The sequence below is a fragment of the Xylanibacter sp. genome, assembly GCF_057607445.1.
Genome location: NZ_DBLZAX010000007.1, coordinates 1 through 57,671 on the forward strand (window position 1 = coordinate 1; position 57,671 = coordinate 57,671).

The window sequence follows — 57,671 nt, forward strand, 5'->3', positions numbered from 1 at the left end:
ATAAAATGACATTTCACTCAATCCTATTATTTTACATTATAGCAAGCTCATAACTTTGGATAAAATAAAAGGCATCACTTGATTATGAAACCAAATGATGCTTTAGATATAGAGTATTTATCGGGTGTTGACGCAAAGTAAGAGTCGGAACAAGATAAGCTGTGCTACATACATTTTTTAATAAAAACCATGCATCACCTTGCAATCAATGCAATTCATATTTTACACTAAACAGAACCTCACGACCACGCAACGGCATGGAATAATATTGGTAGTTTAATCCTGTAAAAGACGCTTCTACGTACTCGTGCCTATCAAAGACATTGCTCAGCGTAAGACCAAGCTCGATATGGTTGACCGGATTATAGGTCATACGAAAGTCAACAAAAGTGTTGCGGTTATATTGGCCTCTCTCTGTTTCGGTTGACGTGTATTCGCAGTCTATCTCCATAGATATTTTTTTCAATGGGTAGACATACAGCCTGAGTGCTTCGAACCAGCTTCTGAGCGAATATCCGGCACTGTTCTGATATTTGTCCTGCCATGAAAGATTAAATGTGGTCTCGTTTGAAAGCTGAAGCCATGACAACTTGTTCCATCTTAAATTGAGCGACGGCGAAAGGATGTTTGATTTAACGGTCTGCTCCACATTGTTTTGCATAACAGGCAGTTCATTTCTTGTATAGTTTATTCTGCCGTTGACAGAGAAGCCAATGTCAGAGAACGTCTTGTCGGCGGAAGTCTGCACAATAATCATGCGTGAATCAGTGTCTTCCCAAACCGGCGTTATCAACGTATATTTCTCTCCGTAACTATAATGATAACGATAGTCGTTCTTTATCCATGACGCCGATGCAAGAATATTCCATGTGAACATTCTTACGAAGTCGACATAATTAAGCGAGAAAGAAAGACTGGACGTGCGTTTCCAGCCGATTCGGTCAAATGGAACCATGCGTGTGCGGTAACCTGTCAAGATGCTGTCAGAGTATAATATTGAGTTGTCGGCGTCTTCATTCAAGCTCCCGTTTATTTTCAGGCGCCATGACGGAGAAAAATCATGCCGCCAAAGTATTGACGGAGAAACGTAGACTTTTGTGTCGTTTGTGTCTGTATGCCGCCAAGGCACTGAAGAGTAGAAGACATTAACAGGCACATCGAGCGTAACAGATCCGGATGCATATACTATTGCGTAGTTGAACCCGATGTTGTTGAGCAGATAATAATTTTGCATAAATCTGCTTGAAGCCTCCTTTAGCCTGTCACGGCGATACTCCATGCTGTATTTCAGTCTGATGCGGTTACCCCAAAGCGGCAATGACGTAGATACGCTGTTACGCGTAAACATACGCTGGAGAATTATCCTCTCGCCTGTATTGTATGTCGATGTCGAGTCGTCAACTCCCATAGTCTCGCTCCTTCGCAAATATCGTGTCAGTGAGTTTATTGAGTAAACAAGATTTCCGGCATTAAGAATCATCTGCAGTTTATTCTGCACGTAAGACGTATGCCGCCCTACCCGCTCCTGCAAAGGCAATCCGTTGCTGCTCATCCAGTTTAAATTGTCTGTATACGACAACTCCCCCGAAAGCTCGTCAATAAGATAAGTCTTTGGAGCGTTAAGCTCGTAGCGCAAGTGCGGCATGAGGGTAAACTCGTGCGATTTTCTTTTGTTGCTCTCGCTGAGAGACATGGCCGGTGAGCCTCCGTAATAATTGTAAGTACTGTCGGACAACTGGTCGCTCGTGCCGTAATAAGTGATGTTGGTGCGTAAATTGCCGTAACGCCCTATTCGGCGCAGATGGTTAATTCCAACTGAATAAGACTTGTTGCGCAGATACCTTTTCTGCATGATTGGCAGATAGACGTCTGAAGACGTTTTGATGATATTTTCGGGCAACGAGATATAGTTGTCCATATCGGTAACGTCAATATGGTCTAATGTATTGTCGCTGATGCTCTCGCCTGTGTTGTTCATTTTGGCGGTGACCAGCATCTGGTTCTTGGGAGCAATGTTTATAATGGTCAGAAGGTTGTTCCACAAAGTGTTCTCAAAGCCCCCGATGCCCCCTTGTATTTCACCGAAAGGCCTCAACTTATAGTCGCGTTTCAGCTTGATGTTAAGCGTTGCGCGCTCTGACGGTGTGTTGTCTTTCAATGCTCTTATTGGCTGGTCGTTCTCCATTATCTGTACTTGCGCCACCGCGTCAACGGGCAGATTTCGCGTGGCCTGGTTATAACGGTTGCCGAGCAAGTCTTGCCCCTCGATATTAAAACGGTTGATGGAGTTACCCCTGTAAGATATGGTTCCATTCTCCGACACCTCTATTCCCGGAAGTTTCTTTAACACGTCCACAAGATAATGATCGTCCTTTCCGCGGAACGATGACACATTATAATTTAATGTGTCTCCGACCTGTCGTATAGGCTTCATCTTGACGGTAACCTCAGGCAACTTCATCTCACGCGAAATAGAGTCTTTGGCAGTTTGTCCGAAAGAACATACAGGCACTAAAAGCAACAGAAAAACAACCAGATGCCTCATTTATTCAAGTTCTATGGGGTTATAAGGACGACTGTGACTTTGTTTCTTCATATCTCCTGAGAACTGGATACCTGGAGACGACAATTTAAAGGCTTTCAGTATGTCGCGTTGCTCATTCTCCACTGCCCGGAACACATTTTTCCGCGTAGTACGTATTATATTTTTTTCAGCATTCAAATATATCGCAACGCCAGACTGAAGGTTCTCCAGACCATTAAGAGTGAAACGATAATTGTCTTTTGTATCTCTGATGTCGAATATAAGCCCCGGAAGTCCCGAAAAGAGATACGGCCCTGCCTGCAGATGATATGCCGGAGCATACCATGCAGTCCATTCACGTCCGCCGAAGGTACATGATGCTTTCTTGCACGGCACATCGCAAATCACGGTGTCACCATCTGCCAGTTTCCAGTTTATTACGGGCTGCGGTTCTGTATATTCATATTTATTTATATTATCCACCTGTATTGTAGCCTGCCCCGTTCTTTTGTCAATGACAAGAGGATACTTATAAGCAATATTTTTCATGATGCCCATTACCTTAGAAAATAATGTCATTGGTGATTGTTTGGCGTAATAAAGAGAGTCATTGATATTATCTGACATCAACCGGTAATAGTCCATAAAGCCAAGACAATATTTGCCTACCAACAAGATAGTCTGCCCTTCAGTACGTTTACTCTTCAGCGAATCCCTCCTAAACGAATATTCATAATATATCTTTGTATAAGCCGTATCAAACACATTTTTCTCTATTGGTTTTATTGGAGGCAGGTCAGCACTGGATATTGTCTGTGCATAAGACGCCACGGTTGCAAAGACAGCTGCAAACAACGCGCATAAGAACAATCTCTTCATATCTTTATTATCTTTTATTTTTTGTAAACCTACTCGTATAGCTTTTTGGTTTCCGCTCCTTTTATTACAGTGTGGTTGTTTTATAATATCATTTACTTGACTTTATCAAACATCATGTTAACAACAATCATGGCGCATAACCGTCGTTGCCGAAATATCAACATCAAATTCATGATAAAGGAATTTACTGTTACAAAATAACTAAATATTATAGTTATAACAATAGCATTAGTATTAATAAAAGTAAAAGCGGCCATACATTTAACTAAAGCACTTAGTCTGTTAACATTAAACGCTCATTGTTTAACTAATATTTATAGTTTGGCATAACTTTCGCTAGCCAATAAATCTTCATCAATTGGACATATTGCCTTACAAACCATAAAAAAGTTTTTAAAGAAACTCATCACTCGTCACATCTGCATGTAATAATTTGACATTCAATCTATTACGATGTGACGAGTTGACTTTCCAACTCGTCACACTATCGGCTGTCTCCATGTTATGTGATGAGTTTGGCCGGCAACTCATCACGCTATAACACGCTGAGCGACAACAGGTTAAGCTGCAATGTGACGAGTGACGAGTTTCTTTTAAAAATATATTCGCCCGTATCATCAACATAGAAACATAAACATTGCAACAAGAATGTGCAGCAGACGTTATAAATGCCATTATATTAAAATCTGTATAAAACAAAACGCTGACATATAAAAGCATGCCTTTTACACCGCAAAACATGACCTTTCAGCATGCAAAAGGACACGTTTTAATAAGCCATTTGATGCCTTTTGCTAAAACGATATTATTTCAAGACATTATATGTCTACATTGCAAAATCACATCTTCATGCTAAAAAATAAAATTGTGTATTGGACTTAAGATTAAGGCACAATTCCATAAACAAAGCAGAACATTACAACTTCTGAATTCTCTGTCTAAAGTCTTCAATAAGTTTCTTTATCGTCTCATTCTTGTATGAAACATCTTCATAGAGGTATTCACCGGGAGAAGACATAATGAAATAATCTCCGGGGCGTCCGCATTCAGACAATGTAGCCAAACCTAAAGACTTAAAGTCATCATCGACCAACTCCATTCCCAAATCTTCTTTCAGCACCTTTTGCACAGCTTCGTCAGGGATGTTATAAATGCCTTTGTCTGCCATCAGATAAACAATATATTTACTCGGGCCTGAATTGGCACGACAAATAGGTGATTCCAGCATATCCAGGAAATTTATTTCAGGTTTCTTTATTTTCATTGCCAAGACAATGTCCGGACTCTTATATCCCCTCTCCACTTTATTCTTCAGCGCATAATAATAATGAAGTCTGTCGCGTGAAAAATTTCTGTAGAAATAAGGATCATACTGCACGCAGGTTTCATCACGGCCTTCAAGCCCGAGAATCTGCTCCAGTTTACGAATCTCGGCATTAAGTCTCTCGCGCTTTCTTGCAACGGCAGGTATACGGTTATAAATCTTCTTTACACCATCTGCCAACATTACAAATGGAACACTCAATACAAATCCAGCCAAAACGCCTCCAACGACAACATTGTCCACCAGCTCATCCTTATCAATTTTCTTAAATTTCATAGTCTATTTTGTCATAAAATTTGTTTTCACCTTTATCACCTTCTGCATCTTCACCCATAAAGGCACATTCTGCAGAATCGAAGTTAATCAAGAGATTTATATCAACCGCATTTATCATCATCACACGCAAACCCGCAAATAGCACATATATCGCCTTACAAAGTTAATACATTCAACCGATGTTCAGTTGACGCACATATCCTGACCGTCATCATCAGCATTCAGTTTTGTATATATCATCTTGCTCTCAACCTTACGTTCATAGGCCACCTTCATCAGGTCGTTATAATTATCGTTGAGCAGATTGCAGGTAGCCAGCAGGAAATTAGCAAAGACATCCAGACTAAGTCCGTCTTCTGGCACGTTAATCATGGCCTGTGCCATAAGCCTGCAGTCGTCTACAGACAGATACATGTGTGCCTGATTAAACGCCATATAGTGTATCTCGTTAAAATATTCTATCACAATAATTTATTATTTTTTGATTAACGATACAATAGTAATCATATTTTTTATATATTTGCAATATTTATTACTGTTTTAAATTACTATTAATGTTATGAATAACTTAACTAAATTTCTATTAATCGTATTGATATTTTTTTGCTTTTATTCATGTAAAGACAAAGAGACTCCAATTGGAGAATTAGAAGAAATAAGTATTGACCTAAAAAACAATAGTAATACATATAATGAAGAAGATTGGTTAACTGTAACAGAAAGATTAAACAATGTAGAAAATGAATTAGAAAAATATAAACCAGAATATACTGATAAAGAATTAGAAAAAATCGGCTATTTAAAAGGGGTCTGTGCCGCTTATCTATTTAAACAAAATTTAAAAACTACATCTAGACAGATTCATGATGCAATTATAATGCTAAAAGGCAGTCTTAATGGCGTTTTTGAAACAGTCAAAGAAGATTCAACATACTGGAACTTATAAAACAGGTAAAGAATCAGACTAAAGTTTCTATTAATAACAAAAACTTCAGTCTGATTTTTATAATTATCTTCTAACAATAAAGTGCCATAGTTCCCTTATCCAAAGTACAAAAGAAGATAACACTACAATTATTATCCAATCCAAAAATTTCATTGGAGTACAATTAAAGAAATCAAACAGAACTTCCACAATAATAATTTGTCCCATAAAAATAATTGCGACAATTGTGAAAAATTCCTTGCTCATCTTCAGTTGGAAGAAACTCTTACCTGTTTCAAACGAGCGTGTATTAAACATATACCAAAGATGTGTCCATACGAATATAGAGAACAGTAAGGTTTGTTCATACGGCGACAGGCCATTAGCCTCGCCGAGTTGACAATGCAGAAGATCTGTCATTTGTGTTATTTCCGTATGCTGGAAGATATAAAGGAATATTACGAGCAACAAGAAAAAGAAACCGCCCACACCAAGAATATCCTTCATCATTGGCTTTGTAAGGATGAAAGCCTTACGATTACGAGGTTTATCACACATTACAGAACGAGACGGCGGAAGCGAGGCAAGAGCCATTGCTCCAAATGTATCCATGATTAGATTGACCCAAAGCATTTGTGTTACTGTAAGTGGAGATTCTGTACCCATGAATGCTCCAACAAGCACAATAAAACATGCCGCCACATTTACCGTAAGCTGGAACAATAAGAAACGTTGGATATTCTGATAAAGTGAACGTCCCCACATTACAGCACGGCCAATACTGCTGAACGAGTTATCGATAATGGTTATGTCAGATGCTTCCTTAGCCACAGAAGTTCCGTCACCCATTGACAATCCTACATGTGCAGCTTTCAGAGCAGGAGCATCGTTAGTTCCATCACCCGTTACTGCAACGACTTGGCAGTTACGCTGCAACGATTCAACAAGACGTTTTTTATCCATAGGCCGTGCTCGGGCAATAATCTTCAAGCCAAGAACTTTCTTGTCAAGCTCACTATCTGATAAAGCTGCAAATTCTGGACCAGTAATTATCGCTTCATCTCCATCTTTTACTGTCCAAAGTCCAATTTGCCGTCCAATCTCTTTTGCGGTTCCAGGAGTATCTCCTGTTACTATTTTTATATCTATTCCAGCGTTTATACATTCTTTGACTGCGGCCGGAACATCCTTACGCACAGGATCTGCTATCGCGACAATACCGAGGAAGGTCATGTTTTCTGCCACTACCTTACCGTTTTCTATTGTCTTATCGCCATTCTCAAGCACCTGGTACGCAAAGCCAAGCGTGCGCATTGCCTTATTTTGATATTCTGTCAATTGTCGGGTTATAGTGTCGTCACTTACATCTCCGTCAACGTGCTTACAAAGAGAACGTACAATCTCTGGAGCACCTTTTACGTAGAGAATATTCTTGCCTTGTATAAAGGCTGACTTGACGACGGTAGCCATATATTTACGCTCTGTCGAAAAAGGCAGTTCCTCAACAACTTCTGCCGCGTCCTTCAGCTTCATATAATTTATACCCATATTGTGAAGCCAAAGTAACAATGCACCTTCTGTAGGATTTCCGAGGACTGACGGACGTGAGGGATTTTTCAGGTCTAGTGTCGCAGTGGAGTTCAAAACAATACCCTCTTTTATTATTCCGCTTTTTTTGTCAGCTCCTAGCATCTGGCTGTTGAGACCATAGAACTTTATGTCATTAACGCTCATCTGGTTTTGTGTAAGCGTACCCGTCTTGTCTGTACAGATAACGGTTGTTGCACCCATAGTCTCGCAAGCATGCATCTTGCGCACAAGATTGTTTGTCTTAAGCATGCGCCGCATACTGTAAGCAAGACTTAAGGTTACAGCCATTGGCAAACCTTCTGGCACGGCCACAACAATAAGCGTCACGGCAATCATCAGCGTCTGTAATACATAAGCCGTAATATGCGCCCATTCTAGAGAATTATCTCCTATAAAGAAATAGGCTATAAGGCGACCTATTATGACAAAAGCTGCAAAACCGTAACTGAGTTTCGTGATAAGGTCACTCAGACCGTCAAGCTGTTCGTTGAGAGGTGTCTTCACACTGCTTGAAATCTCATTCTTTTCAGCCAATTTCTGTGCAGCCTCAATTTTCCTTTCATCCAAATTAGTATCATTGCTATCGACTTTCTTGCCAAGAACAGAGAGTAATATTTTACCGTTTTCAGTATTATCACCTACCTCAGTCACACAAAATATGCCGTGTCCCTCCATTACTTTCGTGCCTTTCTTCACACTGTTGGTAGGATATGTGGCATCATTGTCAAAATCGCCTTCGCAGACACTCTTATGACACAAAGGTTCACCCGTAAGAGTAGACTCGTCAACATTAAGACTTACACTCTCGAGAAGCACACCATCAGCAGGTATTTCAGCTCCTGTCGACAATATTACAATATCACCTACAACAATATCCCTCTTGGGTACTTTCGTCGCATTGCCGTTGCGGATAACCTCCACAGGCTCATCATCGTTAACCTGATTCAAGATAGTAAACTCTTTATCAGCTTTCAATTCAAAATAGAATGCTAATCCTGTAGCCAAAAGAATCGCTACAAATATACCGATAGGCTCAAAAAAGACAGCTCCACCTTCATGTAAACCGAAATATTCATAAAATGAAATTCCGATAGACAAGATACCGGCAATCATCAATATAATGATTAATGGGTCTTTGAACTTCTCAAGAAATTGTTTCCATAACGGCTCTTTTTCCGGCGGTGTGAGTATGTTCACGCCATGCTTGGCCCGGCTTTCAAGCACCTCCTTGTCAGTCAGGCCTGTGTAATGTTGTTTCTGTTGCATATTTTTAATTTATGAGTTAAATTCACTTTCGCTTATCGGCTCTGTCGAGAAGTTGTTTTCGGCCGAGGCGTTCCTGACGTTGATTTTCAATTCGTAATTCACTTCCCGCAACGAGTTCTTCCGGCCGAAATCAAACACGTTGCGGCTCTTTTCATAAAAAACGTGCGTAGTGAACTTGCCTACGGTCACAGAGTCGGTGTCATGCTGCATCCAGTCTCTGCCGTAAGCAAGTTTCAGGTAATATTTTCCTTGTGGTATTTGTGACACTGTGGCCGTGGAGTTCTCATTGACGAAAACAAACCTTATGCAACGGTCGGTCTCCACATCCATTATCTTAACGGCCACACTGCTGCCTTCACCCATAGTTATGTCGAAATAATTGTCTTGCAGGCCGAACTTGGGCTCATACCCGTATTTCTCTGACAAATCGCCATTCTCAACAGGCCCGGCTGTCCATCCCTGCTGCAACAACGCTTCTTGCTGCCCTGTGTATTCCTGGCGTTCACGGGATACGCCGGCAGGCTTGCCCGAGCACGACAACAACACCGCCGCCATGCAAATAAGCAGATAAAGCTTTTCCATACTCAGAAAACAATGTGATTAATTATACCGAATGCAATGATAACTATCCCGACAATCTTACAAAACATGGCAAATGCTTTCTTGTTCTTCTTTTTCCTGAAACGGCCGCCGAACATGATTGGCAAGACAAGCCATACGCATAAGCCAACAATGATTGATATTGCCATCATCCTTTATTTTTATTTAATATGGACAGGCTGCCGCCCGCATAACGTGGTGCAGTGCAACCTGTCCATATTTAAAGTCATTTTACAAGTCCTTTACGGTAAATCTCGTTGACACGGGCCTGGATTTCGGCATAGCGGTCGCCGAGTTGCTGCTTGCGCACCTCACCGTTACCGTACTTTCCGCGGATTACTTCACGTGCCAGCTCTTCCACGTCTCCGCCCACCGTTGATGCCTGGGCGGCATCAACTCCGGCCGGCCCGGCATTCGCCGTACCTGACTTGGCGGGCTGACCTGCCGCATCGGCTGCACCGTCAGGAGCCGGAGCCTCAACGTTCTCTTCCGAGGCGTCCCCTGCGGTTGCTTCATCGCTTTGCGTGCTGTCGGCCGCTTCAGTCGTCGAGTCAGCTTGTGCGTTTTGTGTGCTGTCGGCCACAAGCGTCGTTCCGGGCTTTGCCGGAGTGCTTTCACCGTCGCCTTTATGCGTGAAATAATACGCCAGCCCGGCCACTATAAGGATTACCACGATAATGGCAATCCACTTGCCGGCGCCACCTCCTTGGCTGCCGCCTGATGTCAAGTCCGTGCCGCCTTGGTTACCGCCACCAGCAGGTTTCGTACCGCCGGGCGTAGACTCCGCCGGGCTAACCGGCTCTGTGCCGGGCGTCTTTTTCTTCAGCGTAACCTTCTCGCCGGCAGGGCTTTCAGAATTGGCGATGCCTGGAGTTTTGGCTTTCAACGTTACTTTCTTTTTCAGTTCTACCATACTATTCGTCTACTATAAGAGAAAAACCAGGTATCTGCTTGTATGCTTCATCCAAACTCATCACACGGCTTTCGTTTTTCAATGCAAATTCGCCGTTATTGTTGTTGATTGAGCATACGCCATAAACATGGCCTTCGTCTTTCGAGTCAGCAGGCACCTCAAGGTAATCGCCTGAGTCGCTTTGGATTTCAACACGTCCGCCTTCGTCGGCGTATGTCACGTCATCGCCTTCTATTGCCGCACCGTAATTTACAATGCAGATGTAAGCAGTGTCAATGTCGTCGAGCTTAGCGATGTTGATTTGCTCACTTTCTTCGCCGCCCGGCGTCGGTTCTTTTGCGTCGCCAAGATGCAGCATATATGGGAATTTGTCAAGCGCGCCAAGGTCGCTCTTTTTATTTCGGTATTCATTTGAGAACACCCCGCCTATGTTTCCGTCCTTTTTCTTGAAAAAGAGACACAGGTCAAGGTCTGTGTCTGATGTCCACAAGAGTTTCACCTTCAGCTTTCCCGAGAATGTGAAAGCCACTGACTCATTCTTCTTACGAAGAGTGATTTTCTTTTTTAATTCAACCATAAAGCAAATTTTTTAAAAGTTAATAAATAAGTTATTCACAAATAAGCGAAAAGCCAGGTATGCGCTCGAAAGCCGTTCCGAGGTCCATCACAACACCCTCGTTCACCACGCCGTTCTTGCCGTCGCGGTTCTTTATTGAGCATACATGGTAGACGTGGCCAGGCTGGTCGGCGTCGATGGCCACCTCGAAATAATCGCCCTCGCTGCTTTGTATCTCCACGCGGCCGGAGTCTTGGGCGAAGTTCACCTCCTCGCCGTCGATGGCCTTGCCGTAGTTGAGCACCACCACGTTGGCCGTGTCAATGTCGTCGAGCTTGGCGATGTTGATTTGCTCCACGCTTTCGCCTCCCTCAGACGGCTCTGCCTTGTCGCCCGTATGCTCCATGTAAGGGAACTCTTCGAGCGAACCCATGTCGCTCTTCTTCTGGCGGAACATCGACGAGAACACACCGCCAGCCTGTCCGTCTTTCGTCGTGAAGAAAATACACAGGTCGAGGTCTGTCTTAGTCTTCCAAAGCAACTTTATCTTAAGGTATTTTGTAAAGACAAACTCCGCCGGTTTTTCCTTGCGCTTAAGGCAAATTTTCTTTTTTAATTTCACTTCAGCCATAATCGTATCTTTTTATTGGTTAATAATGCCCTCATCCTTAAGCCTTTAAGGCTTTGCCTGCGCTTTGTGTCCTTCCGTCGTGGTTCATGAGCCCTTCCGCAGACCGTCAGGTATCTTTTTGCAAGGCTTCAGGCCACAGTCAGAAATCGAAGCCGCCGCTCTTGCCGCCGGGCTTGCCGCTCCATGTGTCGCTGTCGAAGAAGTCGTCGCCCGTGCGTCCGGCTTTTTTCACTGTGCTCGCGGGCTTCTTCTGCACAGTCCCGCTGCCTTTATTCCCAGACTTCAGCGGCTCGCTGAAGAAGTCGGGAGCAGCTGTTACTTTCGCGGTTTCAGTCGGTTTCCCCACAGGCTTTTTCCTTGTGGGGTTGCCGGTCTTCTTTTCAACTTTTTGCGTATTGCCGAAAAAGTCGTCGTCCAAAGGCTTTTTCGTCTTCTGAGCACCGTCCTTGGTGAAACCTTTTACCACTACGGGCTTTTTCACAGCGTCATCTTCCGGCGTTTCCTGCGTATCGAAGAAACTTTCAGAACTTTCCGCCTTGAATATCTGCCTGAACAGTTCTTTTAGTTCTGCTTTGCGTTCAGGATATTGCTTTTCCAACGACGACAGAAGATGTTTAGCCTCGTCAAACCTCTTGTCTACAATGAAGCCTTTAACCTTGTTTATTTCGCCCGTATATGCTTGCTCGGCCTCTTGTTTTCTAAGTTTCTCCTTAGCTTTGTCCAAACAGGTTTTCAACTTTCCATCTTCCTTTATTTTCAATGCTGCCGTGGCGTATTTCACAGTGTCGGCCCACTGTTCGTTGAAGTTGGCGTCCCAAGCCTTGTCAGACAGTTCCTTCCACAGCCGCTCCGCAGCCTCGGCTTTTTCTTTCTCCGCCTTTAGGCTTTCGACCTCGGCCAGCCATTGCTGCTGGTTGCCGGCGTCGGCGTCGGCAAGCATACGGCAGGCGTTTATAGCCTCTTCCATGTTGCCGGCGGCCTTGGTCTTGTCGTAAGCCGCACGCAACGTCTTTACCGTTGCCAGGCTTTCATCAAGCAGGCGTTGGACCTCGGCTGTTTTCTCCTTTACCAAGGCGTTGTCTTTGTCCAAAACTGCGACGGCCTTCAGTTCTTCGAGAGCCTTGGCATACTGCCGCTGCGACATCAGAAGGTCAGCGCGCGACAGTCCTGTATCTATCTTTCCAGTCAAGGTTATTTGTTTCTTGGCCTCCGTCTGTATGCGTTTAGCTTCTGCCGAATCTTTCATGCAAGCAAGAGCCTGTTCGCTTTGCGAGAGTGCGTCTTGCCACCGGCCTTCTTTCAGGCTTGCCTGTGCTTTTTTTATTGCGTCGGCATATTGTTTCTGGCGCATTTCCTGCTCGGCAATCAGCCTCAGGGCTTCTTCCTTTTTCTCTGTCGCGTCCGCATCGCCCGGATTGTTTTTCAGGGCTTCGTCGGCCCAGTCTCGCATAGCGACGTAATCTTCTTTCTTATAAGCGTCGTCAGCCTCGTTCATCGCGTTCTCATAGCGCATTTTCCTTTCACGTTCGGCCAGTACTTTCTCTTCACGCTCTTTAGCCTGGCGCTCGGCCTCTTCCTTACGGCGGGCTTCTTCCTTGGCCATTTGCGTACTCTTGAGCTCGGCATCGCCTTTGGCGCTCATATCTTTAGCAGCAACAGAGAATTGGGTGCAGTCCATCACGGTATATACCGAAACGATATTGGGCAAATCCTCCGTGTTATAGAACACATAGCCACTCTCAGGCAAGATGTATCTCCTTTTCAGCGCTTCGGTGAACTGGGTATTTGTAAATGTGTCGCCTATGAACACTATGCCTTTTATGTCTTCTCCCGAAATGTCGTTTTCCTTAACAGAGTTGTCAATTTCCCTGATAATGTTATCCACGCTTACAGAAGTCCGGGCGTCGATGTCTTTTTTCAGTATTACAGGACTGTATTTTTTTTCTATGTTGGCCGACAGGCTGACATCGGGTATTTTCACTGGCCGCCCTGGCTTTGCGTTGTTAAGACGCACAACCCAGTCGTCAACGTATTGTGCCAGACGGATGTACTCCCGCTCAAAATCCTCCATGCTTTGGAGGAAATGTTCGCTCCTGTTGATGCTGTGCACCACACTTTCAAGGATGGCCCTGCCGCGGAGGTCGGTGCCGAAGCCATCAAGGCTCTTTTCGCTCCGTCTGTTGAACAGCCCTTCCTTGTACTCATAGATTGAGTGGACAAGGTTCTCGTTGCAAGCGTTCAAAGTGATGTAACAACCCTCGTCACCCAGCCGTTTATGCCTCACGGCATATTCCAACGCTAAGTGCTCTATGTGGGCGGCCGACTCTTTCACTGTGAAATTCTCTTGTTCGAGCACTTTATTTATGAACACTCGCCTTGCCGCATACGACACATCTTTCGAGAACGAGAGGTACACATCGACTGTCTGATTGTCACCAACTCCGACGGCATCTCTCAATTCGCCGATTATGCCCGAAAACTTGAAGATGTCAGCCATAGTCTTTTTCATGTTATATATAGTGAACGTGTTTTCATCGTACACTATAAGGGAAAAGACATCTCCGTAATAATGATTCTCACGGTTATGAAAATGAGGCTTGTTGTTCTTGCCGTATATTACTTTGTCATTAACCGTGTCTTCATAAAAGTACAGCCAAAAACGGTCGTCCCGGCTGCGAGGTTTCACGATGCGTGGCACACCATCGGAGCACACGGCCCCGGTGATGTACCATTTATCTACATATAGTGTCAGAACCTTCATCCGTCACATTATTGGTTGAATGCTTTTTGTATCAATGTTTTGTTGAGGAAACAGATGCCCTCTGCTATTATTAGCGGCTGGTGGTACTTGAAGCCGTTGTCCTGGTTCTTGCGCGCTTTCATGTACTCCGTGTCGTATTTCTTTATGTAAGCGGCAATGCTAGCCGGCAAGTCGGCTATGTCGTCGCGAAGGTCTTTGTCGGCCTGCGGATATAGATGCGTCCTGCGGCTTACAAAGTCGATGAAGATGTTCATGAACTTCTCGAAATTCGGCACGCCAGAAAAGTCGAAGTTGCTCATGTCGTTGGCAAAATAATCACCGGTCAACTCCGTTTCGGTGCGTATCTCCTTCGGCGTACCTTCAGAGTCAATATATCTCACATTCTCTTCACCACAGATGTCAGAGTCTGTATGTGCACCTTTTTTCTCAACTTTGGACTCTTCCACCAAACCCTTGGCCACCTCGGCCTTGTTGTCTACCTCGATTTCGCTACGGTATTTAACTTTCATTTCCTTGTCGATGACAAGACCTACACCGGCGTTCAAACATTCTGCATAATATTCCGAAGCAGCACGTCCGCCGGCTGAGTTGCGCAACCAATGGAACAGGCGCCCGCCCTTGCCGAACGACAATATGTCAACACTGTCGATGTCCAAGTTTTCGGCCTTAACGGTGTTTCCTATGAGCATTCCAGAATAAAAGAGAAGCAAGCCTGTGACGTATGCCGGGATGGTGAATACGAACTTGGCATCTTGGTCTATCGAAGTGTAAAACTCCTCATAGTCGTCCGTACTCTTGAGCTGGTCGAAAATGCTGTTCAGGTAATACGGGGCTTTTTTAGGTTCATCGAGCATCTCCTTGATATTGGCGACGTACACGTCGGTCTTCTTGCTCTCATGGAAGTTATAGAGAGCCTCGCGGAACTGTCTCGACTTTATCACGGCGTTGAAGAACACCCCGGCCGCCAGGCGGACAGAGCTTTCCCTGTATAGCGTCGGCTTGTTGCCGTTGTTCACATCGTTGGCAAGAAGCAGTATGTCACTTGTGCTGCCTCCAACGTCGATGCCGAGGAACATTTTGTTGCGCGTCAGGCCGAAGTCTTGTGACAACGCAAAGCTGCACACAGCCTCCGCCTCAGTTGGAATTTCATAGTCATCGGGCATGAATTTACTTGTTCCAACTATAGGTGTTATCTTCCAAGCTTCTTCAAATATTTTCGTCATCTCGGATATGTCGGCTTCCATCATCGAACCGGGATAGCTCCATACAATGCGTACAGGACAGATGTTTTTCTTATAAAGGTATGCGCAGACATTAAGCCACACTGACTTGATGAAAGCCCTTTTCCGCCTTCGGCCACGGTCGTCGTCAAGCCATTTCATGTTGTAATGCAACTTGCCGGCCTGAGTGGTTATCTCATAATCATCCATGTCGCATACACGCACGTTAGGCCTGTTCACCGGCACCCCTCCTACTATTTCGTCGCCTTCCTGACCTGCATCATAATACCTCGGGTCATGCTCATGCAGCCATGACTTCAACTGGCCGTTGGCTGAAGGATAGTTACTGAAGAACAACAGTTCATTGATTTCGGCCACTGAACGAGGATTGGTGTTTTCCTTGCCAACGAGCACCATGCGGTTGTTCTCGAAAGCCACAGGTTCGGCATTCCTGTCCCCATCTTTGAAATACACGCAAGTGTTGTTGCTGCCGAAATCTATGCCAACAACAGCTTTACCGCGAAGGTCTTTATCTGAAAGGTCTTTCACCACCTGCGGACGGAACATCAAGAAGCCTGCATGCACATCCTTGCCCGTATCTTTCACCGTAGCCGACAGCCCGGCCATCGGCACATCGGCCGATATTATGTTATACTTCGGCAGCTCGTCACCTTGTCCAGGCGGATATGTCAGGAGTCTTGTCACTTTCACCTTCTTTTCCTCGTCAGGCTTAAGCTCATAATCCCCAGTAAAGAAATCGCCGTCGATAGTGTGGACAAAATCCCCGTCTTTGCCGGCTGTCTTGAATATCGGGGTAAACCGTTCCTTAGCTTCTGAAGTGAACTCGGAATAGAGGTAATACTTGTTCCATTTATTTGACACGAAGTCAGGCCACATTATTACGTGACCAAGGTCTGTCATCCAGTCGATTTCATACTCGCGCGTGTTCAGTGTCACTGACTGTCCGTCTATTTCCACTACGAGAGTCACGGCCAGCTGTCCCGAGTCAGTAAGCTGGGCGGTAAGTTTTGTGTTGCCTCCATCGATGTATCCGAGAAGGCTTGATAAACTGTTCTTAAATATTTCAACGCCGCGCTCTGACAACGGCAGCGAGAAATAATTTGTGTCACCGTTTTGTATGTCTTTCACCCTGAGCAGAAACACCGACCCGTCGGCGAGCTTCGGGCGTTCGTTGGCTTCCTCTGTCCAACCAATCACATATTTGTCGTCGCTCAAGAGGCTTTGTATGTCGCCTATTTTCTGGTAATCGCCGTCGTTAGAATAAGTGAAAGTGAAGTCAGGCTTCATATAAACGGGCACGTCGCTCTTAAACAACAGCGAGAAGGGATTGGCCAAGTTAGGATACTTGGCTATCGGACCTTTGTCCCTCAACCTGCCTCCGCCGCGCTGCATCAGTATGTTCTCCCAGTCGCGGCTCATTTTCTTGAAACCGCCGATACTGACCGGTCTCTTGTTACCACGCTGTGAGTTTATTTTTTTCTCAAAGGCGTCGATGTTGCAGTTCATGTTCTTCACGAAGAGATAAACCTTTTGCAACTGGTCTGGAGTGAGGAATTTCGTTGGGTCATCGAACTTGCCTTCTCTGTACCATGATATGTCGCTGGCGTCCTGGCCTATATTTGTGTAATCAACGCCGGTGAAAACGCCGGTGAACGGCGAGGTGCCGCCTACGAGGTGGTCGCGGTAATATATAAGATGGATGTATGGCTGGCGGTCAGGGTCGGGGTCGTCCTGGTCGTTCCACAGGTCTTTTTCGTCAAAGAGCATACGCCCGAATGCCGAGGCGATGTCGTAATCGTCTCCCTTGACGTTCATCTTCAACGGATTGGAGAAGCGCACGCGATCGGGGAAGAGGGCTATTACGGCCAAGAGTCCTTTCCACTCGTTGTACAACAGGCCATAAAACTGCCATAATCCGGCTTGGTTGATGTTAGGGTCGGGCGCAGCCAGGGTCTGCATGGCGAATTTGAACAGCTTGGCCCTCGCCCATGGCGTAGGCACTCCTGAAATCAAGGTGCCCAACTTCTCTGCCGTCAGGCCTTCAAGGATTTTCCCCGTCTCTATGCCTTGTATGTATGACACAGCCATGTTAAGGTCGTTCCATACGCCTTTACCACCCGTGGTTATGTCTGTGTAACTTTTTATCAATAATGCTTTTGACATGGCTCTTTCTTTTTGGAAATTAAAGAAGTTAAAGAAGGTTGAACAAATGTTTTTTTACACATACAATTACTCTTACCCCTCTTGCTCCTTCCTTTCTTTTTTATTTAAACTTATATAATTTTGCCAGCGTGTCAAACACCAACTTATAAAGCTGTTCGCCTTTGTTTGTGATGTTTTGCCACGACTTGTTGCTGTCTCTCTCGCTGATGAATTCCTTCTTGAACGAGTTGAACTTCGAGCCGAACAGACCGGTCTTGAACTTGTTATCCTTGCCCGTGCCTTCGTTACGGTATAAAGAGTCGTTCCAATCCATCTTCATCAGTTCCTTGTAAGATGTTGGGTTGAACAGTGAGGTGTTGAACAGGAACTTGTCGTCACTGCCAGCCGAGCGGTACACCTGCTTCAGCCAGCCTTCCTCGAGGCTGCCACCACCTGTCTTCCTTACGAAGAACAGGCGGAAATAGTTTTTCAGGGCTTCCACCTGGTTGACGTCAATGTCCTTAAACTCTTGTATTTCTTTCTGGTTGCCTGAACGTACACTCTCCACGAAATCGTCTTCACCGTTGCAATACAGTGCGAAGACTATCAGCATACCGAACTTCTGGCAGAATTCCTTTTCCCTTTCAGTGCCTACAAAGTCGGCAAAGTCGAGGCGGCCGTCGTCGGCAACGGCGCGGTAGAGATATTCGGTGTTGGTCAGCCGCTTGTTCTCTGCGAGCTTGCTTTCGTCAGCGTTATAGAAGTCAAGGGCGGCCGAGGCGGCAAGAAGTTCTATATAGTGTGAGTCGTTCTTCTGTTCCGAGCCTCCGGTGATAGTCTGTTGCGCGTTGCCTTCTTTACGCGCCATCGGGTTCCATGCCATATTGTCGGTGCCTATCATGTAAAACCTCTGGTAGGTCTGTTTCACGGTTGTGTCGTCGTCGTAAAACATCATGGCCACCTGTGAGTTGAGGGCGAACTTGTCGCTCGTGGCTATCACTTTCTGGTTTTCCAGTTCGGTGGAATTTGGTGTGTTGAAACTGAAGTAAGCCGTTAGCAGCGTTGAGCCGAAATACACGCTTTGCAGCACATTGGCCGCACCGTTGCTCATTATCTCGGCGGCCTTGGCTATGGCTTGCGGTATGATTGGGATTGACGACGCCCCCGTGCCGCCGAACACCGAACCGAGGATGAACACGCGCGGGTTGCCGTTTTGCGAGGCCTTCGTCAGTTCACTGAGAAAGTTTTTCATGTCGTTACCGGCCTGTGACTGCGCCGCCTCGATGATTGAGTGGTACATCATCATCGAGCCGAGATGGGTCTGGGCGCGGTAGCCGTGACGCAGGTTAAAGTCCTCAACCTGTTTTGTCAGCACCAAGTCGGCCAAATCGGCTTCCTCGCGATTGTTGTATTGGGTCGTGTCATAGTCGAACACAGCCTTAAAGCTGCTTTTGTTCTCGTAATCGGGACTGAACTCATAATACTTTATATTGGCTGAGAAGAACGTGTCTTTCAGCGCCGTGCGTGCTGCCTTGTCACGGCCTTTGGCCTCGAGGTAAGCGTCTTTCAGTTCCTTGAGGCGTGAGAAGTTGCCGTTGTTCTTGTCGGTGTCGAGCGCAAGGAGGTGTATTTCAGTGTCGTCGAACATCCCCATCGCACACAAGTGGATGAGCGCCTCTATGCACCTCATCCCTGTGCCGCCTATTCCTAAAACAAAATATTGTCGTGCCATACGCTTGTCATTTTTTTACCTTGCCCAATATAGAGCCGAACTTTGTACGGCGGAACACAAACATCAACGCCACGCCTACCACGACGTAAATGCCGAGGTTTATGAAAAGACACTTGGTGTTGCAGGCCTTGAACATACTCTGGAAGCCGACGTTGCGTATGGTGTCGGTCACTACGAGGTCGTTATACAGCCAGAAGCCGAGCACGGCCACCACGCCTATAATGATGTATGCTATGCGGCGTTTTATATATGAACGGTCGTTGCCGCCTTCCCACGGGAAAAGGTTGGCTACGAGGAAGGCCAAGGCGATGGCCACTATTGACACTATGACAGCGTAAATCATCGTGCTGTCCATCAGTTGTTCTACTTGTTGTAAATTAGTTACAGGTATCATGATTATTGTTTTTTAGTTGATTATCGTTTGTTTGCTTTAACGTAAATTGTGTAAATGGGACTGGTGGCCATCATATCCTTGATTGACGGCTCGGCAAGGCATTGCTTTATGCTCTCGGCCAACGAGACGTTTTTTTGTCCAGGCTGGTCGATGCTGTCGAACGTAAACATCGCCTCATACTGTTTAAAGATGTTTTCGGTGCTTGATATGCAAATGTCAAGCTTGAAATAAGTGCATGGGGCGCCTGTGAGTATCGACGGGTCAAAGTTCTGCGTGTCGAAATGCAGGTCTATCACACCGTGCTTCTTAAATTCGCTTTCGTCTATCTTAACAAAGTTCTTGTATTCAGTCGGTGTTATCTTTCCGCCAACCTTCTGCCCTGCGTTCTTTGCGTTGCAGAAATTTGTGAATTCTTGGCTTATGTCATACGAACGCACCGTCACATCGGTAATACGGTAGCCGCCGAAGCTGTTGCGGTCGATTTTCAGCTTGCCGGTGAATGCCGCCCCGTCAGGCAACGGTTGCCCTGTGCTGTTTGACACGGCATTGACGATGTAAGGCTCAATGGCATCTTCCCAGTCAACCTGCCACTCCTGAGCCTCGAACGTGCCGAAGCCTTTCACCTGTGCGCTAAGCATTTCGTTGGGCGTAGTATGCGTGCTTTCTGCTGCCAATGCCGGGTGACTTGCCGAAAGGTGGAACATCTCCACCTGCGGATAGGCCTCAAGCTTCACTGTCTGGGTTATTTTATCATAGATGTTGCCTTCAAGCCTCGAGTCTGTGAATATTATGTAAAAGCGCTTCTTATTATATATTGCTCCTTTATAAGGTTCTTGATACGGCTCTGAAAAGATGTAAATATCGTGCCCTTTCTTCAGCCATTTGGTAAAGGCGTCTTTAAGGTAAGGGTTGTTGACGTTGCCGAGGGCTATTGACTTCTGGAAATACTCGCCGTCGGTAAGAAGTACCGACTCGTTGCGGCTCTCAGCCATCTTTTCGGCAGCTGTCTTCAGATCAGCGTAGTCATAGTTGGTTATTGACTTCAACAGGCTAAAAACATTGCCTTCTTCTTTAGTTATCTGAGCACCCTTTATTGAATAGTATTCGTCTGCCGCATCAACCCACGATGGTACCAAAGCTTGATAGAACGGCGAGTTCTGTCCGAGCACATTACACGTAGAATAATCCACATAAAGTACAAGTTCGTCATCTATATCCTCACCACCATGTCTAAAATACGTTTCATCAAAATCTTCAATATCTTTAAAATATTCTTCTGTTGATTCTGGTACATATGTATTATATGTATTACCACTAACACATGAAATAAAGGCCACACAGCCCGAAACAGCCAACAAAAGATTCTGCAGTTTTAATTTTGGTTTCATTTTCATAGCCGCAATAAAATAAGTCACCGCCAGCACCCTCAAACGGATAGTTTTTGGTATTAAATTTTTTACGGCACAAAAAAAGCGTGGGTACTTCTGCTATCCGTCCCACGTCTAAAGGCTCTCGCATTGCCCGATATTGAAGAACGGACAACGTTATAGCCCACGCCGATATGAATATACACACTACATTTGTCATGCAAATATAATCCAGCTTACTCTCTGCGAAGCATACAAATGAGTGCGAAATGAATTCACATCCCGGGGCGTTCACGTTGCCTTGCGCTCTGACAATATCGTTTGAATTTGCGAGATTCTTAGACGTCAAAGACAAGACGTTTGCAAACGCCTTTTTTACATGTCGTGTCTCAACCCACCCTAATTACTCCACATATGAAGTTATCGGCGTGTGCTAAAACGGGGGTAAAGTTAAATATTTTTTTTGTAAAGAACAAATAATCTTTAATAATAATTATTATTGTTTTATTCAAAAGTTTTCATGACACATTTTAACCACGCTAAACAACTGTTTGAACAACTTGAATCAATTTATCTTAAAAAGATTTAGAGGAAAGATGGCTTAATGATAAATTGGCTAATTTTGCAACATCGGCTAATAGCCGGGAAACGATGTGAGGAGGCGAACGACAGGAAACGGAATGAAAGAAATTTATTTTTGATGTGACATATGAAAAGGATTTTATTTATAATAACCGCGGCAATAATTCTTATGGCATGCGCCACGACAGACAGGCAACAGAATGACAGGAAGAAACAGGAGAAGGCAGAGATGATAAGCAGGGCGGTGTGCAACCGCGACTTCAAGATAAACGTGCAGACGGCTCACCCTACGAGGGGCATGTCGGTGCAGCTGACGGCAGACTTCGACCTGAGGATTAAAGGCGACAGCGTGGTGTCGTATCTGCCCTACTTCGGCAGGGCTTACAACGTGCCTTACGGAGGCGGAAAGGGGCTCAACTTCAGCGGCGTGACAGAGGACTTCAAGATAACGCAGCCTAAACGCGACAGAAAGCACGTGGAGTTCAGCGTGAAGAACGATGAGGATACATATAAATTCCACATTGATATTTTTGACAACGGCAGTGCGTCGATAAACGTCATGCCGCAGCAACGCGAGATGATATCGTTCAATGGCGAGATTGAACTGCACGAATGACGCCACAACGGCGACCTTGAAAGAAACCATTATGGAGATAGATGCATAGACTAAAATGTAAACATTTCGGACGTCAGCCGAACAATTAACGCTCTCAGAGCAGCGATGCTATTCACAAATACGGGATTTTACATGAAAAACGCCCAAAATAGGGCGTTTATGTTAAGTCTTTATCATTCAACACATTACGCACGCTGAGCAACAAAACAGCAAGAGTTAAAAATATTACTCGCCCACTTACGGTGCGAAAGTGGGCCTTTTACGAAGTGAAAGCAGGCCGTTTTCTATTCAAAAGTCATAGATTAAGACACAAAAAACGCATGTTTTGGCTCGTTTAAAACAGCTAAAAGCAAACGTATGTTAATAAAGAAGACATGCAAGCGCATTAAATTTAACATCCGTTACACATCAGATTTCTAGATTGAAAAATTATTTTGTCCTAAATTTTTACTACCAGCCAAACTATATGTCAAGGAGTCTTACAGTCAAGAAACAACATCCTTAAGCGAAGCAAAAAATACGTTTGATTCTTATGTTGTAAGACCTAAACCAATTATACATATTGTCTTAATTCAGCAAAAATCAAAAAATTAAGATGCATATATAAAAGCTGCAAATCATAATTGGTCTGTGCCTAGTTTCGTTTCTCAATCTTCCATTATTACTTCTAAATAAAAAAGGAACGCGCCGTTGTTGCGCGTTCCTTTTTTAAAGAAAGAGAGTGTTTATTTCTTGGTTACGTTAAGTTTGGCAACCTTACTGCCGGCCTTAACCAGATATATACCTTCGGGGCGGCTGTTCATATCGATACATACAGCATCGGCAGAACGGGCTGTAGCCGTAGCCACTACATGTCCGGCTGAATCATAGACAAATACAGGCATGCCAGCCTCAAGTCCGTAGACATAAATGCTGCTACCGTCTGCTGTGATGCGTATGCCGTCGTTTCCGTCAACGGTCTCTATGCCGCTGGTGAACACGCGCACAATGTTAGAGCCAACCTCGCCATAGCCAGAGTAAACAGCCTTAACCTGATATTCGTTGTATTCTGTAGTCTTGGCCGTGTTGTCGAAATAAGATGTCTCGGCTATCGGAGCAGCAGTAAGCTTGCCTCCGTTGCAGTAGACATTGTATCCCTCGAAGCCGAAGAGTGGCGACGTAGACTCGCTGACAGCCTGGGTGCGCAGTCTGACATCGGCAGACGGAGCCTTTCGTGATGCGACGTTGAAAGCGCCGAAGGCCGGAGCCTGCGCGGCCGAACTGAAGTCGGCATAAGGACGCAGCACTATCGTTATGTTCCAGTTGCCGTCGATATCATTGTCGGTCAGTGTCTCCCATGTAGTTCCGTCAGAAGAGTAGAGGTCACCCTTGCCGACAACGGCAGGTCCCTCATCGTATCCGAGCGGTACAGATATCTCATTGTGCTCAACATAGAGTACCACTCTGAGCGTACGGTCAGGATTAATCTGCAGCGGAGTATTCAGTTTGATATTGTTGAAACTATACTGGCGCAGATTAGTGACATACTGCTGGCGCACGAGATCGGTACCCTCATAAACGAGCAAGAACATCTGGTCGGGAACGTTATTTACATAAACCTCAACCTCTGAAAGCGACAGATGGCCGTAAGACTGCAAATCGTCTGATGTCCACTGTACGCCGGCGAAATATCCACCGCCGCTGGGCAGACCGGCAGCATCGTGTGCCGTACCGCTATGCCATCTGAGGTTGATGCCGTCGCCTATAGCCGGAGCACTCCAGTAAAGCTGCACTCCATCAGAAGTTTTCTCGGCAGAAAGCATGCCCGGAGCCTGATAGTTGTTGCTATAGTCTACAACTGCCGTAACAGGCTCTGACAGCTCGCTCAGACCGGAAGTAACGTAGATAGCGCTCACCTGATAGTTATATGTGCCAGGCAGCAGGTTATGATCAGTGTAGCTTACGGCTGTAACAGGCTCCTCGTTGAGTTTGACACCGTCGCGGTAAACATAGTATCCGTGGATGAGAGCATGGTCTTCTGTATCAACAGAAACTGCGTCAACATACTGAGATGTCTTGCCGGCATCGCTTCGCAGGGCCACGTATGCTACAGATGCAGGCAGCGTAAAGCTGAACTTCTGCCAGTTTTCAGTTGTCGTGACAGTTGACAGCTTCTGGAAGTCGGCCTCCGACGTAGAGCTGCCCGACGATGTATAGACAGATATAGAGCCTACGCCTTTGCTGTCGTTCTCATTGCGTGCCACAAACGAGAACAGATTCTCGGCATTATCAGCCTCACCTACAGGAATTATCAGCAGCGAGCTATTGCCGGCTGCAGCCTCAACAGACTTGTTGCCCTGATAAGCCGTTGCAGATGTCACGGTCCATGCATCATTGCTGTTTATCCAGCCTTCGCGTGCGAATACAGAACCATCGGTCTGTCCTTCAGCGCTCTCATATACAGCGGCATCGAGGGTTGCGGGGTCAACGAACGAGAGGTTAACGTTGTAGCCACACTCAGCCGGCACGGCCTTAATGTCAGAAGGAGGAACACAGTCGCCTGCGTCGACAATAGTAACAGTAGCTGCCTGAGACTTGTCAGACACAGAGCCGTCTATATAAACCGTCTGTACAGCATAGCTATATGTACCGGGGTCGGTTTCCTCGGTTGTATATGAGCGATATTTCAGCGGTTTGTCGTTCACCTTTACATCGTTGCGGTAAACGTTGTAGCCTTCAAGACCGAGTATTGTTCCCGGGTCAAGGAATATGAAGCGCGCGCTGGTTGGTCCCTGCAATGCAAGTGCAAGAATGTTGAGTCCTTCCTTAGTAGTGATGAGCGACATGCCGCCAGCAGCCGTACCCGTCTCCGGACTGAGTTCAGGATAATCCTTAAGGTCGACAGAAGCCATCTTCTTGCCTGTGGTAAGGTCATACATCGACACTACATACGGATTTTCATAACCCTGCTCGAAGGCATAAAGCACGCCGTTATAATAAGCCGTTCCGGCCGCACCAGGATAAGACGGTCCTGTGCCAAGCTTGCTTCCTCGCTTATCTATGTAGATGGATGTCTCCCAGTCGCCAACCTCAAAGCCTCCGCGGCCGTTGTCGAGGTCAGGTATGTAAGCCAGATGGCGTGCTACTTCCGAGATAGAGATAGTGTCTGTTGCCACGCGCTTGTTCATGTCTATCTTATAAATCCAGTTGCCGTTTGTAGAGGCATAGAAGTCCTCGCCGTCGTATGCAAGGTTGCGTATTCCGTTGTCGACACCGTCTATCGAGAATCCTTCAACAAACTCGCCGTCAAGTGTATACTTGTTTACAGCCCCCTTGACGCTGTGCATTGTGGTGTAGATATACTCGCCGTCTGAAGCCACGCCCATCTCACCTGAGATGTAGCCCTTAAACTGGTTGATATACTCAAGACAGCCGTCGTTAGTGTTAACCTTGGTTGTCGTAAGGTCTATCGGGAACGACATGCCACCTTCTACAGGCAAATCCCAGCGCAGACGCACCGTGCGGTTGAGTTCAACGTCAGCGTTGATATTGCCTGGAGCAACAGGAGTGCCAAGGTCTAGTATCTCTGCCGTTACACCTGAGGTGAAGCCAGACACGCCGCCGTCGGCATAAACAGAGCGTACTTTGTAGACATGTTTGCCAGGCTCTGTCACCTCATCATGATAAGTAAGCTCACTTATAGGAGCCGTGGTTATCTGAGCGTCGTCGCGGAACACCTCATAGCCTACAGGTGCGTCTTCTGCATCGTCAGCCGGTGCAAAGTGAGCGGCAATGTTGACGTTACCCGTACCACAACCCATACGTGAGCATGTTGACCACTCTGAGCCGTCGGTTGATATAAGATTACTCTTTCCCTCTACGGCCGTTCCGGCATCCATACCTATAGGCATCATGCCCGCATCGTGTGCCACGATGAACGCAACAATATAGTCGTGTCCGCGCTCAACGGTCAGAGGCTCGCTGAGAGTAACGGTGTTGAACTGTCCGTACTTGATGTCAGAAGACTTTACAGTCTGTGTGCGTACGGCCTCACCGTCCTTGTATATCTTAAGAGAAAGGGCCTGACAAAGCTCCTTAACATAAACGTCAACCTTGTCGAGCTTCATGCCGCGATGCTCAATGAGGTCGTCGCCAGTCCACTTGGCTCCAATCCTGAAGATGCCGCCGTCGACAAGTCCGACGCCCGTGCTGCATGTGCCGTCGTCGTAACGCAGAGTGGCCTCATCCTGACGTGTAAGTCCGGGTTGGGTCCATGCCAGCGACACATTCTTGTTTTCAGACACACTGGCGCTGAGTCCTGTCGGTGCGAAGTAAGGAGCTCCCACGGTCATCTTGTAGACAACAGAGTCAGAATGGTTGGTCTCTACGTCATTATAGATAGCCGTAACAGTGTATTTATATTCGCCACGTATAACGCTTTTGTCAACATAAGCAGTTTCTGCCAATGGTTTCTCGTTAAGGCGCACGCCATCGCGATATACATTGTATCCCGAAGGAGTAGCCTCTGCTTCGCCGCTCTTCCATGCCAGATTGACGTCAATGCCGTTCTCGCTTGATGCCGTAAGCTCTACTGGACGCGGTGTGGCGCAAGGGCCGACAGCCGTATAGCTGACATCTATCTTTCCAGCATCAACGTCTGGCAGAGTGAATATATTGAGATCAGCAGAATAATCCTTGCCCACAACACCCTTTATGGCATTATAAGTAATCTTAACTTCCTGCTTCTCGCCGGCCTTCAGCACTCCAGCCTTTGGCGAATAAGAGAGCCAGTCGCCTGCATCACACAGCTTGTACACATAAATTCGGGCCGGTGACTGCTCCATTATGCCCACCAACGACAATGTTCCGTCAAACAGACTGGTTGTTGTCTCTATTCCGGCACCATATATCATCGGCGTGTACTGATAATCAGGCGTGTCAGAAACCTCGTGCTTAACATCAGTAAGCCTGCGTGTATTAAGGTTATACTGGCGCAGCACGATGCGGTCAACGCCCTGATAAGACATCTCCTCATGTGAGAGCCACAGATAAGGACCGCCGGGAGTTGTATTATCGTAAGCAGAACCGTACACGTCAAGACTCTCTTCGTCAGAAATGTTGCGCATGGCCGAAGTTATCTTGCCTTCACGGTTAATGCGGCATATAGTGTTAGAACCGCCTGCCCAGAACTCATCGCTCCTTGGGTCGTAGGCAATGTGGGTGATGTTTATCTTAGGATCGTCAACAATGGTTATAGTCTTGACAAGCCGTTTGTTGCGCAGGTCGAGCTGATAGATGGCATTAGTGTCATCGCTTCCGTAGAAATAAGTTCCGTCGAACGCCATATCGTCCACCTTATAGTACATGCCCTCAACATCGAACTCTTCAATGAATCTTCCGTTGCGGTCGTACTTATAGAACTTGCCAATGTTATACCATGAAGATGTGTAGAAGTATTCTCCGTCGAAAACGATGGCCGACTGCAAATCGCCCGATGCGCCGAAGCTCTGCTGCAGCTGGAAGCGGCCAGATATGTCGCCAGAACCTATCTCATGGTCAGCCAGCATGCGCCACATAACCTCACCGTCGCCCGTATTTTCAAGCGTCACGGTCTTTTCAATTTTATCTTCAACATTAAGGTCTTCATGCAGCTCAGTCTCACTGACAGAAAGAACCGGAGTAGTTACATTTACGACCTCGTCGTTAGCTGAAGAGTTCTCAACGATCCATTTACCCTTATATAGGTTATGGCCTTCCTCGTCAATGATAATGGTATATGTGTCAGCCTCAATCTTCTCAAAGCTAATCTTGCCGTCAGCACCAGCCTTAGCATTATATCTGCCTCCGCCGTCACCTTCGAGCGAGACGCTGCATCCGGCAAATGGAGTTCCGCCTGCGAGAACTGTCAGGCTGGCTGAAGTCCATTCAGGATTCCATACCTTTATGTCGTCAACATACCAATAGTCGATATAGAAAGCCTCCTCACCATGGGCACGGAAACGTACCTGGAAAAGATTCCCCGTAAGATACGGGCTGAGATCTATCAGCTCCTGGCGCCATGAATATGTACCCTCGTCGCTCAGATAATACTTGCAGCGTGTCCAGTTCTTGCCGTCGCACGACACTTCTACAGAGAGTGTGTCGCCCGTGGTGCTGTTATAGTTGAGCATACGAAGGTCAAAACGCAGCCATGTGTTCTTGACATCTGTTGTATTGAGCTGTCTCGAAATGAGCGACTGTGAATAGTTCTTCAAAGAAGAATACTGATATGCAGCACAAGGATCAACAAGACCATAGGTATAATAATCTACCCTCCACTTACTTGGATTACCGGCATCGTCAGCAGGTGTCGACCACTTGTCGGCATCAAGCACCCACGAACTGAAGTCGTCTTCGAAAGGAAGAAGCCTTATGTCGGGCACTTCCACATTGACAGGCTCTGACATTCCGGTCTCGGTGCCATCTTCATAAACAGCCGTAACGGTATAAGTGTAGTTGCCGTAGTCGGGCACATCGTCAGAATATACCAGACTAACAATAGGTTCAGCATTTACCTTGACAGAATTTCTGTACAAGTTGAATCCAACGAGCGGATTGCTTGCAGCAGCCTTAAGCGGGCGCACGTTGTTAGTGCCGACAAAAATGTCGTCGATAAATAACATGAAAGCCTCATTCGACACACAGTTTATCGTAACATATTTTGCGTCCTTAGGTATCTTATAGCTCATCAGTGTCCATGTGGTAGGCACCTCTACATAGTCGCCATCTGAAACCCATATAAAGTCAGAAGCACGCTTGCCAGTGGTTGAATATCCCACACGGATGCGTTCAAGGCCATAAGTGTCATTATAGCTCTTTGCCCTGAAGCTTATCTGGAAGTCTCTGTCAAAGTTCAGCTCAGGCGATATAATAAAGTCGTTGCTCTGACCCTGAACGGCAAAGTCAACCAGCATCTTGGTACCGGAATATGGCTTTGCATCGGGATCGTCGGCAACAGACGGAGTTGTCTTTGCCACATTCATAACGATGAATGCCATCTTGTTGCCCTGATTAGGAAACGATGTCGCAGCCCATGTATATGTCTGTTCATTGTCCATGTCAAGATACTCCCACCCTACACTGCCGGGAGAGTTGATGACAAAGTCAGGATGGCCTTCAAAGTCATCATAATATCCGTCGGTAGGCTCCGGACTGTTCCACTGCAAAGTAACAGTCTTGTCGTCTACTCCAACCATGTGCAGTCCGTCAGGAACGCCGTCGGCCGTTCCCTGCAACGACATCCGCGTAGGGGCAGCCCAATGCTGTGCTGCCGGAGGCGGAGCTATATGCTTTGGCTTTACTCTTAAGCTGTCGGCAGCTGAGACGCTCAGAGCCGCAGCTGAAGCCAATACTGAAAGAAAATATCCAATATATTTCATCTCAAAACACATTTTATTTAACCATCAATTTGAATGTTTTTTCGTGTTCATTTCCAGACACCTTAACAATTGTCACGCCTTTATAGCCCTGCAGCGCAAACTTGCATGCATCGCCGTCGGCCACACCCGAATAAAGAATCTGTCCCGAAGGTGAAGCACAAGTTATCTTGTCACCGGCATGCAGACCGCCAAGAATCACCATGCCCCTGCCGGCCGTTGCATAGAGGTCGCCGCCTACAGGAACGAACACACCTGTTGCATCATATTTGAAGTAAGCTGGCTCGGAAGAGTCATAAAATAGAGAACCGTCACCTGCAGTTACCGTAATGGCATAAGTCTTGCCTGTGAGGAATTCACCGGCAGAAGTCTCGCCGATAGTCATCGTCGTACCGTCATCAGGTGTCGCTCCTGAAGCAAGCATATCCCATACATAGCCATCGTTATAAGACATTGTGAGGTAGTTGATTGTAGCTGTACGGCCGCCGTAATTGAGCGAGAAGCGCATCTTGCGGTACTTCTTGTCTTTTACATAATTCTCCAACAACACCTCAGAGCCTTCAGTGTCAAGCGAGCTTACCTCCTTAGCCGGACCTACAGTTTCCCACGTCTGTCCGTCTACAGTTCCTTCTATCTTAACTACACTCGTGCCATAAGGACCGCCTGACTTAAGGATAAATTTACAGTCGGTTATTCCTTCAGGATAGTCACGTGTCTCTACAACTCCATTACCATAGAATGAAAGTGTACCGGCTCTTACTTCGACATCGCCCGTAATATCAGCAAAATCGCTCAACGGAACGAACACAGTATTGTTGAACACTTCGTCTGTTACTTCAGCAAAATCAAGATAATATTTTGATGCGTTTTTAACCGGAGTCCAATCAACCTGCAGTGTACTGTTGTCCTTAAGTCCAAAATTGGTAATCTGAGGCTTTCCGAGCTTCTCTGTAAGATAGAATTGCCATAGCCACAGGTTTGTCTGAAGTTTCTTCGATTTGCATACAAAAGCGATATACACTTCTTTGCCTGCATAATCCTTAAGGTCAACCTCTTCAGGAACGGCTTCGACAAAGCTGTCTGCAAAAGAGAAACGCTTGAGCAGATGGAAATCACAGATATCTCTTGACTCAGTCGATACGTATACATCCAAGTCTTCAACAGTGGTTGACTCCATCACACCTCGTATAAAATACAAAGCGCCATTCTCCGGAACCTTCATGCGGCACGAAATAAGCCAGTCGTCAGCATCGTTCCAGTAGTCAAACTGATATACTACGCCTTCTGTCGTCTCATCATAAATCCATGTAGTTCCGTCGCCGTTGTTGTCTACTATATTCCAGCAGTCAAGTTCACCGTTTGTCCATGAAGTAAAATCTCCAATATAAGGAGCCTCCATCACCTTACACTCCGTGGTGACAGGAACAGAAGCACCATATACGACAGAATTGTCTGCCATAACCATATATGCACGCACGTTGTAAAGACTGCCCGGCTCAAGTCCTGTTATCTCTGCGCTGACCTTATCAGCCACAGCGTCAACCTCCACGTGTGTTCCTTCTATTGTAGGTTCGTCTTTCAAAGCCCAGCAGAAACCCATCGACTTAACGTCTTGAAGTTTCTTGACAATTGTAGCCTCTGCCTTCAGTGAGGTGTCACGAATAGACTTAGGCACCTCTGTGCGTATCACAGATATAGGTGTAACTCCACCATTAACTTGGAATGTCACCAGTCCGTCGGACTCGTTTATGTTGGTGACAGATACGTTTACGGGGTCGCCGTTCCAGTTAATGGCCGCAGGCGATGATGTGGGAGAGAACTCCGTATTGCCCGAACGGCCCGGATAAGTGTCGCCGGCACGCGAGTTTGTATCATCTATGCCATCGGCGGCAACAATATACATACATCTGTGCTTGGCATTATTGTTAGGTCCGTTTATCGACCAGTATTTCTCCACCATCTCGTCGGTATAGTCATAATGGTAGATAAGCAGGCCATGGGCCGGGATATACTTGTCCCATCCTGTCTGCTGGCGATTCTCAAGCACAAACCACTCAAAGCCAGTACCGGGAGTTCTGTCGGGCTGGCAGTCGATATATCTTGCCTCATTGTCCGCAACAGTCTTCAGCGTAACGTCCTCAGCGTCTTTCAGTTCAACAGGCGAGCACCATCCCATCTGCATGCGTTCAAAGGCCATGAGGCATGGAGGTGTGCGGCTGTCGTTGTTATAACTTCCTGATGCATAAAGACTATAAGCACCGGGATCTATGCCGTAGCCGTCAGTATAGTCGTCTGTGTCGTACATATCCTTAAGTCCGAGCACATGGCCAAACTCATGAGTAAACGTTCCTATACCATCCATCTTCACTCCGCTTGTTCCGACAAGTTCGGCAGAGCAGCTGTAATTGTTACATGTTATGCCATCTATCTTGAACGCCTGATCTCCAAGAGTCCATGAGTGAGGCCACATATCGTCTGCATTTCCTGTACTTGCCTCGCTGTATCCGGCATAGATAACGTTGACGTTGTCCATATATCCGTCGCCGTCGTTATCAAACTGCGAGAAGTCCATGTCAGGATTGTCGGCCTTGGCCATTGTCAGTGCCTCGACAACCATATCGCGCGGATTTACGTCACCGCCGGCTGATTCGTCATTGGCAGCATAATAAGTCTGCTCATGAGCAAGAGTGTAAGGACCGACGACAACAAAATTAGGGATAAACTGCCCCATGGAGTTGTCTCTATAATAGTCTTTCACGCTTCCGGTACCTCCGTCAACAGAGTAGCCCGGCTCGTTAAGCCATTTTGTAAAATCCTCATTCTTGAAATTCATCGCCTTGTCTTTGAAATTGACAAGGATAACCAGATACTCACTTTCCTTAGTTTCAGCATTACTCTTAACCATACGAGGTGCAGAAACACTACGCGAAAGAATCTGTTCTGGGCGCTTTATATCTTTCTTTCTGAAAGACATAAGCAAATCCATCTGCTTGCGCACCGGAACCAGTTGACCGAGAAACTTCTGTTCGTCGGCCGAACGTTTTCCAACATTACTCACTCGCTGTGAAGTCAACAAGCGCAGCTTGTTTTTCTCATCCAGCCGTTCATACTTGAAAAAGCCATCCTTGTCCTTTCTGATAAGATAGCCGTCTACAGTGGTCGTGTAATGAAAATTCTCGTCTCCATGTATTCTAATAGTCAAAGTAGTGCCATCAGGCTGCACCACGGTAACTGGCCGGGGATTAGACTTGATGCCATAAACATTGACCGAGAAGCCAAGCGCGAGACACAGAATCAGAGCACTGAATTTCTTTGATCTTAACATTGATATTTGTATTAGTTAATGAAAAAAAACGGAAAGGCCTGACTCTTCAGACCTTTTCCGTGTATAATTTTTTGTATCAGTTATTTACAACTACTTTTACTGCCTTGTTATCAACTTTCACTACATACAGTCCCTTTTCAACATTGAATGTTGTCTGCCCCTTAATATAAGCAGAGCTTACCAGCTTGCCGGTCAGGTCGTATACATATACGCTTGCACCTTCTGCTGACGGAGTAACTGATATGCAGCCGGCTCCGGCTGATATTCTCTCAGCTGCCATGCCTGTGCCTGATATACCTGTAGCTATATTAGCAGTTACTGTCACTACAGCACCAATAGGATTCGTCTGCTCCAGCTTCATTATGTATCTGCCAGGAGTTTCAACCTCGTATGAAAGTTCATAAGAACCTATATAGTCAGGCGCAGAACCAGACACGTAGTTAGATGTTGCCAATATGGTGTTCAGGTCATCGCTCTTGTAAACAGACATCATGTAATAGTTAGATGCGTCAGCTGTTATCTTCAACTCACCCTTATCAAGGTCAGCATAATACCATACAGGATTCTGACGTGTTGCACTCTTCAACGTATTCTCACCTATGGTAAGCTCTATCGGATTATCAGAAGTCTCACCCGGCTCAAAGTCGCGCAAGTTGAACATCACCTTTTTGCCTTCCTGTGCAGACAAAGTTACTACCTCAACATAGAAGGCCTCGCCTTCTGACGCAATAAATTCGCCATAGAAGCTTGTTCCTCCACTGCTTGACTTTGTGATGTCTACATAACTGCTGCCTGTTTCACGCCATACACGTACCGTAGGCGACTGATATGAAGCATTGTTCTCATAGTTGATGTCTGAGCTTACCTCAAGCATGCCGTCTGCCGTAGCCACATACTTAAACCATGTTGTCTGAGCTGCAACAGGAACGTCGACTGACATGCCGTCTACTACGATTGCCGTCTCACGCGACTCGCCTTCGGCATATCCAACTTCTTCAAGGTCGAAAGAACATGAGCCTGAAAGACCTGACAACTTGATTATATACTCTGTGCCCTTAACAATCTCTGTCTTTACTGAGAATCCGCTCTGTACAGCAGTGCGATAAGATACGTCTGTGCCTGAAACAATAGGGAACTCGACCTTTATTGTAGGATCAGAAGGGGTTATCACCAGCCATCCATTCATAGTTGCCGTATAGCTGAAATACTTGTCGTTTACGCCATCAAGATTATTGGTACCGACTACAGCTTGAATGGGGTTTGAGTAAACCTCTCCCTCACCGATGTCTTCAACAGCGACATTATATTTAAATCCATTGATATCCTCATCGAGATTCCAGCATATAATATAAGCAGCACCGCCCTTCACCTCAGCTTTCACATCTTTTGTGCCTGACGCCAGCGGCGAATACATGTTAGTCTGTTCATATATTGAAACCTTTGTTTCTGAGCTCAACATCTCGGCATCACTGGTTACCTTCAAGAACTTTGAAGTCTCAGCCTCGCCTGGTATTTCTACTTTATAATAATATGTGCCGTTATAATCTGGAAGTGTATTCTCACCAAGATTTATCGCCATAGGATTGTCAAACGAATCGCCCTCGCCTGCTGCAGCAAAAGTCATGTCGAAATAGTCCGGTGTCGATGTCGTCTCATTCTTCTCTATGCAGATAAGGTAAGTCCTTCCCTGCACAACATTAAAGCGGGCCAGGAAACATCCGTCTACTGTGGCTATCGGCGAGTACATTGAAGACGCATCATACACACTTACCGTTCCGCCATAGAGATACGACTCTGACTTCAGCATGACGAAACCATTTTCCGTTGCCACATAATCATACCAATATTTACCTATTTCTGCCGGCAGTTCATTATCCACAGCCTTGCCTTCAAAAGGATAGTCACTCGAAGATCCTAAAGTAGGATGCGTAATAACAAAGTTACCGATAAGCGGCGATGTGGAAGCCTTAATCTTTATTATATACACCTTTCCGGCTTCTACTTCAGTTTTGCCAACAACCGTACCGCTGACATAGCTCAAACTGACGCTCGTTTCCTCACTGCTGTTTTCCTCGCAGACAGACAGGCCTGACAAAGAGCCTGTAAAGGTCATCTCGAGCACACCTTCTTCTGAGCACTCATATTTTAGGTATGTAACAGAAGAGTATGTTTCTGTACTATAGTTACTTGGAATAAAGAAGTCGCTCTGCCCCGTTACGTCGATAGCTTCCTCCTTGGTCTGTCCACCTTCGACAATAGCATTTTCTGCTTTCATGTCAAACGAAATCTCGCTTCCGCCCCTTGTGTTCAAAATAAGATAAACCGTCTGACCAGCCTTAACAGGAACAATACGGCCTGTTGCAGAGTTTATTCCATAAATCATTTTGTTGTAGGTACCGTCTTCAGACATCACATAACTTAACCCTTCACCTTTGACGGTTGTAAAAGTCAGCAATTGTCCTGACTCAGCCGGTGCTGTATACTTATAATACAAAGTAACATAGCCCGACTGACCTGTCAGATCATAACTGTTTGTTCCAACCTGCAAATCTAATGCCGTAGAGACATCAGTCTGCGCAAACAAACTGCATAAACAAAATTGCAGAAATGTTAAAAGTATTAACTTCTTCATAAGCACTAATTTAATGTTATAATGTTATTGTTTTGCGACAAATGACGTATTATCTTATCAATTTGAGTTTAGATTTACCTTTATCTTATATTTTAACATCTTATAGTGCAAATATCGTAATATTTTTTAATATCAGCAAAAGATTATGTAATAAAATTTAGTTAATATACATTAATATAATTATTATAGATATATTTCGTTATTTTTAATACGAATAATAACTTTTTCAAGTCGATATCATACGATTTAATAGTAATTTCACATAAATAACAAAATAAACACTCGTAAAAATATGTTATAGACAGATACATTATATTAAAAAATACATATAATAAAAATGGCTACCAAGCTTACAGAACGGTAAAATAAACTATATATATTTTCAGGTAGACACCAAGGCAAGAAATCGTTAATTTACAGAAAATATTATATTTTATACAAATCACGATTGCTTAAGAAAGGAGAATACACATCCGCAAAAGGAGCCATGTCATGAATCAAAAGGCCACATTTCAGCATACAAAAGCATATCTTTCATGATACATTTAGGTATATTTTGCAGAACATGGAACAATACATTAAAATAAAAAATTCTAAGTTTTATACATAAAATAATACCACTCATCCAATATCCGTCATTAACCATATTTGAATATTACCTAATCAAGACATTTATGAATAACAATGGTTTGCCAGCTTATACAATTAACAAAAAGCATTATAATCATCTCAGCATAATTTTACGAAAAACTCATCACTCGTCATATCCGAACATAACATATTGTGTTTCATAGATAAGTAATGTGACAAGTTGTGTTTTTAACTCATCACGCAACAAGTAAATCATTATCTTGTTGTCCTTTCCTAAATTTGGTTGACTTCAAATATATGATTCTCTCCATGATATCTGCGTGACGAGTTGACAGCCCAGCTCATCACGTTCTAACTCTCTGTTTGTCAGGACATTACTGTAAATTACAACGTGAAATGAGTTACTAATGAAAAATATTCTTACAGCAGCCCAAAATCTGTGACAGAACACAGGAAAGCCATACATAAGAACATACAAAAAAGGTGGATACACATTAATGCGTATCCACCCTATTTATATTGAATATATGACTTAACGTCTTATTCAGCAAAACACTTATGCAGCCTTAACCTCTGATGTCTTGTTGGCCTTGCGACCTAAAGTGATGTAAGCAATAGGAGCTGCAATGAAGATTGAAGACAGTGTACCGAATACAACACCGAGAATCATCGCGAACGAGAAGCTGCGGATGCTGTCACCTCCAAGGAAGAAGATACAGAGCAATACCAGCAACGTTGTTGAAGACGTGTTGATTGTACGTGCCAATGTCTCGTTCAGAGAGTCGTTGAATATTGTCCAGTAGTCACGCTTCTTGTACAGTCCGAGGTTCTCACGTATACGGTCGAACACAACCACCTTATCGTTGATTGAATAACCGATAACGGTAAGGATAGCTCCGATGAACGTCTGGTCGATTTCGAGAGAGAACGGAACCAGACCCCACAATGCTGAATAGAAGCCGATAACGATTATCGTATCGAGAGCCAGAGCCACTGTTGAACCAACAGAGAAGGCTACATTGTGGAAACGGATGAGGATGTATAAGAAGATGGCTATAAGAGCGAATATGACGCTTATGATAGCTCCGTAAGTGATATCCTTAGCAACTGACGGACCCACCTTGGCACTACTGATAATAGAACCGCCTGCGCGTACATCAGGATTCTTGAACACCTCTACGCTCTTCTGTGTCACCATGCCTGCGCTTGAGAGCGACTTGAACAGGATGTCCTCTACCTCGTTGTCAACTGCCGGATTGTTAGAGTCAATCTTATAGTTAGTTGAAATACGGATGGTTTTGTGGTCTGTACCCAATGCAATTGCGCTCACTGTACTGTTCGGGAATGCCGGACGGAGCACTGCAGTTACCTGCTCAGGCTCTACGGCCTTCTCAAGCTTGATTACATAGTTACGTCCACCTGTGAAGTCGATGCTCTTGCTGAGACCGCGAACTGCGAAGCTGATAGCGAACAGCACAACTGCAATACCTGCTATTGTGAAGGTCTTACGGTACATCGACATAAAGCCGATGTTTGTGCCCTGCAGGAACTTGCGAGATATCTTTGTTGTGAAGTTCTGGTTCAGCCACTTGTCTTTCTTCATCTTGTGCTCATAAACGAGACGTGTAAGATAAACGGCTGTGAAGAATGAGCAGCAGATACCGATTATAAGAGTTGTGGCGAATCCACGGATAGGACCTGTACCGAAGACATAAAGGATGACACCTGTTATGATTGAGGTAAGGTTAGAGTCGAAGATAGCAGAGAAGGCGTTGCCATAGCCGGCCTCGATAGCCTGCTTGAGCTGCTTGCCCTTGCGTAACTCTTCCTTGGTACGTTCATAGATAAGCACGTTAGCGTCGACGGCCATACCCAATGACAGCACGATACCGGCAATACCCGGCATGGTCAGCGCCGCCTGGAAGGAGGTTAGAATACCTAACGTAAAGAAGAGGTTAAGTATAAGTGCCAAGTTGGCCATCATACCCGGAATCAAGTCGTACATGACGATCATGTAGATCATCAGCAATACGAAGGCTACAACGAACGAGATAAGACCCTGCTGGATTGACTGTGCACCGAGTGAAGGTCCTACGACGTCCTCCTGAACGATACGTGCCGGAGCAGGCATACGTCCAGACTTAAGAGTATTGGCAAGGTCCTTGGTATCCTCGATAGTGAAGTTTCCGCTGATAGAAGACTGTCCGCCGGGGATTTCGCCGTTAACTCGAGGTGCGCTGTAAACAGCATCATCGAGCACGATGGCAATAGCCTTACCCACATTAGCCTTTGTAAGGGCTGCCCAGCGGCGTGCACCGTCTGAGTTCATGGTCATGCTTACCTCAGGAGCACCTGTAACGTTGTTAAACTGGTCTGTAGCATCTGTTATCACGTCGCCTTCAAGCGGAGCACGTCCGTTGCTCTGTGTAACCTTTATTGCATAAAGCTCGAACACATTCTTTACAGAAAGTCCGTCAGCAGGCTTAGCACCCCAAAGAAGTTTCAGGTTAGACGGGAGCACCTGCTTGGCAAGTTCAGATGTGATAATCTTGTTGATTGCTGCTGTATCGCGTACGTTAGCATATCCTACAACGCTCAGTGAGCCCTGCGGAGCCAGCTGCAACATAGCCAGCAGAGGATTCTGCTTCTTGGCGAGAGCGAGCTGTGCATCAGTCTCAGTAGCCTTGGCAGCGTTCTTTGCGTCGTTCTTTATCTGGAACTTAGGCTTAGCCTCTGCCTTTGCGGGTTCAGCCTTGGCAGCTGTGCTGTCGCTTACAGCAGTTGTATCAGCGGCAGTAGCAGACGAACCGGCAGCAAGGCGCTGGTTGATCTGAGCCAGATACGGAGTAACCTCTTCGCTGTTGAATGTCTCCCAGAATTCGAGGTTGGCGCTACCCTGAAGAAGTTTACGGATACGCTCAGGCTCGCGGATACCAGGCATTTCTACCATGATACGGCCCTGCTGTCCCTCAAGTTTCTGGATATTGGGCTGAACAACGCCGAACTTGTCGATACGGTTGCGCACTACGTTGTAAGAGTTGTCGATAGCCGACTGAACCTCTTCGCGCAGAGCCTTCTCCACCTCAGCGTCAGAGCTTTGTGTGCTCACCTTGCCCTTAAGCTGCTGTGTGGCAAAAACTTCAGCCAGACGATGTCCGGGCGCATTCTGATGATAATACTTAATGAAAAGAGAGATAAAATCACTCTGACTTGTCTCTTCCTCCTTCTTAGCCTGCTCCATTGATTTAACGTAGGCAGCGTCTGTCTTGTGGTCAGCCAGCACGTCTACAACATCAGGAACAGAAATCTCGAGGATTACGTTCATACCGCCTTTAAGGTCAAGACCCAGACCAATCTGCGTCTCCAAGCACTTCTGGTAAGAATAAATACCCAGATATTTAACAGAATCCTTGTAGTTCTGCTGGTCAATCGGGTCTTTAATCTTTGCTGCCTGACTGTCGTAATAGCTTGTTGCGACAGAGAAAGACAAATAGAAAATGCTTGCAAGCGTCAGTAAGACGGCTGTAACAATTACAATTCCTTTGTTTTGCATTTTGATTATTATTAATTTTTAATGTTTTTTCGAGTTTGATATTAATAGGGCACAAAGATAATTATTTTTTTAAACTTTGAAAAATTTAATGCCTCTTATTATTCATTTTAGCGGTTATTTTTATCCTTTCCACGCTTTTTGAGCCAACAATAAATGGGGTAATGGTCTGAATAGCCGATACTTCGGTCAACTTTGCACTTATAGGGCTGCCACAGCTTTGAGCACATTATGTTGTCTATGCGCACAAAGATGGCGTTGTGGTGATAGGATATGCCCGGACCGTTGCCCGACTCAACATAACAGTCGGTAAGCTCGCGCGCCAGAGTGCGGTGAGTGTACGATATGGGGTTGTCGTTAAAATCGCCGCAAAGAATCACGTTGTCGCCGCTCTTCCTCACATATTCGGCCACGGCCTCAGCCTGCGGCGCACGTATCTTGGCCGACTCTCCCAGCTTTACTGCCAGGCGTTTCGACTCAGCCCTCATCGTGTCGCTGCCCGCCTTGCCCTTAACCATGTCCTTGAAGCCGGCACGGTCGGCAAGCGACAGACCGGAAGTCTCAAAGTGATTATTAATTACCGTAACTATCTCTTCATCTACAACAACTCTAAATGCCGCACTGACATTGTTCTTCGATTCATACTCTATACGTTCACTTGATTTTATTGGATACTTGCTCAGCAACACAAGACAATCTCCACCGTTCTTACTTCTCACCGAGTCAACATAGTTGTATACATCCTTTACGGCATCGCGTAAATTATCAGTTATAACAGCCTCCTGCAGACACACTATATCAGCGTCTGAATTTATTATATATTCAAGTATCGGATTGTCGTGTCCTTTGGGGGCATTGTCGCTGGCAAAATTATGCACATTATACGACATCACCTTTATCGAGCCAGGCGGCACGTCGCGGCTGATGTTAAGCGGCCAGTAAGTACGCACGGAAGAATAGCTGACAACAAAACCAAGCAGGGAAATAAGCATGTACCTCCGCCTGAACACCGCGAAAAAGACTAGAAAGCAGAAATTGATAAATATAAAGCCTGGAAATATCAGTCCGATATTGGCCATTATAGGATGCTCTGTCGGATTGATGCGGTCCGACAGGCCTACCAGAAACATGGTAACAGCCGTTGCCACATTGGCCCCGGCTATTATCTGCAAAGTAAGGTCTTTAATTTTTTTCATTCACAATGAAGCACATCCGTCATGTGCTATTTTCCTCCGTCAAAGAGTTTACGTTTTTCCTCCTCGCTCAGGCTGTCGTATCCGCTTCGTCTAACCTTGTCGAGTATGCGGTCTATCTCGTCCTGTTCAGCCTTCTTGCGGGCGTTGTAGTCCCAGTCTGATTCGTTTCTTGTCCTGTCATATCCTCCGGCATTGTCCGACTTGCGGTGAGAGCGGCGCTCCCAGTTGCTCTTCAGGTTGTCGAAGAACTGCTGTCCCTTCGACCTTCCGAAAGTGCCTCCGCCCGGATTGTTGCGCCAGTATCTTATCAGCAGCCATCCGAAGAGCATACCACCGAGGTGGGCGAAATGAGCCACACTGCTGTTTGACGTGCCGAGAGCCGACAACAGCTCAACAACGATGTAGATGCACACAAACCACTTGGCCTTTATCGGCAGCGGAAGCGGGAATATGAACAGGCGCTCCTCAGGAAACAGCATGCCGAAAGCAAGCAGCACACCGTAAATGGCACCAGACGCGCCTACTGTTGTCCAAAGATTGAGAATAGCCGAGCTGTTATGCGCCACTGCCATTATATCGCCGAAGCCAAAGCCCGGTATCTGGTCGCTGGCAAGCATGTAGAACTCGCCAAACTGTGTTATCAGCTGTATAAGTCCGGCACCGACTCCGCAGACCATATAATAGAAGAGAAACTTCTTAGGTCCCCACACATTCTCAACCACGCAGCCGAACATCCACAGGGCAAACATGTTGAAGAACAGATGCGTGAATCCGGCATGCATGAACATATAAGTGAAGAGCTGATATATCTGGAAATCGCGCGCGAGGAAGAAGTGAAGTCCAAACACGCTGTTCAAGTCAATGCCCTGACGGCCGAACACCCATGTGGCGGCGAACATAAGCACATTGATAATCAGCAAATTCTTTGTAATAGCAGGTATTCTGAACATACTCAAAATAATTTTTCTAGCATAATAAACGTCGGCAAAAATACTAAAAATATCTGTTATATAGCATAAAGCAGGGCATATACCAACTTTTTTTCATTAAATTCTTCACTTTTTTTTATTTTTTGTTTGACAAATAAAATGATTAGGCTATATTTGCGATAAAAATAGGTTGGGATAATTTTATACTCTAATATTTTAATAACAATTTTAATTATGAACAAAACAGAACTTATTGAAAAAATAGCTGCTGGCTCAGGTTTGTCAAAAGCTGATTCAAAGAAAGCACTCGACGCAACCGTTGCAGCCATCAAAGACGCTCTCGTAGCAGGAGATAAAGTTGCACTTGTTGGCTTTGGAACATTCAGCGTTAACGAGCGCCCGGCTCGCGAGGGTATCAATCCTTCTACAAAGGAGAAGATACAGATTGCTGCTAAGAAGGCTGCGAAATTCAAGGCCGGAGCAGAATTAACTGATGCTTTGAACTAATAAAAGCTTCGAAAATACATAAGCCTGTATCCATGCGGATGCAGGCTTTTTGTTTATCCTCACCGGCAGATGTGCTGAAGCATGTCAGCACCGCCATTTATGAGAAAACGGCAAGCAAACATACAGGATTTTCTCTTTAAGCGAGAATATTCAGACCATGTTTTTCACTGGCATTTCAGGCATCTGAAAAGCAGACGGTAAGACTTATACAAAAACTTAAAGATCAACCTTGCGCATGATAAAACAAAGCATCATGCAGCAGCATAATGCCAGACTCAGGCGCATCAATAAAACTATAAAAGAAAGGGAACAGGAAATAAGAAATCTGTGAAAAAAGAATTTGTAAGAATAAGAAATAGAAAAAAGTCCAGTCTAGCTTGTGTCTTGATTTTCAACAGTGTAAATGATCTTTTTTTTAAAAAAACGGGAGGAGACTACGACTTTCACAAGCCCAAATGTCTCCACCCTCCTGCAATCGACTAATTGGATATAATACAAATTGATACACGGTTCATGTCGTTGTCAGCAAACGGCTGGACTTCAGACCCTTTGTAAGAGGTCTTTATCTGCGACGCAGACACACCGCATTGTTCTGTAAGCATCTTCTTAACAGCCTCCGCACGCTCAGAAGACAGGCGGCTGTTTATAGCAGCAGTGCCTGTTCCGGCATCGGCGTAGCCTGTTATTTCGACAATTGCATTTTTATGATTGTTTAAATATTTAGAAAGTTCCACTACCTTTTCGCGCTCTGACTCACGGATAACGCTTGAATTTATCGTGAAGAATACGTCGCGCTTCATACCCTCGTCCTTTACTTCTTCTACAACGGGCTCGCTTACCGGCTTCTCTTCAACAACAGGCTCTACAATAGTCTGCTCTACAGGCTCCGGAGCCGGGGCAGCCTTCTTCTTGTAGGTCTTGCCCAGACGGATTGTAACGCTGGCAAGAGCGTTGAAATACCAGTCGGCATTGCCTGCCTTCTTTGAGTTGTACTTGTCAGAGAGGACGTTTGCGTTACCCTCGATGCCGAGGCTTACGCGGTCGCTAACGCGGAAGTCGAACGACAGACCGCCACGGCCTACGGGACGAACCTTTGTGCCGCTCCACACGTAGCGCATGTCATAGCCTGCGTTGGCCAGTTCGTTGGCCTCATCGTTACCAAAGCCGATGTTTGCACCGCCGCCGATGAAAGCTGTAACACTGAACAGACGCATTGGGTTGTAACCGCAGATGGCATTAGACAGATTGAACATAAAGTCAATGCCGGGGGCTACATAGTTGTACTTATACGTAGTGTTTACGGCCTTGCCGTCCAGCATGTATCCGTTCCAGCCGCCCTTGCTCTGCCAAGCATCTACAGAAAGACGTGTGGCAAACCACGGGGTAAACTGATATCCGGCACCTAACTGAACCGTAGGAGAAAGCAAGTCGCCAAAAGAGGCCTCGCCCAATGTATACTGGGCACCGCCGTGAACGCTTACAAACCAATGCCTGTTGAACTCGTACTCAGGTTCGCTTTCCTGAGCTGACACGGGATTTCCCATAAACAGGAAACCTGCGGCCAATAATAAACTTAAATAACGCATAGCTAATGGTTTTAATTTTTTCAATTGTTCTTATAATTATTCTCTTGAGCCACCTTGGCAATGGTGAGATACCAGTTGCCGCCAACACGTGTCGGATTAACCGAGCATTTTATCGTGTTAGGACGGTTGTCGCCCTTAGGTTTCTCAAAAAACTCGATCGTGTAACGCACCTCGGTGTCGCTGTCGCTATAGAGGAGAAGTTCATCTATCTTGTAAGACAATACCGGGAATGTGGTAAGAGTCTTGCGTATCTCCTTTGAGCGTTCTTCCGAAAGAGGCATCACCTTGTTGTCCTTAACCTCATACAGCTGGCTCATAGCGCCGTCGATGTCGTTGTTCTTCAAAGTTTCCAAGAACTTCTTTGTCATGTCGAGCAGCATCATGGTGTCCTTGCTTGTACGAACCATCTGCTGGTCCATACGTGGATCTGCCGGCAAGATAGTCTCCTTTTTCTTCTTATCGCCACAAGAAGCCACAATAAACAGGGCCAAGGCCATTACGACATATTTAGCTGATTTAATCATAGAAACTTTATTATTTTTAAAAGGAGCGCCCCTCAATTACAAGGAGCGCTCCCGATTGAAGTTTTATTTTCCTTTCAGATTCCTTTTATTCAAAGTCATCTGTAGCATCACTCCTTAACGTCTTTTCACAGATGCAGGCACCTGACCGCGAGGATAAACAGGTATCTTGACATACTCTGTCAGTTTACCGTATGCATATTCTACTGTTACAGGGATGTAAACATAGAACATTTCCTCTACGTTAGAACCACCATTGTTCTTGAAGGTGATGTTGTTGCCGCTCTGGCTCAGTGACAGGTTAACAGCTTTGTTTGTAAGCTCAGAGAGTTTAGCAGCTGTCATAGCATCAGCATAAGACAGGTCGTTGTTTGCAACAACGCTACCACCGTTAACAGCCAGTGTGTACTTAGCCTTGCTCAGATCGAAGAATATAGACTTAACGTCATAGTATTTCCAGAGCTGTACGGCATACTTCTCAAACTCAGTAGGATTACCGATAGCAGTCTGAGCCACTGCGTATCCGCGGAAGTCTGTTATTGAAACAAGCTTGCCAGCGTCAACTGTAGAACCGCTTACGAGACCTTCCTCGAAACCGCCCTTAGATACTGCGTCTACACGGATCGGAGCTATGAGGCATACATCATACTTCTTAACGAGAACCTTGTTGTATCCATTAATCTTAGCCCATACGCTGATACTGATCTTCTTGTCGTGAGTTCTAGCAGGAATACCCTTTTCGTCAGCCTGTGCAAGCGGGTTGATCAGGTTCCAAGCATCCTCTCTGTTTCTCGGAACGAACAGGTAAGGAGTTGCCTCTGTATCAAATGAAGTACCCCAAGACTTGTCACGGCCAGTCCATGTCAGGCGAGCTGAATTCTGAACACCATTCTTCAAGAGATAACCGTTAAAGTTAACCTGATCGATACCAGCCTCATCAAGGTCATTACCATTAACTGTGTAACCGGCGATTGTCTGGTCAGCAGAGAACTGAAGATCCCAAAGACCACATTCTGTCATGTTCTTGATGAAGAAGTTGTTACCTTTACCCCACTCTGATGTATAACCGAATGCACTTGTGAGGTTGTTGCGGTATACTACCTGTGCCTCTGTCTGTGCAGGTGTACCATACTGAACAGGCAGCACGTCATAAGTGTTATACTTCTCGAACCAGTATGTATCGAAGTAACCAGCGATAGCAGGCAGTTCAGGCAGTTTAACAGTGAACTTCCAAGTCATCTTCAGGTCAGGATACTGAGCAGGCATAGAAGATTTGAATGTTATAACCTTCTCAAGTGTTACATAACCCTTCTTCTGATCTATAGTCTTAACGTCGTCAGCATCAATTGTCCATGTAGCAGCAAGAGCATCACCATTCTCGTTAGTAGTGTTCTTGAATACTAAATCGCCATTTGTTGAGTTAGCCGGATCAATTGTTATATCATTGAAAGAATAAACTTTCTCAAATGTAGCCTGATCAAGACCTTCAGCCTGTACCTTTGCATAAACCTTAGTGATCAGCCAATCCCATGTAAGTTCTGCTGTCATTGCATCGCAGCTAAGTGTCTTCTCGTCAACCTTGTCATCAAGAGTTACGTCATCAAGCATTTTCTGAGACCACTTAATCTTCATATAGCGCTCGTCAAGAAGATTATTGTTTACTGTATCGCAAAGCATGATACGAACGATAGGCTCTTTACCTACGCAAGCCATGTTGTTAGTTACGCCGTCAGGAAGTTTTGAAGAAATAACACCCTCTGGAGTTACTGTTGCAAATTGCTGCTGGTCTGTTCCGTTAGGAGCAGCTGTGTTGTAAGTTTTTGAAGGAATAGCAAAACGGAAAGCAATGCCATACTTCTTCAACTCATCTCTTGTAATCTGAGTGTGCTTGTCAGCTCCGTTCAGGTAGCAACCTGTTACGAGCTCAGCAAGATTCTTTGTCTCATTGTAGTAAACCTCTGTAGTAACAAGCTCGTTGTTGTCAACCTTAGAGTTCCAGATGCTTGTGCTGTCAGCATAGTGATGCTGAGCGTCAGAAGCGTTCCAAGCAAGCTTAGCTATTCTCGGTCTGAATGTAGTTTCTACAAGACGAGAGTTCTCAGAATAGATGTCTGTTGTAGTATTATCCTTGTTGAAACGAGGAACCTTCAGAGCAACGATGTAAGTCTTGTTGTTGCCAAGATCAAGAGATCCTGTTGTAGTCTTCTTCAGTTTAACAGTCATAAGACCGTTCTTAAAGCTTTCGATACCGTTGAAAGCAACCGGAGAGTTATCGAGCACGGCTCTTACCTCAGCTGTAGCAGCAACGAAGTCGATATTCTCTGCATCAATATTCTCTTCCTTAACAGAGCTTGGGTTAAGTCTGTAAGTAGCTGTCGTCTGACCGTTGTCAACATAGACAGGTGCAATTTTAAGCTCACCGGTACCGCTTGTTCCAGGAACAACAGGAACATAGCTCAGTACACGGAACTCAACAGCCTCGATACCGCCAACATAGAGATCTGGAACGAGAGAAATGCTGTTCAGCAGTTTCTCAACAAAAACAGTAAGAGTATTGATGTTGTCGTTAAGACCGCCCTCACCGCTGATAAGGTTGTTCAGGTCGTCAATCTGCTTCTGAAGAGCCTTCTCAAGCTCATCAACGCTTGTTACAGTAGCATAGTCAGACAAAGAATTCTGAAGTTCAGAGATAGCCTCCTCTGCTGCAGAAACTCTCTTTTCGATGTTCTCAATGTCATAAGCCTCAAGCTTGTCGGCAAGATCCTTCAGATCATCAGCTGTAGGCAGAGCCTCGATCTGCTCCTTCAGTTTGTCGATCTGTCCCTGATAGTCAGCGTCAGCAATCTGCTGCTTGAAATCCTCAAGAGCCTTCTGCTGAGTTTCGAGATCCTTTGCAACAGCCTCTCTTGCGATAGTAGCGATGTCAAGGCTTTCAAGAGCCTCAACTCTACCCTTCAAGTCATTAACTGTCTTCTGAAGTTCCTTGAAGTCACCTGTCATGGCTGTGATTGTAGCCAAAGCTTCCTCAACGCTCTCAAGTCTTCCGTCAAGACCAGTAACAGCTTCGTTTACAGCATCAATTTTTGCGTTCAAAGCAGCCTCCTTAGCAGCGAGGTCACCTTCCAGAGTAGCAACTCTTGCCTCGAGTGCAGTCACAGTAGCCTGATCAGCTTTCTGACCGATGGCAGCCTGGAGCTGAGCCTTGGCATCAGAGATTTGAGTATTAAACTCGCTTCTTACACTGCTCAACTCGTTTGACAGTGTAGTCTGCAAGTCAGCCAACTGATTCTGTAAAGCAGTGATGTCATCTTTGTTCGCATTGATGTCATCCTCATAGTCTTTACAAGAAACGAACATGCTCATTGAAGCGCATAGGAACGCTACAAGAAGCAAAGAACTGAAAATTTTTCTTTTCATTTGATAAACTAATTTAATTAAAAACTATATATATAATTATTTTTGGATTATCTAAAAACCCGCTCTTTCTTACCAAGAGATAGACATATGCCCTGAAACCTTGCTGTTATCGGGATTTTCAGCTCTTTTTGTCAATAGTTATTGTTATTAATGCTTTTTTCAACGTTTTTGAAAAAAAATCATTAAATCATTTGCAGATATTAGTATTTGTTCGTATATTTGCATCGGAATTCTATCTCTTGGTAAGAGATATACAACGAAAAATCCTTATACCTTATTAATTATATAAGGAAGCATATCCAACTTATTTTCTACATTGTTTTCATGCAGGCATATTATCATGTCTCAGCACGTCATGTAGCTATGGCTGCCGGTAAGGAATACTGATGCTGAAAATTATGAAAAATATGCAAAAGTCTGAATATGATTTAAGGCTTAGAATCAGCAATCCGTACATGAAAATAATGCCACAGCATCTGCCATGCATGATTATATGTGCAGACTCGCCTGAAAAGTCTATTGTTTAAGGATAAAAAACGGCCCACTTTTGCACAAAAAGTGGCCCAGTTACGGAGCAAAAACGGGCCACTAACAGTCTGAAACAAAACAGATATAATTAGCTTAACAAAAAGCAGCGAAACAGACTATAATATCTGTGTCTGAAAGCAAAACAGGATAAAAATGTTACGATTTTCAGCGCATTTTTATAAACTAAATTATTTCATGGCATAGAAATAAAATAAAAAGTGCAGGACATCAAAAATTAATGATGGTATCCTGCACTTTAAAAATCTATATCTCTCGATAAAAAGATATTATTTATTCAACCATTTTTCAAACGAACCGTTATTATACTTTACTATATAAATGCCTTTAGGCAGCTTGTCCATATCGTCCTCCTGACATCTTACGCCATAAATGTCATATACAGCTATAATCTTATGCTTAGGTCCATTTTCGTCTATTTGCTGTACCCCTGAAGTCTGAAGCTGGCTCACAAGGTTGTCAAGACCGACAATTCTACTCTCGATTTTACCATTTATCTCGTCAATCTGAGACTCAAGACTATTACTGCACTCTGTAGGATATGCAGTCTTATGCAAATCCATGCTTTTCTGCAAAGCATCTCCATAAGTTGTATTCAACGCTTCAAGGCCGTTTTTAACATCTTCTGCCAATGTCGGCTTTATCTCTTCCCATTGTTTCTTATATTCCTTTACGAATTTTTCATTTTCAAACAATTTGGGATAATAAAAATAATCCAATTCGTGAAGCTGGCTCCATCTGTCATCGGCATCAGTCTTAAATGAAGAATCAAAATCCCACAACGGGCCCATCATCAATTTTGTTGCCACAGGATTACTCTCATCATAATCGTGTTTGTACATATACATGTTTGTGCCGGCGGCATCATCAGAGTTAAGAATGTCATGAACCAGAATCCATTTTGCAAAAGAAGCCAGGTCGATATATTCATCAACGTCCTTTCCCGAGTACAAAGCATCCTCAAAATCGTTAACGTATGCCTGGATGTTGCCGTTTATGGCGTCATCCACATCTTCAGCGTCAGGATACTTGTATGTCCACCCCATGACAGAGTTCTGATGGTCTGTTTTAAAATACAGGTCTTCGTTCCACCAATAGGCGTCGTTCTCTATAAGATAGCCTGATTTCTTTATATCAACCCTTTTGTCGCCGCGCTCTATGGCATCTGTAAGATAATACATGCCCATATATTTATCATTCATAACAAGATTAACAAAGGTATAGCCAGGAGTCCATTCCATACCTATAGCCTCACTCAGCACGAAGCCCAATACCGTAAGTATATTACTCTCTGCATTTGAGAATGCCGGATTCCATGTGCTTATCTTTAGCAGATTCCAGTCCTTTTCATTATATCCTTCATCTCCACGGCACAGCAGGTCAAACTTCTTCGACAGCTTTATTTTGTATGGTTTCTGTCCGGCAGAAGCACCGGTGCTATTTCCACGGATTTTTATTCTCATGCCTGACTCATCTTTTATATAATCACCCGAGTCATAAAGTGTTTCTCCATCAAGTGTCATCACGAGCCGGCCACATACATAGTCATTGGCTGTTATTCCTGTTCCTACACATCCCTCAGGCGGATAAACCACTTCACATGTCGGGAATTCACCATTCTCTGTAGTTATCGTCAGCAATGGTATTCGAGGCCAATCATTAATTACTGTACTATTTGTGCTGGTAATAGCAAAAAATAAAAACAAAAAAATCCAAAGTCCTTTCTTATTCATAACGTATTATTTAATTTACTCTTAAAAATATGTTGGTATTAATTTTAATCAAGTTTTAGCGTAATTGTGAGGTAACCTTTATAAATATAAATGTCTATACGGCGTACGTGGTAACTTTACACATACGCCGCATAAGACAATAATTATTTATCAAGGCTGCTTGCCGATGTAAGCAAGTATACCGCCGTCAACGTAAAGGATATGACCGTTTACGAAGTCAGAGGCGTCTGATGCAAGGAACACTGCCGGACCCATAAGGTCTTCAGGTGTGCCCCAGCGTGCAGCAGGAGTCTTAGACACGATGAAGCTGTCGAACGGATGACGGCTGCCGTCGGCCTGACGCTCGCGCAGCGGTGCAGTCTGCGGTGTGGCGATGTAGCCCGGACCGATACCGTTGCACTGTATGTTGTGTTCGCCAAACTCTGAGCAGATGTTGCGTGTGAGCATCTTCAGTCCGCCCTTGGCTGCAGCATAGGCAGACACTGTCTCACGACCAAGCTCGCTCATCATTGAGCATACGTTGATAATCTTGCCGTGGCCTTTCTTTATCATGCCAGGAATAACGGCCTTAGATACGATGAAAGGCGCATTGAGGTCGATGTCGACAACCTGACGGAAGTCTTCAACCGACATTTCTGTCATAGGTATGCGCTTGATGATACCGGCGTTGTTTACGAGGATGTCTATTGTGCCGAGTTCTTTCTCTATATCGGCCACCATCTGCTTAACCTCGTCTTCTTTTGTAACGTCGCAGATATATCCTTTGGCGTCGATGCCCTTAGCCTTATAGTCGGCCAGAGCCTGGTCCATGTGGTGCTGTGAGCGGCAGTTGAACGCAATCTTTGCGCCGGCCTGCGCATAAGCCTCAGCAATGGCAAAGCCTATTCCGTAAGCGGCTCCTGTAACCAGTGCCACTTTTCCTTCAAGTGAAAATCTCTTTGAAAATGTATCCATGGGTGTTTATTCTTTTTAGGGAGTTATAGTAGTTAAAGCAGTTACCGCTCACTGTCGTGAGCTTAGGAGTTAAAGTCAAATGTCTTGTTGCTTATTGCCATTCTGTCTGTGTTCAAACTAAACGGCCTATAAGTGCATTTGGCTTTAACTCCTTTAACTACTCTAACTTCTTTAACTACTGAAATATATTTACTTCAAATCCGTAATCTTTGAGAAGTCCTGATCGCCGTAGTCGAGGTTCTCGCCGCCCATACCCCAGATAAAGGTATAGTTGTGAGTGGCAGCGGCGCTGTGGATGCTCCATTCGGGAGACAGAACAGCCTGGTCGCCCTTCATCCAGATGTGGCGTGTCTCGTCTATCTCGCCCATGAAGTGGCATACGGCCTGATCCTCGGGCACCTCAAAGTAGAAGTAAGCCTCCATGCGGCGGCTGTGAACGTGAGCCGGCATAGTGTTCCATACGCTGCCTGTAGCAAGCTCTGTCATACCCATCTGCAGCTGGCATGTGGGCAGAACCTGAGAAACGAGCATCTTGTTGATGTCGCGCTCGTTGCTCATCTCGAGCGAACCCATGTGGGCAACAACGGCATCGGCCTTTGTAACCTTCTTGCAAGGATACTCCTTGTGGGCTGTTGTACTGTTAAAGTAGAACTTAGCCGGCTTCTGTGCGTCCTTGCTGCTGAAGAACACGTCGCGGTCGCCGCGGCCAATATACAGTGCCTCCTTGAATCCAAGAGTGAATGTCTCGTCGCCAACCTTAACGACGCCTTCGCCCTCGCCTACGTTGAAGATACCTATCTCACGGCGTGTTGTAAAGTAGTCGGCCTTCAGCGGGTCGATGGCCTCGAGCTTCAGCTCCTCGTTAACGGGCATTGCACCGCCTACAACCATGCGGTCGTACATTGAGTAAACCATATTTACCTCGTCAGCCGCAAACACTTTCTCGATAAGGAAGTCGCGACGGATTCTCTTGGTGTCATAGTTTTTTGCATCCTCCGGATGCGCTGCATAGCGGATTTCGTAATTTGTTTTCATAAATGTATTTGTTTTTAAACTAATTGTTTTTTGATGAAGACTGCATTCTATACAATGTGAAAGCTGCGCCGCACGCCGGCCTGAAGCTTTCACCACATAATCCGGCCCGCCCCGGCAGGCACTATTCTGAGTCCGACAAAAAAGCCGGTGTGAATGAAGCATACGGGGGCTGCCCTTTAATTGCTTGCAAAGATAACAAAAAAATCGCACCCCTACGTTATGAAAGGTGCGATTATTATATGAATAATATTTAAAAATGTTGTCCAAAGCGGATTCGAACCACTACAAACAGAACCAAAACCTGTTGTGCTACCATTACACCATTGGACAATCACGGGTGCAAAGGTAGTGGTTTTTTACGCCACTACCAAATTTTTTCTTATTTTTTGAATGTAAAAGACCGCAAGTTTTGCATTTTTATTACGCAAAAGCCCTGTCAGACAGCCTTTTGACATTTCAAGAACGCACTGCCGACAAATTATTTCACAGTTATGAGGAAATAGTTCTTCTTGCCACGCTGAACGAGCAGATACTTGCCGTCGATGAGGTCGTCAGAAGTAATCTCACGGTCGAAAGCGGCGAGTTTCTCCTTGTTGAGCGACACGCCTCCGCCCTGAACGAGCTTGCGCATCTCGCCCTTGCTGGCAAACACGGCAGCCTCTGTGGTGAACAGCTCTACAGCCGGCAGGCCTATCTTGTCCTTTGAAACCTCAAACTGGGGCACACCCTCAAAGATGTCGAGGAATGTCTGCTCGTCGAGTTTCAGCAGGCTGTCTTTTGTCGACTTGCCGAACAGTATGTTAGAAGCCTCAACGGCTGCGTCGTAGTCCTCGCGAGAGTGAACCATAACGGTTACTTCTTCAGCCAGGCGGCGCTGCAGCGTGCGGCGTCCCGGATCCTGACGGTGCTCCTCTACGAGGGCGTCGATGGTCTCCTTGTCAAGGCTGGTAAATATCTTGATATAGCGCTCTGCGTCGTCATCGCTAACGTTGAGCCAGAACTGATAGAACTTGTAAGGCGATGTGCGCTTCGGGTCGAGCCAGATGTTTCCGCTCTCTGTCTTGCCGAACTTCTTGCCGTCGGCCTTGGTTATCAGCGGACATGTCAGCGCGTAAGCCTCAGCCTCGCTGCCGAGCGTGCGGCGTATAAGCTCGGTTCCGGTGGTCATGTTGCCCCACTGGTCGTTGCCGCCCATCTGCAGCTTGCAGCCCTTGTGCTGATAGAGATACAGAAAGTCGTAGCCCTGGAGCAGCTGATAGGTGAACTCGGTAAATGACAGGCCGTCGCGTGCCTCGCCGTTAAGGCGCTGCTGAACGCTCTCCTTTGCCATCATGTAGTTTACGGTGATGTGCTTGCCCACCTCACGCGCGAACTGCAGGAAGCCCATGTCCTTCATCCAGTCGTAGTTGTTTACAAGTTCTGCCCTGTTGGGAGCGTCGCTCTCAAAGTCAAGGAACTTGGCGAGCTGCTTCTTTATGCACTCCTGGTTGTGACGCAGGGTCTCCTCGTCGAGCAGATTGCGCTCAAGGCTCTTGCCTGAAGGGTCGCCTATCATACCTGTTGCACCGCCCACGAGTGCCAGCGGTTTGTGTCCGCAGCGCTGCAGGTGACGCAGCATCATCACGCCGCAGAGGTGGCCTATGTGCAGCGAGTCGGCTGTCGGGTCAGTGCCCAGATAAGCAGTAACCTGCTCTTTCTGCAACAGTTCTTCCGTACCCGGCATTATCTGGCTCAGCATGCCACGCCATTTCAATTCTTCTACAAAGTTCTTATTCATCGTATTTTTCTTTATTTTTTGTTCGTTAAACATATAAAAGCCGCACAGGCTTCTTTCAGATGAGCTGCGGCTCAAAGCCTGATGCCGCACGGCACGGCCGCAGGATGCCCCTGCGTAATAATCTCCCGACAGCGGCAGCCTTAAGACTATGGCACGGGGTCGTAGCCGCTTCCGCCCCAAGGGTTGCATCTCAGTATGCGCCATATGGCAAGCGCCAGCCCCTTTATCGGTCCGTGCTTCTTCAAGGCCTGGCGTGCATATTCAGAGCACGTGGGCGTAAACCTGCACGAAGGCGGAGTGAAGGGAGAAATGCAACGCTGATAAAACACGATAGGCAATGACAGCAGCCACACCAATATTCTGGAAATATGGTTAAGAATGCTTCTCATTGCCTCTCTATTTTCTCCGACAGCCGGTGCATAAGGTTTACCACCTTCTTTTCAACCTCGGAGGTTGGCCACAGCTTGTCGTCTATCCAAATCAGAGCAATAAGCAGAGCCGTGCCTTCCTGCTGTTCAAGCTGCTCGTACAGAATGCTTTTGTTAAGCCTGAAAGCCTCGCGCAGCTGCCGCTTCACCCTGTTGCGCTTCACGGCACGCTTGAAGCATTTCTTCGACACGCTCACCAGCACTCTGACGTCAGGCACGCCTGCCTCGGCATCGGTTTTGAGATACACAAGCCTCACAGGGAACGCAGCCATCGAGCGGCTGCCTCCGCGATTGAAGAGCTTGTCTATCTCTGTCTTTCTGCATATCCGCTCTTCTTTCCTGAATGTCAGAACACCGGATGCCGACATAATATTTTATTTGTATCTTTATTTATTCTTCTCCAAAAAGTCTTTCAAGGCGCTTGTCATTGAAGGATGCTCCTTTGTAGGTGCCTCGAATTCCACCTTCAGTCCTGCGTCGTGGGCAGCCTTAGCTGTGGCAGGGCCGAATGTGCCGACTATAACATTATTGTTCTTGCTGTCCTGGAAGGTGCCCTTGAAGGCATTGATTCCCGACGGACTGAAGAAGATGCACATGTCGTAGTCGAATGTCTTTATCTCTTCCTCTGTGAAGTCGTTGCTTACGGTACGGTACATCACACACTCAGTGTGGTTGAGCTTCTTCGAGTCGAGCAGAGTCTTCACGCTGTCGTCGTGAACGTCGCTCATGGGGATGAGATACTTCTCTGTCTTGTGCTTTATCATCGTGGGCAGCAGGTCGTCTATCTTTCCGGTCTTTCCGAAGAACACCTTGCGCTTGCGATACTGCACATATTTCTGGATATACAGAGCTATAGTCTCAGTTACACAGAAATACTTCATCGTCTCAGGTATTTCAAGCCTCATTTCCTTGGCAAGCTTGAAATAGTTGTCGATCGCATGACGCGACGTGAACACAACAGCCGTATAGTTGAGAATACTTATCTTCTGCTGGCGGAAGTCTTTTGAAGAAAGTCCTTCAACCTTTATGAAAGGACGGAACACCAACTCTACTCCGTATTCTTTTTCCATATCAAAATACGGTGACTTCTCGCTACTTGGTCTGGGCTGTGAGATCAATATCTTTCTTACCATCAGTAAATACCCTAAACATTTATTTTTAAATAGTCTACAATCATTACCAGAACACCCCACAATGATAGCAAGGGCATAATTTCAAGGGCACAAAAGTACAAAATTATTTGCAAAAAAAAGGTTTTATGCCCGAAAAACACTACATAACTCTTGTAAAGCAGCAGTAATTTCACTAGAACTATAACAAAAGCGACGTAAAAAACTGCGTTTTGTATAGACAAGTCGAAATAAGACTGAAGCATCACGAGAGGGAAAAGAGCCACGCCTTCAAACGACGTGATGAACAAAAACGACTTGAGCCATCTTGTGCTTTTTTTCTTGCCGAAGAACACGCTGTTGACAAACCAGTAGATCAGCATCTTGAGGGCATAATAGCCAACGAAGACGCCAAAAAAGATGGCCACGAGCTGATATTGCGACGAGAGGATGAACGTGTCGGCAACGCAGTCCTGTGTATAGAGGAACGACACTATCGCAAACAGCAAGCACGTCTGCAGCACGAGGAACGACTGGAAACGCAGCTCGTTGGTAGTCTCCGAAAATTCGGTGGTCAGCGTCCTGGGCTCATAAAAGAAATTCTTGGTCTGCCTGAAAAGGAACCTGCGCGACTTGGAAAATGCTATAAGAGCCAGCACAAAGCATCCCAGAAGCAAGGCAGTGATGGTGTTGTCGCCTCTTATGGTGTAGGGCACAGGGTCGCCGGCCACGCCGTAGCGTCCGCCGTCGAGCTCGGGATGATACATCGAGTCGTTTGAGAAGAAGTTCTGCTTGTAGTATTGCGGCAGGCTGATGTCCTTCGCGCTCTTGCCCTTGTCGTGTCCGGGCAGATGGAGCGTGTCGGGACGCGTGCTCAGATGAGTGTTCTCAACATGGAACACCGACTGTATGGCAGAGTCTTGCTGGGCCGGAGTGGCGTCAGCAGGCAACTGCTGCAACACCTCATACGGGTGTTTCACTTTGGCCGGTGTCTCCGCCTTCAGCGGCTCGGCCGGCACTACTTCTTCATGTACGTTCGTCGAATCAGCCTGAAGCTCTGTCATCTTTTGTTTTCTGCCCTACTTTGTTAGTTTATATATAACAAGAGGATGTGTCAAGACACGGCATGCGCATAGGCGCAACGCCTGTGTGTTCTGACACATCTTCCATGCATATGGACTTTACAGTCCGAATGCTTTCTTTATCTCGTCTACCTTGTCGAGCTTCTCCCATGTGAAGAGTTCCACCTCGATGGTCTTTGTCTCGTGGTAGTGGCTCTCAAAGGTTTTCATCACCTTTTCATACTTGCGGCCCATGTGTCCGTAAGCGGCTGTCTCGCTGTAGATAGGCTGACGCAGCTTGAGGTCGCGCTCGATGGCTCTCGGCCTCAGGTCGAACATCTTCTTGATAACCTCGGCTATCTCGCCGTCCGACTGGCTTACGTGGCTTCTGCCGTAAGTGTTTACATATATGCTGACAGGCTCTGCCTGACCTATGGCGTAGCTTATCTGCACGAGCATCTCGTCGGCAACGCCGGCAGCAACCATATTCTTGGCTATATAGCGTGCGGCATAGGCAGCCGAACGGTCAACCTTGCTCGAGTCTTTGCCCGAGAACGCGCCTCCGCCGTGAGCGCCCTTGCCTCCGTATGTGTCAACGATAATCTTACGGCCTGTAAGACCTGTGTCGCCGTGAGGACCTCCGATAACAAACTTTCCTGTCGGGTTGACAAGATACTTGATGCCGTCGTCAAACAGCGCAAGCACCTTCTCGCTGTGAATCTGCTCCTTGACACGCGGCATGAGGATATTCTTCACGTCTTCCTTTATACGTGCCAGCATGGCATCATCGTCAGAGTCAAACTCGTCGTGCTGTGTAGAAACCACGATGGTGTCTATGCGGCGGGCCTCGCCGTTGTCGTCGTATTCAACCGTAACCTGGCTCTTTGAGTCAGGGCGCAGGTATGTCATCTGCTTGCCTTCCTTGCGTATGTCGGCCAACGTGCGCATTATCATGTGCGCCAGGTCGAGCGACAGCGGCATGTAGTTTTCTGTTTCGTTGCAGGCATATCCGAACATCATGCCTTGGTCGCCGGCACCCTGCTCGCTTTCGTCCTGACGGT

35 protein-coding genes and 1 tRNA gene (1 of these 36 running past the window's edge) are annotated in these 57,671 nt (G+C 45.8%); 3 read left to right on the forward strand and 33 right to left on the reverse strand.

The features are described from left to right. Window positions 1-205 precede the first annotated feature (205 nt). The 4 genes from ACZMIG_RS06890 to ACZMIG_RS06905 form a co-directional block, all read right to left on the reverse strand. Complete coding sequence (locus ACZMIG_RS06890) at window positions 206-2,545, reverse strand: TonB-dependent receptor (protein ID WP_487889346.1); 2,340 nt, start codon at window positions 2,543-2,545, stop codon at window positions 206-208. Continuing rightward, window positions 2,546-3,403 (reverse strand): GLPGLI family protein, encoded by an 858-nt coding sequence (locus ACZMIG_RS06895; RefSeq protein WP_287603990.1) that lies wholly within the window; start codon window positions 3,401-3,403, stop codon window positions 2,546-2,548. It abuts the gene before it with no gap. Window positions 3,404-4,319: 916 nt separating this feature from the next. Beyond that, window positions 4,320-5,003, reverse strand: a complete 684-nt coding sequence (locus ACZMIG_RS06900; RefSeq protein WP_487889347.1) for a hypothetical protein — start codon at window positions 5,001-5,003, stop codon at window positions 4,320-4,322. A gap of 183 nt (window positions 5,004-5,186) precedes the next feature. After that, a complete protein-coding gene (locus tag ACZMIG_RS06905; protein WP_302698879.1) occupies window positions 5,187-5,468 on the reverse strand; it encodes a hypothetical protein in 282 nt (93 codons plus the stop codon). A gap of 94 nt (window positions 5,469-5,562) precedes the next feature. Between ACZMIG_RS06905 and ACZMIG_RS06910 the strand changes: the two genes are divergently transcribed. Continuing rightward, window positions 5,563-5,949 carry a hypothetical protein gene (locus ACZMIG_RS06910; protein WP_053398198.1) on the forward strand — a complete coding sequence of 129 codons (387 nt, stop codon included), beginning with the start codon at window positions 5,563-5,565 and terminating at the stop codon, window positions 5,947-5,949. Between the two features lie 63 nt (window positions 5,950-6,012). Here the strand turns inward: ACZMIG_RS06910 and ACZMIG_RS06915 are convergent, their stop codons facing one another. The 10 genes from ACZMIG_RS06915 to ACZMIG_RS06960 form a co-directional block, all read right to left on the reverse strand. Beyond that, window positions 6,013-8,784 carry a calcium-translocating P-type ATPase, PMCA-type gene (locus ACZMIG_RS06915; RefSeq protein ID WP_487889348.1) on the reverse strand — a complete coding sequence of 924 codons (2,772 nt, stop codon included), beginning with the start codon at window positions 8,782-8,784 and terminating at the stop codon, window positions 6,013-6,015. Window positions 8,785-8,793: 9 nt separating this feature from the next. Next, window positions 8,794-9,366, reverse strand: a complete 573-nt coding sequence (locus ACZMIG_RS06920; RefSeq protein ID WP_239684887.1) for a hypothetical protein — start codon at window positions 9,364-9,366, stop codon at window positions 8,794-8,796. 244 nt (window positions 9,367-9,610) lie between these two features. Then, window positions 9,611-10,297: a hypothetical protein gene (locus tag ACZMIG_RS06925; protein ID WP_053398196.1), complete on the reverse strand. Its 687-nt coding sequence runs from the start codon at window positions 10,295-10,297 to the stop codon at window positions 9,611-9,613. 1 nt (window position 10,298) lies between these two features. Then, on the reverse strand, window positions 10,299-10,874 hold the full coding sequence (locus ACZMIG_RS06930) for a hypothetical protein (RefSeq protein WP_487889349.1): 576 nt from the start codon (window positions 10,872-10,874) through the stop codon (window positions 10,299-10,301). A 31-nt stretch (window positions 10,875-10,905) separates the two neighbouring features. After that, window positions 10,906-11,484 (reverse strand): hypothetical protein, encoded by a 579-nt coding sequence (locus ACZMIG_RS06935; RefSeq protein ID WP_053398194.1) that lies wholly within the window; start codon window positions 11,482-11,484, stop codon window positions 10,906-10,908. Between the two features lie 139 nt (window positions 11,485-11,623). Further along, window positions 11,624-14,245 (reverse strand): hypothetical protein, encoded by a 2,622-nt coding sequence (locus ACZMIG_RS06940; protein ID WP_487889350.1) that lies wholly within the window; start codon window positions 14,243-14,245, stop codon window positions 11,624-11,626. Window positions 14,246-14,253: 8 nt separating this feature from the next. Next, window positions 14,254-17,649 carry a hypothetical protein gene (locus tag ACZMIG_RS06945; RefSeq protein WP_487889351.1) on the reverse strand — a complete coding sequence of 1,132 codons (3,396 nt, stop codon included), beginning with the start codon at window positions 17,647-17,649 and terminating at the stop codon, window positions 14,254-14,256. Between the two features lie 100 nt (window positions 17,650-17,749). Beyond that, window positions 17,750-19,360 carry a hypothetical protein gene (locus ACZMIG_RS06950; RefSeq protein ID WP_053398191.1) on the reverse strand — a complete coding sequence of 537 codons (1,611 nt, stop codon included), beginning with the start codon at window positions 19,358-19,360 and terminating at the stop codon, window positions 17,750-17,752. Window positions 19,361-19,367: 7 nt separating this feature from the next. Further along, window positions 19,368-19,754: a hypothetical protein gene (locus tag ACZMIG_RS06955; protein ID WP_193391574.1), complete on the reverse strand. Its 387-nt coding sequence runs from the start codon at window positions 19,752-19,754 to the stop codon at window positions 19,368-19,370. Window positions 19,755-19,774: 20 nt separating this feature from the next. Next, window positions 19,775-21,142 carry a hypothetical protein gene (locus ACZMIG_RS06960; protein WP_239684886.1) on the reverse strand — a complete coding sequence of 456 codons (1,368 nt, stop codon included), beginning with the start codon at window positions 21,140-21,142 and terminating at the stop codon, window positions 19,775-19,777. 688 nt (window positions 21,143-21,830) lie between these two features. Here ACZMIG_RS06960 and ACZMIG_RS06965 point away from each other — a divergent pair. After that, window positions 21,831-22,319 (forward strand): DUF4251 domain-containing protein, encoded by a 489-nt coding sequence (locus ACZMIG_RS06965; RefSeq protein WP_487889352.1) that lies wholly within the window; start codon window positions 21,831-21,833, stop codon window positions 22,317-22,319. A gap of 725 nt (window positions 22,320-23,044) precedes the next feature. On the opposite strand, the gene ACZMIG_RS06970 is transcribed toward ACZMIG_RS06965, so the two are convergent. The 6 genes from ACZMIG_RS06970 to ACZMIG_RS06995 all read right to left on the reverse strand — a co-directional run bounded on the left by ACZMIG_RS06970 (window position 23,045) and on the right by ACZMIG_RS06995 (window position 41,957). Next, entirely contained in the window at window positions 23,045-29,716 is a 6,672-nt protein-coding gene (locus ACZMIG_RS06970) for a rhamnogalacturonan endolyase family protein (protein ID WP_487889353.1), read from the reverse strand. Window positions 29,717-29,729: 13 nt separating this feature from the next. Beyond that, the gene (locus tag ACZMIG_RS06975; protein WP_487889354.1) at window positions 29,730-33,038 is read right to left on the reverse strand and encodes a M6 family metalloprotease domain-containing protein; all 3,309 of its coding nucleotides are present in this window, start codon (window positions 33,036-33,038) and stop codon (window positions 29,730-29,732) included. A gap of 76 nt (window positions 33,039-33,114) precedes the next feature. Continuing rightward, entirely contained in the window at window positions 33,115-35,670 is a 2,556-nt protein-coding gene (locus ACZMIG_RS06980) for a T9SS type A sorting domain-containing protein (protein WP_487889355.1), read from the reverse strand. A 1,147-nt stretch (window positions 35,671-36,817) separates the two neighbouring features. Then, window positions 36,818-39,814, reverse strand: a complete 2,997-nt coding sequence (secDF, locus tag ACZMIG_RS06985; RefSeq protein ID WP_487889356.1) for a protein translocase subunit SecDF — start codon at window positions 39,812-39,814, stop codon at window positions 36,818-36,820. A gap of 107 nt (window positions 39,815-39,921) precedes the next feature. Continuing rightward, window positions 39,922-41,007 (reverse strand): endonuclease/exonuclease/phosphatase family protein, encoded by a 1,086-nt coding sequence (locus tag ACZMIG_RS06990; protein ID WP_487889357.1) that lies wholly within the window; start codon window positions 41,005-41,007, stop codon window positions 39,922-39,924. A gap of 26 nt (window positions 41,008-41,033) precedes the next feature. Then, the gene (locus ACZMIG_RS06995; protein WP_487889358.1) at window positions 41,034-41,957 is read right to left on the reverse strand and encodes a rhomboid family intramembrane serine protease; all 924 of its coding nucleotides are present in this window, start codon (window positions 41,955-41,957) and stop codon (window positions 41,034-41,036) included. A 213-nt stretch (window positions 41,958-42,170) separates the two neighbouring features. On the opposite strand from ACZMIG_RS06995, the gene ACZMIG_RS07000 reads away from it, so the two are divergent. Beyond that, window positions 42,171-42,443, forward strand: a complete 273-nt coding sequence (locus ACZMIG_RS07000) for an HU family DNA-binding protein (RefSeq protein ID WP_021853382.1) — start codon at window positions 42,171-42,173, stop codon at window positions 42,441-42,443. Between the two features lie 479 nt (window positions 42,444-42,922). Here the strand turns inward: ACZMIG_RS07000 and ACZMIG_RS07005 are convergent, their stop codons facing one another. The 13 genes from ACZMIG_RS07005 to metK all read right to left on the reverse strand — a co-directional run. After that, complete coding sequence (locus ACZMIG_RS07005) at window positions 42,923-44,029, reverse strand: OmpA family protein (protein ID WP_487889359.1); 1,107 nt, start codon at window positions 44,027-44,029, stop codon at window positions 42,923-42,925. 20 nt (window positions 44,030-44,049) lie between these two features. Next, window positions 44,050-44,553 carry a hypothetical protein gene (locus ACZMIG_RS07010; RefSeq protein ID WP_125105262.1) on the reverse strand — a complete coding sequence of 168 codons (504 nt, stop codon included), beginning with the start codon at window positions 44,551-44,553 and terminating at the stop codon, window positions 44,050-44,052. Window positions 44,554-44,667: 114 nt separating this feature from the next. After that, the gene (locus tag ACZMIG_RS07015) at window positions 44,668-47,967 is read right to left on the reverse strand and encodes a hypothetical protein (RefSeq protein ID WP_487889360.1); all 3,300 of its coding nucleotides are present in this window, start codon (window positions 47,965-47,967) and stop codon (window positions 44,668-44,670) included. An 815-nt stretch (window positions 47,968-48,782) separates the two neighbouring features. Further along, complete coding sequence (locus ACZMIG_RS07020) at window positions 48,783-50,246, reverse strand: CotH kinase family protein (protein WP_487889361.1); 1,464 nt, start codon at window positions 50,244-50,246, stop codon at window positions 48,783-48,785. 150 nt (window positions 50,247-50,396) lie between these two features. Then, window positions 50,397-51,200, reverse strand: a complete 804-nt coding sequence (locus tag ACZMIG_RS07025; RefSeq protein WP_021853508.1) for a gluconate 5-dehydrogenase — start codon at window positions 51,198-51,200, stop codon at window positions 50,397-50,399. A 189-nt stretch (window positions 51,201-51,389) separates the two neighbouring features. Further along, window positions 51,390-52,235 (reverse strand): 5-dehydro-4-deoxy-D-glucuronate isomerase, encoded by an 846-nt coding sequence (gene kduI / locus ACZMIG_RS07030; RefSeq protein ID WP_021853509.1) that lies wholly within the window; start codon window positions 52,233-52,235, stop codon window positions 51,390-51,392. Window positions 52,236-52,494: 259 nt separating this feature from the next. Continuing rightward, a tRNA-Gln gene (locus ACZMIG_RS07035) sits at window positions 52,495-52,565 on the reverse strand. Between the two features lie 148 nt (window positions 52,566-52,713). Next, window positions 52,714-54,012 carry a tyrosine--tRNA ligase gene (gene tyrS, locus ACZMIG_RS07040; RefSeq protein WP_021853510.1) on the reverse strand — a complete coding sequence of 433 codons (1,299 nt, stop codon included), beginning with the start codon at window positions 54,010-54,012 and terminating at the stop codon, window positions 52,714-52,716. 146 nt (window positions 54,013-54,158) lie between these two features. After that, the gene (yidD, locus tag ACZMIG_RS07045; protein ID WP_082335251.1) at window positions 54,159-54,401 is read right to left on the reverse strand and encodes a membrane protein insertion efficiency factor YidD; all 243 of its coding nucleotides are present in this window, start codon (window positions 54,399-54,401) and stop codon (window positions 54,159-54,161) included. Beyond that, window positions 54,398-54,808 (reverse strand): ribonuclease P protein component, encoded by a 411-nt coding sequence (rnpA, locus tag ACZMIG_RS07050; protein ID WP_125105258.1) that lies wholly within the window; start codon window positions 54,806-54,808, stop codon window positions 54,398-54,400. Before rnpA ends, yidD begins: the two co-directional genes overlap by 4 nt. Window positions 54,809-54,826: 18 nt before the next feature. Beyond that, window positions 54,827-55,573, reverse strand: coding sequence for a uroporphyrinogen-III synthase (locus ACZMIG_RS07055; RefSeq protein ID WP_053398739.1), 747 nt, complete (start codon window positions 55,571-55,573; stop codon window positions 54,827-54,829). A gap of 11 nt (window positions 55,574-55,584) precedes the next feature. Continuing rightward, complete coding sequence (locus tag ACZMIG_RS07060) at window positions 55,585-56,613, reverse strand: DUF4271 domain-containing protein (RefSeq protein ID WP_487889362.1); 1,029 nt, start codon at window positions 56,611-56,613, stop codon at window positions 55,585-55,587. Window positions 56,614-56,730: 117 nt separating this feature from the next. Continuing rightward, window positions 56,731-57,671, reverse strand: the 3' portion of a protein-coding gene (metK, locus tag ACZMIG_RS07065) for a methionine adenosyltransferase (RefSeq protein WP_487889363.1). 319 nt of this gene lie beyond the right edge of the window; 941 of the gene's 1,260 nt are visible here — the last part of the coding sequence; its start codon lies off the right edge, out of view; it ends in the stop codon at window positions 56,731-56,733.

What these genes read in the sequence shown, in the direction of transcription:
- ACZMIG_RS06975 (WP_487889354.1), bottom strand. Translation starts at nt 33,038, where the DNA reads ATGTTAAGATCAAAGAAATTCAGTGCTCTGATTCTGTGTCTCGCGCTT.
- ACZMIG_RS06960 (WP_239684886.1), bottom strand. Translation starts at nt 21,142, where the DNA reads ATGAAACCAAAATTAAAACTGCAGAATCTTTTGTTGGCTGTTTCGGGC.
- secDF (WP_487889356.1), bottom strand. Translation starts at nt 39,814, where the DNA reads ATGCAAAACAAAGGAATTGTAATTGTTACAGCCGTCTTACTGACGCTT.
- ACZMIG_RS06900 (WP_487889347.1), bottom strand. Translation starts at nt 5,003, where the DNA reads ATGAAATTTAAGAAAATTGATAAGGATGAGCTGGTGGACAATGTTGTC.
- ACZMIG_RS06940 (WP_487889350.1), bottom strand. Translation starts at nt 14,245, where the DNA reads ATGAAGGTTCTGACACTATATGTAGATAAATGGTACATCACCGGGGCC.
- rnpA (WP_125105258.1), bottom strand. Translation starts at nt 54,808, where the DNA reads ATGTCGGCATCCGGTGTTCTGACATTCAGGAAAGAAGAGCGGATATGC.
- ACZMIG_RS07005 (WP_487889359.1), bottom strand. Translation starts at nt 44,029, where the DNA reads ATGCGTTATTTAAGTTTATTATTGGCCGCAGGTTTCCTGTTTATGGGA.
- ACZMIG_RS07000 (WP_021853382.1), top strand. Translation starts at nt 42,171, where the DNA reads ATGAACAAAACAGAACTTATTGAAAAAATAGCTGCTGGCTCAGGTTTG.
- ACZMIG_RS06965 (WP_487889352.1), top strand. Translation starts at nt 21,831, where the DNA reads ATGAAAAGGATTTTATTTATAATAACCGCGGCAATAATTCTTATGGCA.
- ACZMIG_RS06890 (WP_487889346.1), bottom strand. Translation starts at nt 2,545, where the DNA reads ATGAGGCATCTGGTTGTTTTTCTGTTGCTTTTAGTGCCTGTATGTTCT.
- ACZMIG_RS06930 (WP_487889349.1), bottom strand. Translation starts at nt 10,874, where the DNA reads ATGGTTGAATTAAAAAAGAAAATCACTCTTCGTAAGAAGAATGAGTCA.
- ACZMIG_RS06990 (WP_487889357.1), bottom strand. Translation starts at nt 41,007, where the DNA reads ATGAAAAAAATTAAAGACCTTACTTTGCAGATAATAGCCGGGGCCAAT.
- ACZMIG_RS07020 (WP_487889361.1), bottom strand. Translation starts at nt 50,246, where the DNA reads ATGAATAAGAAAGGACTTTGGATTTTTTTGTTTTTATTTTTTGCTATT.
- ACZMIG_RS06970 (WP_487889353.1), bottom strand. Translation starts at nt 29,716, where the DNA reads ATGAAATATATTGGATATTTTCTTTCAGTATTGGCTTCAGCTGCGGCT.
- kduI (WP_021853509.1), bottom strand. Translation starts at nt 52,235, where the DNA reads ATGAAAACAAATTACGAAATCCGCTATGCAGCGCATCCGGAGGATGCA.
- ACZMIG_RS06955 (WP_193391574.1), bottom strand. Translation starts at nt 19,754, where the DNA reads ATGATACCTGTAACTAATTTACAACAAGTAGAACAACTGATGGACAGC.
- tyrS (WP_021853510.1), bottom strand. Translation starts at nt 54,012, where the DNA reads ATGAATAAGAACTTTGTAGAAGAATTGAAATGGCGTGGCATGCTGAGC.
- ACZMIG_RS07060 (WP_487889362.1), bottom strand. Translation starts at nt 56,613, where the DNA reads ATGACAGAGCTTCAGGCTGATTCGACGAACGTACATGAAGAAGTAGTG.
- ACZMIG_RS07010 (WP_125105262.1), bottom strand. Translation starts at nt 44,553, where the DNA reads ATGATTAAATCAGCTAAATATGTCGTAATGGCCTTGGCCCTGTTTATT.
- ACZMIG_RS06920 (WP_239684887.1), bottom strand. Translation starts at nt 9,366, where the DNA reads ATGGAAAAGCTTTATCTGCTTATTTGCATGGCGGCGGTGTTGTTGTCG.
- ACZMIG_RS07015 (WP_487889360.1), bottom strand. Translation starts at nt 47,967, where the DNA reads ATGAAAAGAAAAATTTTCAGTTCTTTGCTTCTTGTAGCGTTCCTATGC.
- ACZMIG_RS06935 (WP_053398194.1), bottom strand. Translation starts at nt 11,484, where the DNA reads ATGGCTGAAGTGAAATTAAAAAAGAAAATTTGCCTTAAGCGCAAGGAA.
- ACZMIG_RS06945 (WP_487889351.1), bottom strand. Translation starts at nt 17,649, where the DNA reads ATGTCAAAAGCATTATTGATAAAAAGTTACACAGACATAACCACGGGT.
- ACZMIG_RS07025 (WP_021853508.1), bottom strand. Translation starts at nt 51,200, where the DNA reads ATGGATACATTTTCAAAGAGATTTTCACTTGAAGGAAAAGTGGCACTG.
- ACZMIG_RS06895 (WP_287603990.1), bottom strand. Translation starts at nt 3,403, where the DNA reads ATGAAGAGATTGTTCTTATGCGCGTTGTTTGCAGCTGTCTTTGCAACC.
- ACZMIG_RS06995 (WP_487889358.1), bottom strand. Translation starts at nt 41,957, where the DNA reads ATGTTCAGAATACCTGCTATTACAAAGAATTTGCTGATTATCAATGTG.
- ACZMIG_RS06980 (WP_487889355.1), bottom strand. Translation starts at nt 35,670, where the DNA reads ATGAAGAAGTTAATACTTTTAACATTTCTGCAATTTTGTTTATGCAGT.
- ACZMIG_RS06950 (WP_053398191.1), bottom strand. Translation starts at nt 19,360, where the DNA reads ATGGCACGACAATATTTTGTTTTAGGAATAGGCGGCACAGGGATGAGG.
- ACZMIG_RS06915 (WP_487889348.1), bottom strand. Translation starts at nt 8,784, where the DNA reads ATGCAACAGAAACAACATTACACAGGCCTGACTGACAAGGAGGTGCTT.
- ACZMIG_RS06910 (WP_053398198.1), top strand. Translation starts at nt 5,563, where the DNA reads ATGAATAACTTAACTAAATTTCTATTAATCGTATTGATATTTTTTTGC.
- ACZMIG_RS07055 (WP_053398739.1), bottom strand. Translation starts at nt 55,573, where the DNA reads ATGGTAAGAAAGATATTGATCTCACAGCCCAGACCAAGTAGCGAGAAG.
- yidD (WP_082335251.1), bottom strand. Translation starts at nt 54,401, where the DNA reads ATGAGAAGCATTCTTAACCATATTTCCAGAATATTGGTGTGGCTGCTG.
- ACZMIG_RS06925 (WP_053398196.1), bottom strand. Translation starts at nt 10,297, where the DNA reads ATGGTAGAACTGAAAAAGAAAGTAACGTTGAAAGCCAAAACTCCAGGC.